Consider the following 57,671-nt stretch of genomic DNA (forward strand, 5'->3'; position numbering starts at 1 on the left):
ATCATATATTCTACATAAAAAGTGGGGGCAGGATAATTATCCTGCCCCCACTTTTTATATAAAATCACTTCTGTGGAAGTATTTCAATCCAGTAATCATCCGGGTCATTAATGAAATAAAGCCCCATGGCAGTGTTCTCAAAACATACACAATTCATTTCTTTGTGATAGGCCCTGATTGCATCGTAATCACCGGCTACACGAAAACATAGGTGACTTTCGTTTTCCCCCAGTTCGTATGGAGCAATATGATCTTTGAGCCATGTCAATTCCAATAGGAAACCTGTTTCATTATCTGTCAGGTAAACTAGTGTGAATGAACCGTCGGATGCTTCTTTCCGATGATGTTCTTTTAAGCCGAGTGCTTTCTCATAAAAAGCGATACTCCGCTCCAGATTTGTAACGTTGATATTAAAATGGTCAAATTTACTTTTTATTTCCATTGTTGCAATTTTCCTTATTTTTTCATTAAGAGTTTCACAATTTCTCCAACATAGGTACGGGGTTGTCCGGCTTGCGGAGTTGTCTGTGAAGGCATTTTCTTACATTCGATAACAGCTGAAGGAGTTGTCTGGTTCGGGGCATACAATTTCAGTGTATAGCTGTCTGCCTTTTCTATTGCCTCATAAGGTTGGTCGGGTGAAAGTGTGCAATATGCAACAGCTTTTCCTGATTGATAACCTAATGCACCACCTGCATTTGCAGTCATATTGGTCATGTTGAACTCATCTTTTCCAATACTGATTACTAATTTACCACTTCCCATTAAGGCATATACTTCGCCCGGAATTTGTTTCAAATCAATTTCTGTATAACCCGGCATATCTGTGGAAGCTTTGCCTACTGGAGTAGCAGGAGTGAGAGTCGCAGCAGGAACTGTAGTTTGAACGGGTTCGGCGGTCGTCACTTTAATATCAGTCTTTTTATCTGTGCCACCAATGATAATCGGGCCTGCGGCTGCAACGATTGATGGAGTTTGTTGCTCTTCTTCTTTCTTCTTTTTCTCTGTCTTCGGACGAGTATCAGGTGCTCCGAAAGCTACTGCTACATCCATAAACATATCATCTGCGAAGTCTACAGTTTTTCTACGCCATTTAGCCAGGCCGCGCACTAATTTGGTCTTTGCTTTATTGAGCGCATATTTATCAGTAATCCATTCTTCCGCTTTGTATTTCTCTGTTTCGCGATAAGTGAAACGGATTTTCTCAAGCTCTACTAGGCAGTTGCCGGGTTTACAGGTAACGGTAATCTGATAGTTGACCAGTGTACGGTCTAATGACAGAGCACTGGAACTGAAAACAATCCATTCTTCTCCAACACCGGCAATTGTTCCCTTTGCTTCGTCAGAGAAAACAATGCGGCTATCAATATTTTTATTTTCTTTCAGACGTTCGTCCATCCACTTTGTCATTGTGTCGTAGATTTGTGCCTGACTCATTCCGGGAATCTGGAACTCTTTGGAAAATACTACTTTACCATCTACTTCAGGAACAGCTCCTACAAGGTACCTGGTGTCATCTTTCTTCTCTTTTGCAGAATCTGCCTTCATCGCCATCGGCAATGCAAGGAACAGGGTAAGAAACAGAATCGTAAATTTATTCATAATTATCATGTGTTTATTTGGTAATCTCAAAACTTTCGCCCCGATGGGTGATGCTGATAAAACGGCATCCGGCATTTTCAGCAAAACTACGAAGCGCATTTCCCCCCTCATAATCTTCACTGAAGTGCATGGGCACAAATATAGTAGTTTTTATTTGTTCGATGAACTGTTTTGCTCCTTTCATGTAATCTTTTCCCATTCTCCGATCCACCGGGAATAGTACTAAATCGATGTTTGGTACTTTTTCTTTTAAATATTTAACTTCTGCAAGGAAATCACCATTGGCTTTTCGGATCTCTTCTTCAGTAGATTCCTCACTCCAATGCCAGTTGTTCAAGTCGCCGGCATGGAAAATACTCCAATCTTGCAGGTGAAGCAAGAACGAACTGCCGACATCCGTTGAGCCGAAAGCATCGATACGAATTGTCTCGTCTTCGTATGTTTCTCCTTTTTTAATATAGAAAGCATCTTCGGCTTTGGCACGATGGGATTTCAAGATATCTTTGGAGAAAATATATTGAATGTCGGGGCGTTGTTCTTTCCAGGTCAATATCTCACGATTAAAGTGGTCGGGATGGAAATGGGTGGCCAATACATATAGCTTACCCGGCCTTTGCAGGAGATAATCATGTACGATTCCCCGGTTATGTTCCGTTTCGGAAGAATCTTTGTAGTAATCGATGATAACGGTTACACCTTCCATTTCGATGGCGAAACCGCTGTGATAAATATAATCCAGTGTCATAAGCTGACTATTTTATAATTGCAATATTACGTATTCTAGTTGGAGTTGCCAAGAAAAATCGACGAAATCAAGGAGCAAGACGACTGATTTTCCATTCCCCGTCCGGTTGCAGGGTATATAGAAAACGGTCATGCAGACGGTTGGGGCGTCCTTGCCAGAATTCAATCCTTGTAGGGGTAACGGCATATCCGCCCCAATTATCGGGCCTCTCCACTTCTTTTCCGATCCACCGGGCTGCCTCCCTGACAAAAGACCGTATTAATTGCATTCGGCTTGTTATAGGTTGACTTTGGGGAGAAATTCGTGCACCGACCCGGCTTTTATAAGGACGTTTCCGGAAATATTCATCCGATTCTTCCGGAGGAACTTTCGTCGCTATTCCCTCTATATGTATTTGTCTTTCGAGGGCGTGCCACACAAAAGAGAGGGAGATATACGGATTTTGTGCCAATTGCCTGCCTTTACGGCTTTCATAATTGGTATAGAAGACAAATTTTCCATCATGGAGCCCTTTTAATAATACGGTACGCGTGGACGGTCTCCCTTCAGGGGATACGGTTCCTACAATGACAGCAGTTGGTTCATCCACCTCTGCGTCAATTGCTTCTTGTAGCCAACGGTTGAAAAGCGAAAGCGGGTCGCCCGGAAGTTCATTTTCCCGCAACCCGCCTTTCGTATATTCCTGTCGGATATCTGCTATGTTTAATTTCGCCATAAGATTATCTGGCAGTTTTAGTTCTTAATTTCTAATGATGGAATCACATAGGTACTTCTATTAATAGAATATGTGAATCTTTCAGTGTCTCCAGTTCGAAACTGTTGGTATCGTAAACACCCATACCGTCCCGGCGTTTCAACACTTCGCCATCTACTACAATTTCTCCTTCAATGAGGAAAATATAGACGCCTGCATGACTTTGATGCATGTGATAACCCAGTTTCTTCCCGGCTTCTACTTTACCGATTGAGAACCAGGTATCTTGCAAAAGGGAAGCAGGTGTACTGCCGTCGGGAGATACGATGACTGCCAGTTCATTCGGACGTTCCAACTCTGTGATACTGAAATCCTGATAAACGGGACGGGTGTTCCGTTCTCTTGGCATAATCCAGATTTGCAGGAATTCCACCGGTTCTACAGGGCTTGCATTCACTTCACTGTGGAAGATTCCCGTTCCGGCACTCATTGTCTGAATTTCTCCAACAGTAATGATGCGGCTGTTCTTCTTGCTGTCTCCATGTTGCAGATGTCCTTTCAGAGGGATGGAGATGATTTCCATATTCTTATGCGGGTGAGTCTGAAAACCTTCTCCGGGTGCAACTTTGTCATCATTCAATACGCGAAGGGCACCGAAGTTGATACGATTGGAGTCGAAGTATTCGTCAAAACTAAAAGTATGGTAACTATCCAACCAATCATACTGGGAATGTCCTCTTGTATCTGCTTTATGTATTACTTTTTTCATAAAATCTGTCCTTTCTCTTATTTGTTTATATGTTTTGTAAACAAAGAAAGGAGCTTAAAAGTTTTATTTCTTCACTTCATTTAGCAAAGGCTTATGATTGATAAAATCTTTTATGTTTTGAAGGGTGGTCACCGCAATATTCTCCATCGCTTCATGTGTGAAAAAAGCTTGATGAGAAGTGACTATCACATTGTTGAATGAAAGTAAGCGGGCGAGTACATCATCGTCGATGATGCGGTCGGATTGATCTTCATAAAAGTATTCGCTTTCTTCCTCATATACGTCCAGTCCTGCGGAACCTATTTTCTTGTTCTTCAACCCTTCAATCAGTGCATTGGTATGAATCAGCTGTCCACGGCCGGTATTGATAATCATAACTCCGTCTTTCATTTTGCTGATAGAGTAGTCGTTAATCAGATACTTGGTCGCTTCGGTGAGCGGGCAATGCAAAGAGATGATATCCGAATTGTGATATAGTTCGTCCAGTGAAGTATAAACTATTTGTTCTTCACGGGCGAAGTTATGGTCCGGATAGAGGTCGTAAGCCAATATGTTCATTCCAAACCCTTTTAAGATGTGAATCAGTATTTTCGCGATTTTTCCTGTACCGATGATGCCTGCTGTTTTTCCGTGCATATCGAATCCCATCAGACCGTGCAGGGAGAAATTACCATCTTTGGTACGCCAGGAAGCACGGGGAATTTTCCGGTTTAGCGATAACATAAGAGCTACGGTGTACTCTGCAACGGCATAAGGAGAGTAGGCAGGAACCCGTACTACGGTAATTCCGGCAGCGGCGGCAGCATCCAAATCTACATTATTAAATCCGGCACAGCGTAGTGCCAATAGTTTTACTCCGTTGGCTGCCATCACACGGATTACTTCTGCGTCGGCAACGTCGTTCACAAAGATGCAGGCAGCATCCACTCCTTGTGTCAGTAGTACGTTGTTCTTATTCAGATGCCCTTTGTAGTAGCGTATCTCAAACCCGAACTCTTTGTTTTTGTCATTGAAAGAGGACTCATCATAAGGCTTTGTGCCGAAAAATGCAATTGTATAGGCAATAATATTATTCTATAAATTATATAATATTAAACGTTGGAACAGGTGAATTTGTTTAATCAATCCATCATTCGAAAAACAGATTGTTTCATTAGAAACAGTTTGACTTTTCAATTAAAATGGCGGATAAATGAAAATAAGTGCACAAATATGTGCTCCCTGTGCAATATTGTTATATCTTTGCGCCGAAATAATTTTAAAAAAGATTTAGATGAGAAAAATTTCGTTGATTGGTCTTGCAATGTTGATCGTTTCAATTCCAACTTTTGCCGGAGATTATCTAACCAATACGAATCAGAATGCTGCTTTCTTACGCATGATAGCCCGCGGCGCTTCCATCGATGTTGATGGAGTTTATAGTAATCCTGCCGGACTGGCATTTCTTCCCAAAGATGGTATTCAAGTAGCACTTACTATTCAAAGTGCATATCAGACCCGTGATATTGCTGCGACAAGTCCTTTATGGACCATGGACGGACAGAATACTGTACGTAAGTATGAAGGAAAAGCTTCTGCTCCCGTTATTCCTTCTATACATGCTGTCTATAAAAAAGGCGATTGGGCGTTTTCCGGTAGCTTTGCCATTGTAGGTGGTGGCGGAAAAGCTTCATTTGACAAAGGTTTACCTATGTTTGATGCGGCTGCTATTAGTTTGGTAAATACAATCGGTCAAGGGATGCTGTCTCCTAATCAATATACTATTAATTCGGCTATGGAAGGTCGTCAGTATATTTATGGTTTTCAATTAGGAGCAAGCTATAAAATTAATGAGCACTTCGCAGTTTTTGCTGGTGCACGTATGAATTATTTTACGGGTGGCTATAAAGGTTTCCTTGATATCAATTTGAAAGAGGGTGTAGCAGAACAATTGGGTGCTGAGATTGTAAAAAAACTAATGGCCGCCGGTATGACTTTAGAGCAGGCACAACAGGCAGCATTACAAAAGTCGCAGCAGCTGAATGATGCGAAACTTAAATTAGACTGCGATCAGACAGGTTGGGGATTGACACCGATTATTGGTATTGATGCTAAGTTCGGAAAATTGAACCTGGCTGCAAAGTATGAGTTCAAAGCCAATATGAATATTGAGAATGATACACATGAAATAATTGCTCCAGCTGCTGCCGCAGATTTTATGGCACCTTATCAGAATGGTGTGAACACTCCGAGTGATCTTCCTGCTATGCTTTCTTTAGCTGCAAGTTATGAGATTTTGCCGTCATTGAGAGCCTCAGTAGAATATCACTTCTTTGATGATAAGAATGCCGGTATGGCGGATGGCAAACAGAAGACACTGAAACATGGTACACACGAGTACTTGGCCGGTGTTGAATGGGATATCAATAAACTGTTCACAGTCAGTGGAGGTTATCAGAAAACAGACTACGGATTGAGCGATGCTTTCCAATCAGATACAAGTTTCTCTTGTGATTCTTATTCTGTTGGTTTCGGAGGCCGTATTAATTTCACGCAGGCATTGAGCCTTGATGTTGCTTATTTCTGGACTACGTATAGTGATTATACTAAAGAAAATGTACGTGGATTAGGTGCATCTATTGATAAAGACGTTTATAGCCGTACCAATAAAGTATTTGGTGTGAGCGTGAACTACAAGTTCTAAATTTCTAATCCTTTATATGTATAGAAAAGCCGTTTCGGACATGATGTTGAGACGGCTTTTTTGTTTTACTGTTCTATGTTATTTTAGAAAGAATATTGTACCAGCATATTCAACCGGTTGGCGTGGCGGGTTGAAGAACTGAAATCAGTACGCCATCCTCTTAAATATTCTACGCCCACTTGCAAATTACTGCTTACATTCCAGAAAGCATTAGCCACTAAATACTGTCCTTTACGATAGGATTCCGGATTTTCACTTGGATATCCATTTTCAGAATAAAGTCTGGATAAACTATATGTACCGGATATAAAGATGCTCGGACAAAGGTTGTATTGCAGCCCTGCATACCATCCCAGCATTGGGAGAACCTGCATTTTTCCCTCATTATCAGGATCGGGAACGATATCTACGTTCAGATTACTTAAATCGTTCAGGTAAGATCCGATACCTTTTCCATAATTAAACTGTCCGAATGCCTGTAATTTCTTCGTAATATTGAAAGTTGTAGATGCTTGCAGACCGAAGCCGGTGGCGGAATAGGCTTTCTCATGAACGTTACTTGAGTAAGTCATACTACGGACAATAGCACCTAATTTAACGTGACTGCTACTATTCCAGTTATACTGTACGGAAGTGGCAAAGTCCGGCATTCGTTGGGTGTTGATAGACAAGTCATTGTTGGTTGTACCGTCTACTGAAGGCATTTCCATTGAAACACCGAATTTCCAGTTTTTCAACTTATCGCACATATAGCTCAATTGCGTAGTGCGGTAAAAGGCTGATCCGTTAGGACCTGCAAAGTCGATGGTAGGAGGCAGTGCGGAGAGATCCATGAACGAACCGTAGCTGTATCCGATCGTGAAACCGAGGAATTGCGCATAAGCATTCTGCAATTCAAAGGTTTTTCCGTCACCCCGGAAGTTTCCGGCTGTGTAGACAACGAAGTCTCCCAGATGTTTCGTACGTCCTACCAGTTTGAGGAATAGGGTAGAAGTGGTGATATCCATCTGGAATTGATTCTTGGCAAAATTGCCGCTTCCGCGTTGTGGAATCAATGCCGGATAGAAATCGACATCATTTACGATACCGTTAAAGTCATACTCTGCTGTTGCACGAACATATCCTCCGATACCCAGGGCAAATTTCCCTTTCTGGTCGGTGAGCAGGAAACGGGGAGCATTCGGGTCATGGAAACGCATCTGCGAACGGTCGTTCATGATTCGGATGATTTCATCTCCTGCTTTGTTCTTCGAAACAAACATAATAGAATTCGGTTCTTCATCTTCGATGACTACCTTCTGTTGTGCATAGGCACAGAGGGGGAAAATTCCTATCCCCAGTAGCATAGCTACCATTTTAAAGCTTGTTTTCATTATCAGTTAAGTTTTAGGTGAATGCCCAATGAACAACTAAAAAAAGAAATGGTTGAGAGGGGCAAAGGAAAAATTGCCAAACTAATCGGAAGAATTGCTATTTATAATGATTCTAAAAGAACGGATCTTTGTACCGTACTAATTAGATAAAAGAAATACGACGATGGAAAAAGTAGATTTTACCCAAGGAATATTAGCGATGGAACAGGATTTGCATCGTTTCGCATATAAATTGACAGCAGATCGTGAGTCTGCAAATGATTTGGTACAGGATTGTCTGTTGCAAGCGCTGGATAATCGTGAAAAATTCACGTATACCAAGAATCTGAAAGGATGGATGTATACGCTTATGCGTAACATTTTCGTCAATAACTACCGCCGTACAGTTCGTGAAATGAATCTGATTGATGAAAGTTATTCTATCAATCAGCAACATTTGATCGAGGATGAAGATGCCGACAGATTTGAATTTACCTATGATATGAAACAGCTGTACCGGGTGATACATTCCATACCGGAAGAAATGAAAGTTCCCTTCCAGATGTTTGTTGCCGGATTTAAGTATAGAGAAATTGCCGAAAAATTAGGATTGCCGATGGGAACGGTAAAGAGCCGTTTGTTTTTCATCCGTAAGCGGTTGAAAGAGGAATTGAAAGATTTCTCCTCCTGATGCAGATGCCTGATTGAGTGATGTGTTTTAAGGTCAAAGTGATGAGCCTTCCTGTCAGAATACGACGACTGACGGGGAGGCTTATTTTTTTCTTCAATTTTCGGGAAGGCAGATTCTGGTAAGATGAATGTGATAATTCCAGTTTTATTTTTTACCTTTGCACCCCGAAAGAATAAAAAATGTATGATGCCGTGAATAGCGGTCGTGTATTCTAGAACACCACGTAAAAAACAGGAATTATGAAAGAAAAAGTATCTGTACCCTTTATGCTGCTGGGCATTCTGTTTAATGTCTGTCTCATTGCAGCCAATCTTCTTGAAACAAAAGTAATTCAGGTAGGTAGTCTGACCGTGACAGCCGGATTATTGGTTTTTCCTATTTCTTATATTATTAATGATTGTATCGCCGAAGTTTGGGGATTCAAGAAAGCGCGGCTCATCATTTGGAGCGGTTTTGCCATGAACTTCTTCGTGGTTGCACTTGGGTTGATAGCTGTTGCCATTCCGGCTGCTCCTTTCTGGGAGGGCGAGGAACATTTCAATTTTGTGTTCGGTATGGCTCCCCGTATTGTGGCTGCCAGTCTGATGGCTTTTCTGGTAGGCTCATTTCTCAATGCGTATGTGATGAGTAAGATGAAAGTAGCCAGTCAGGGGCGTAACTTTTCGGCTCGTGCCATCTGGTCGACTGTTGTAGGTGAGACTGCCGATTCATTGATTTTCTTCCCGGTAGCTTTTGGTGGAGTTATTGCCTGGAAAGAACTGCTTATCATGATGGGGATTCAGATTGTGCTGAAATCCATGTATGAAGTTATTATCCTTCCGGTGACAATTCGTGTAGTGAAAGCCATTAAGAAGATAGACGGCAGCGATGTGTATGATACTGATATCTCCTATAATATATTGAAAGTCAAAGATATTTAAGATAGAATATGAATAGAGAAGCAGCATTGGTTGTGTTTAGTGGTGGACAGGACTCTACTACTTGTTTGTTTTGGGCAAAACGCAACTTTAAGAAAGTATATGCCTTGAGTTTTCTTTACGGTCAGAAGCATCAGAAAGAAGTGGAGCTTGCACGGGAGATAGCCCGGAAAGCAGAAGTGGAATTTGATGTGATGGATGTTTCCTTTATCGGACAGTTAGGTCATAATTCATTGACCGATACTACGATGGTGATGGATCAGGAAAAACCAGCAGATAGTGTTCCCAATACCTTTGTTCCGGGACGTAATCTGTTTTTTCTAAGTATCGCGGCAGTATATGCCCGTGAACGTGGTATTAATCATTTGGTAACGGGAGTTTCCCAAACAGATTTCAGCGGTTATCCCGATTGCCGTGATGCCTTTATCAAATCTCTTAATGTAACTCTCAATCTGGCGATGGATGAACAATTTGTGATTCATACCCCCTTGATGTGGATTGATAAGGCAGAAACATGGGCATTGGCCGACGAACTGGGGGTATTGGAACTGATTCGCACCGGGACTTTGACCTGTTATAATGGCGTTCAAGGAGATGGTTGCGGACATTGCCCGGCTTGTACATTGCGTCGGGAGGGACTGGAGAAGTATTTAAAGAGTAAGAATCAATAAAATCTCTACATAGAGATTAAAATGCATTTTTTGCTGTCATCCGTCACATTATTGTAGATAAATATTTGATTATAAGATATCTAGTTTGTGACAGCAAGTAGTGACAGCATCTAAATTTGACATTTTGCCGTCACATCTATTGTCACCGGTACGTTCTAATTAATAAATGGTAGTAGCTTCTATCCGGAATGTATTGGCTTAGATTAGTTTCAACAGCTTGAAACTGTTGTTTCATCGGTGAGAAACTAAAGTTTCAACGGTAGGAAACTAAAGTTTCTAACGCTTGAAACTATAAGTTCCATTACTTGAAACAGTTTGTTCCAAGTAATGAAACACTTTGTTTCAAGCAATGAAACACACCGTAACAAGTAAGATGAGGAGAAAGTAAGCGTAGGCTAAGAGTTGATGGTGATAGGTGATAGATGCGGTGATAGGTTATAAAATGAATCCTTCACCACTAAAACCTCGATGAATAAAGCGTTTGAGGCAGTACGGTGATAGGTGAAAGAGGAAATGCATTTTTTTGTTTAGGGTAGAGGTTGTAGTTAACGAGTGCAATGACTGAATTAAAAGACCAACTTTCCTTGTTAGGAAGAAAAACCGAGTATAAGCAAGATTATGCTCCTGAAGTACTGGAAGCCTTTGATAATAAGCATCCTGAAAATGATTACTGGGTACGTTTCAACTGCCCGGAGTTTACAAGTCTGTGTCCTATTACCGGACAGCCGGACTTTGCCGAAATACGTATCAGCTACATTCCTGATATAAAAATGGTAGAAAGTAAGAGTTTGAAACTCTATCTTTTCAGTTTCCGCAGTCATGGAGCCTTTCATGAGGATTGTGTGAATATCATAATGAAAGATCTTATCCGATTGATGAATCCCAAATACATAGAAGTAACGGGAATATTTACTCCTCGTGGTGGTATTTCCATTTATCCGTATGCCAATTATGGTCGTCCGGGAACAAAGTTCGAACAGATGGCAGAACATCGTTTGATGAATCGGGAATAATATAAATAAAAGAATTCATTAGCTAAAAAGATCGAATATGACTCATCATGTGCCTGCTGAATTGCAAAACTATGTTCGGCAAATTATTATCCCTCAATACACTAACTTTGATAAAGCGCATCAAATTGACCATGTAGAAAAGGTTATTGAGGAAAGTCTGAAATTAGCGGCTCATTATGAAGTCGATTATTCGATGGTTTATGTCATCGCTGCTTATCATGACCTGGGGTTGTATGAAGGACGTGAATTTCATCATATAACCTCTGGCAAAGTGTTGTTAGCCGACGAAACTTTGTGGCGTTGGTTTACGGATGAGCAGCTGTTGCAGATGAAAGAAGCGATAGAAGATCATCGGGCTTCCAATAAACAGGCTCCCAGAACAATCTATGGAATGATTGTTGCCGAGGCTGACCGAATTATTGATCCCGAAGTTACTTTACGTCGTACCGTACAATATGGGCTGTCTCATTATCCGGAGATGGATAAAGAAGAGCAATATGCTCGTTTTCGGAAACATCTAACTGAAAAATATGCAGAAGGAGGGTATCTGAAGTTATGGATACCCCAATCGGATAATGCCGGACGGTTGGCAGAACTTCGGAATTTGATTACTAATGAGGGGGAACTGATTAAGGTATTTGATAAGTTATATTCTGATGAATTAGGATAGACTATCCTGATAATTTTATACTTCTATAATTTACCGGATTGCAGCTACTTTATCTAAGATAAATTGCTTCATATCGTCCCATCGAATATTAGAAAACATTTTGGGCATGAGTTCGTCCTCTGCGTCTTCAAAATAGGATAGGCTCATCAGTCCACGAAAGATAGAATTCTCCGGATATTTCTCGGCGTAAAACTTCAATATGTCATCTAAAGTGTAATGCTGTAATAGGAAATACATATCTATGAAATCTTTTTTTGTTCCTCTACCTTCTATCGCGTTAATTTTCATTGCGGCAATATCTTTGGGAGAGGCTAAACGCAATCCGTCTTTTTCAATAACAGAATCTATCCATGGATATTTGTAATTAACAAAATCAACTTTGATACCATTGACAGAATAGATTTTTATGTTGGTTGTTTCTTTATAAACAGATATCGGACCAATAGAGCGTAATATATCTCTAATTGCTATACTATCCTCTTCTATATCCCCAAAGAAATCCAAATCTATCGACATACGATGTCCATATTGGAGTGCGAGGGCTGTGCCTCCAACTAATCTTGCCTTTGCTAAAAATAATTCCGGAGTTAGCTTTTTTAGCAATTCCAGAGTGTGGGGTTCGATAGTCTTGTATGATAACATCGATATTCTTCTTTTGAGGTGTTTGATATACAACAGACGTATGCTAGAGCTTTTGGGTCTAATGTACGTAATGATTTACATATTGATACAATTCTATCTAATCCGTAATAAGAACATATTAAATGCCAATCTTTTAAAGTGCCATATTCTAAAACACGTTGGATAATTTGTGCTGGGCAAGTATCCATATCTGCTTTGGATATATCTATATCCCAAAACAAATGGGGAGATAATTTTGATATATATTCTTTTTGTTCCATGAATTGCAACTATAAGATTTTCTCTTTTTTACAAAGAAACTATTTTATTTCAGATTAGCCAAACAGGCAACTCCTTTTAACATCCTATTGGGAATACTTTATTCATGATGATACGGCCCTCCATTCAATATAGTCATCGCCCGATAAATCTGCTCAACGAATATCAGCCGGATCATCTGATGAGAGAAAGTCATCTTCGACATTGAAATCTTTTCGTGTGCCGCTTGATAAACCTTTTCAGAAAAGCCATAAGGCCCTCCGATAATGAATACCAGTCGTTTGTTGACCGTGTTCATTTTTCGCTTCATATATTCGGCAAACTCCAGAGAACGCATTTCTTTTCCGTGCTCATCGAGCAATACCACCACGTCACCCGGTTGGAGAGCTTTCAGTATCAGTTCTCCTTCTTTTTCTTTCTGCACTTCCATTGAAAGACTCTTGGTGTTTTTCAGTTCGGGAATCACTTCCATATCAAAAGTGATATAGCGTTTGGTGCGCTGGATATAGTCATTGATGGCAGTTATATAGTGTTGTTCTACGGTTCGTCCTACGACGAGCAGGGTTGTTTTCATACGTTTACAATTCTGATTATTGCACAAAAATAGGCATTTTTTATGTTATTCTGCAATTAATGCTTACCTTTGCCTATCATTAGTTGAAAGTTTAAGCCTTTAAACTACAACTTAAAAGCTTGTATTTATGAAAAAACGAGTGCTCGTAGGAATGGCCACTTTGCTTCTTTCTCTCTCGTTGCTGATGGCACAAGAGATACCGGCAGGAGTGATAACGGCATTTAAAAGAGGAAGCTCGCAAGAGCTAAGTAAGTATATGGGGGACAAGGTAAATCTGGTGCTCCAAGGTCGCTCGACAAGCGTTGACAAGCAGAAAGCAACAGCTATGATGCAGGAATTCTTTACGGAGAATAAAGTCAGCGGATTTAACGTGAACCATCAGGGAAAACGGGACGAATCAAGTTTCGTTATCGGTACGTTGGCTACTACTAATGGGAACTTTCGTGTGAACTGCTTCCTGAAGAAAGTGCAGAATCAATATTTAATACATCAAATAAGAATTGACAAGATCAATGAATAAGGAAAAAGAACTGATCGACAAGTTGATCGATCTTGCTTTTGCAGAAGATATAGGTGATGGCGATCATACCACCCTTTCATGTATTCCCGCTACGGCAATGGGAAAATCAAAATTGCTTATCAAAGAAGCCGGCGTACTGGCAGGTATCGAAGTTGCCAAAGAAATTTTCAACCGCTTCGACCCCACTATGAAAGTGGAAGTGTTTATCAATGACGGAACAGAAGTGAAACCGGGTGATGTAGCAATGGTAGTGGAAGGAAAAGTGCAATCTTTACTTCAAACCGAACGCTTGATGTTGAACGTGATGCAGCGTATGAGCGGCATCGCAACCATGACCCGCAAATATGCAAAGGTATTGGAAGGTACAAATACCCGTGTGCTTGATACCCGCAAAACAACTCCCGGTATGCGTATCCTCGAAAAAATGGCAGTGAAAATCGGTGGCGGAGTAAACCATCGTATTGGTCTGTTCGACATGATTCTTCTGAAAGACAATCATGTGGACTTTGCCGGAGGTATCGACAAAGCCATCACTCGTGCCAAAGAATATTGCAAGGAAAAAGGCAAAGACCTGAAAATAGAAATAGAAGTCCGCAGCTTCGACGAACTGCAGCAAGTTCTTGATCTCGGCGGAGTAGACCGTATCATGTTTGATAACTTCACTCCCGAAATGACAAAGAAAGCAGTAGAGATGGTAGCAGGCAAATACGAAACCGAATCTTCGGGTGGTATCACCTTTGATACTCTTCGTGAGTATGCCGAATGTGGCGTAGACTTCATCTCTGTAGGAGCTTTGACTCATTCAGTGAAAGGACTGGACATGAGTTTCAAAGCATGCTGATAGTATAATAAGCGGTGAACTGTAAGCGGTGAACGATAAACAGTAAACGGTGGATATTTTGTAGCATGATTATGCGCAGCTTTGTTCATCATTTACCGTTTATCGTTCACCGTTTTTTCTTTCCCGTTTATTAATTATCTATCCTTTAACTTCTTTTAGCAATATTCCTTGCAGCATTCCTCAAACTCTCGCGTCTAATGAGCAAACGACGCAGACATACGTTCGATTTTAAAAAAAAGTAATTGACTTTGGAAAACGAGATAGAACTGATAAAGGGCTGTCGGGCAGGAAAGGATTCAGCCCGAAAGGAACTTTACACTCTCTATTCCAAGCAGATGCTGGCGGTATGTTTCCGCTATACGGGCGATATGGATGCGGCGCACGATGTACTGCATGACGGTTTCATCAAGATTTTTACCAACTTTTCGTTCCGGGGTGAGTCTTCACTTTGTACATGGATTACCCGGGTGATGGTTACTCAATCACTCGATTTCCTGCGACGGGAGAAGCGAGTCAGCCAGTTGGTAGTGCATGAAGAGCAGCTTCCCGATATACCGGATATATCGGATTCGGGAGGAGGGGCTGGAATCTCCGAAGAGCAGTTGATGGCTTTTATTGCCGAATTGCCGGATGGTTGCCGAACCGTTTTCAACCTTTATGTGTTTGAAGAGAAATCGCACAAGGAGATAGCCAAGATGCTTCATATTAAAGAGCATTCATCTACTTCGCAGCTGCACCGGGCCAAATATTTGTTAGCAAAAAGAATTAAAGAGTATAGAAATCATGAAGAAAGAAAATGATGAAATAACCGATCTGTTTCGCACGCGTCTCGCTGATGCCGGGATGAGTGTACGGGATGGCTTTTGGGAAGAGCTCTCTCAGGAAATTCCTGTGGCTTGCCAGCATCGTCGTCGGATTCTGCTCTTCCGTGTGGCGGCTGCGGCATCTGTATTGCTTGTTTTGGCAGCCTCGTCGGCTACTTTCTTGTATTTCTCTCCAAAGGAGGAAATGGAAGAAGCATTTACAAAGATAGCCGTGACGAATGGAGGACAGATGGATGGAGATGGAATACGCGTCAATCAGTTGCCGTTGCCGGTAGAACCGGTGTTGCCTAAACCGGCTCCGAAATCTTACGGTATGCTGTCGCAATATACAGAGGAAGAAGATTCTCTTTCTATCACTTTCTCCATGTCGTTTTCTTTTTCTTCCACTACTTCTACGGGAAATGGCAACCGATATGGCAATCAGGGGCATAATGGTTATTGGCAGGCAACAAACGGTAATACAGAATCATCTGTTGCTCCGGAAGAGCAGTCGAATGTCAATATGTCTCAACCCAAAGCAGTGAAAAAGCATCGTTGGGCGATGAAAGTTCAAGTGGGTACGGCACTTCCGGCAGATAACGGTACTTATAAAATGCCGGTTTCCGCAGGGGTGACGGTAGAACGTAAGTTGAACGATTTTCTCGGCATAGAAACCGGACTGCTCTATTCGAACCTCCGTTCTGCAGGGCAACACTTGCACTATCTGGGAATCCCCGTTAAAGTGAACGTGACGTTGGTAGATACGAAAAAAATCGACCTTTACGCTACTGTAGGAGGAATAGCCGATAAATGTATTGCCGGTGCACCGGACAACAGTTTTAAAGAAGAACCTATCCAGCTGGCAGTGACTGCCGGTATTGGAATCAATTATAAGATTAATGACCGACTTGCTGTTTTTGCCGAACCCGGAGTTTCGCATCATTTCAAGACAGATTCGAAATTGGCTACGGTACGAACGAAACGGCCGACTAATTTTAATTTACTTTGCGGACTTCGCATGACGTATTAATCCTTATGAAAATGAAAAAAACACTACTAATGCTGTGGATGGCTGTTTGCCTGATCGTATCCTTTACAGGATGCACCAGCGAAGAAATGGATTATAACAATCCGGATGTTGCTCTTTTTGTGAAGCAATTGAAGTCGGGTACGTACAAGATGAAGAATGAAAAAGGGGTGGTGGAGGTTCCTCATTTCACGGAAGAGGATATCCCCGAACTTTTAAAATATGCAGAAGATCTGACTATTATCCCTTCTTTTCCGTCGGTTTATAATATGAACAACGGTAAGATTCGGTTGGGTGAGTGTATGCTTTGGGTGATTGAGTCAATCCGTCAGGGCACACCTCCGTCATTAGGTTGCAAAATGGTATTGGCGAATGCTGAAAATTATGAAGCAATCTATTTCCTGACCGATGAGGAAGTACTCGATGCAGCCGCTTGTTATCGTAGTTGGTGGGAAGAACGCCAATATCCGAAAACGAGATGGACAATTGATCCGTGTTACGATGAGCCGCTTTGTGGATCGGGTTATCGTTGGTGGTAATAAAGGGGGAGGAGCCTTCGGAAAGTAAAAAATAGGAAACATTCATGTGGGAATATTTGTTTGTATCAGTAGTCTTTTGCTGCTGACAGGGGGATTATTACGCTCAAAAGATAGCCTCTTATACGTACAAATGTATATGAAGTGCTCCGAAATATAGGTAATGAAAGAGTAAAAAGAATGGATGGATTAAAACGGGTTATAACAACGATGGCACTGTGCCTGACCGCTGTATTTGCATATTCGCAAGTATGGACGGCGCAAGATTCTTTGCATTTGAAGAAATTGCTGGAGAGTGACCAGGAGTTGCATTTAAATATGGATGCTGTGAAGTCGATTGATTTCGGAAGCGCAGTGGGTACTCCCCGGATGTCGGAGGAGAAAAGCTGGATGATGCCTGACGAATCGCTTCCTGAAGCGTTGCCTAAACCGAAAGTGATGTTGACTCTGATGCCATATAAAGCGAATACCCGCTATAACTGGGATCCCATCTATCAGAAGAAGATAAAGATCGATAAAAATACCTGGCGGGGTGATCCTTTCTACGAGATACGCCATCAAAGATCTTATTCAAACTGGGCACGCAATCCGATGGCAAAGGGAATGCGTAAGTCGTTGGATGAGATACAGGCGAGTGGGGTGCGTTTCCGTCAGTTGGGTGAACGTGCTAACGGAATGATGGTGAACACGGTAGTGATGGATGCACCTATTCCCTTGTTTGGTGGGAGTGGAGTGTATATCAATGGTGGAACTATCGGCGGACTTGACCTGATGGCTGTCTTTACAAAAGATTTCTGGAATAAGACGGGACGGGATAACCGTGCCCGCACATTGGAAGTGTTGAGAACTTATGGAGATTCTACCACTGTGTTGATAAATAAACCAATTGAACAGATTGCCCGTTGAAGGCGTTATAATGATGTGTTGATGTAGCAATGCGCTAATGTGCTGACTAGAGAATGTTTGTAATTGAATAATTAGTATATTTGTGTGTTGTTATGTTGGCGCATTGTTATATAGCTCTGTCACTATTATTGGTATCTTAGTATATTAACACATAGATAAATTATTGGTTATGAATAGAATTACTTCTCTTCTGGGTATTCGGTATCCTATTATTCAAGGTGGTATGGTGTGGTGCAGCGGTTGGCGTCTTGCTTCTGCTGTGAGCAATGCCGGTGGACTGGGATTGATCGGTGCCGGTTCCATGCATCCGGACACTTTACGCGAGCATATCCGTAAATGTAATGCGGCCACGAAATTGCCTTTTGGTGTAAACATTCCTTTGATGTATCCCCAGATAGAAGAGATTATGAATATTGTGGTGGAAGAGGGAGTGAAGATTGTTTTTACCTCTGCCGGAAATCCGAAAACGTGGACTGGGTGGTTGAAAGAACGTGGAATAACGGTTGTTCATGTTGTTTCTTCTTCCCGTTTTGCTGTAAAATGTGAGGAGGCTGGAGTAGATGCGGTAGTGGCAGAAGGGTTTGAAGCCGGAGGGCATAATGGACGCGAAGAAACAACGACTTTCTGTTTGATTCCGGCTGTACGTGAGGCTACAACATTACCTTTGATAGCTGCAGGAGGTGTCGGCACAGGGGAAGGAGTATTGGCTGCTATGGTGTTGGGAGCCGAAGGGGTGCAGATAGGAACCCGTTTTGCTCTTACTGAAGAGAGTTCAGCGAGTCCGGTATTTAAAGATTATTGCTTGAGTCTCGGTGAAGGGGATACTAAGTTGTTGTTGAAAAAGCTGGCTCCGACACGTTTGGTAAAGAATGCTTTCCGCGAAGCGGTGGAGAAGGCTGAAGATAGTGGTGCTAGTGCAGAAGATTTGAGAACTTTATTAGGACGGGGGCGTGCTAAAAAAGGAATCTTCGAAGGTGATCTGGAAGAAGGGGAATTGGAGATCGGACAAGTTTCGGCAATCATATCCCGTCGGCAGTCTGTGGCAGAAGTAATGGACGAATTGGTAGCGGCTTATCAACGGGCAGCAAAGAAAGATTATTTATTTTAAAGATATAGCTCACCACAGAGTAATACAAAGTCTTGCAGAATTTTTTTAAAAGATCATCAATCGAAGGCGTAAGACATTGAGATGGCCTTATTTTGAAAAAGAAAAAACTCTGTAAGACTTTGTGTTACTGTATGGTGAAAATGCATAGTTACAGGCTGATAGGATCGTACTTTAAACCAAATACGTCGGCTACGGCCTTATAAACGATTTTTCCTTCTACGATATTTAATCCGAGTGCTAATGCTGGATTCTCTTTGCAGGCTTTTTTCCATCCCTTATTTGCTAAAGCGATCACATAGGGGAGGGTAGCATTGGTCAGTGCAAGGGTGGAAGTGTAAGGTACAGCTCCCGGAATATTAGCTACTGCATAATGCACGATTCCATCTACAATATAGGTCGGTGCACTGTGAGTGGTCGGGTGAGAGGTCTCGAAACATCCTCCCTGATCGATTGCTACATCTACTAATACTGTGCCGGGCTGCATTATTGAAAGCATTTCTTTGGTAATCAAATGTGGTGCTTTATCACCGGGAATCAGTACAGAGCCGATAACTAAATCAACATCCGGCAATTCTTTTCTGATTCTTAGTTCGGATGCGTACAATGTCTTTACATTCTTCGGCAGTGTCTCGCTCAAATAGCGCAGACGTGCCAGATTTATATCTGTAATAGTGGCATCTGCCCCCATTCCAGCAGCCATTTGTGCAGCATTGCTACCTACAACTCCACCTCCTAAAATTAATACTTTAGCTGGTTTAACACCTGGTACACCTCCCAAAAGGATACCTTTTCCGCTTTGCGGTTTTTCCAGAAAACGGGCGCCTTCCTGAATAGACATACGTCCGGCAACTTCGCTCATCGGAATTAATAAAGGTAATGTGTGGTCTGCTTCTTCTACAGTTTCGTAAGCCAGGCATATTGATTTGTTGGAGAGCATGGCAAGGGTTAACTCCCTGTCGGAAGCAAAATGGAAATAAGTGAATAGTAACTGTCCTTTTCTTATTAAGTTATATTCAGTGATTATCGGCTCTTTCACCTTTACGATCATCTCGGCAGTGGCGTAAATATCTTCTATTGTTGGCAGGATATGTGCACCGACAGCTTGATATGCTTCATCCGGAAAACCGCTATTTATTCCCGCTGTATGTTGGATAAATACCCGATGCCCTTGTTTTACCACTTCGGCCACTCCCGAAGGTGTCATGCCTACACGGTTCTCATTGTTTTTGATTTCCTTTGGTACTCCGATAATCATAATGTTGCGTATTAAAGATTTAACATGTTCGAAAGTACGAAAAATCCCCTTACGTTGTTGTTCGTAAGGGGATGTTTTAGAACAGAATGTCTTCGCGTGTTGAGATGAATAAATGCGTAGAGTGGTTGTTTTATAGACATTCACTGCCCTGCTTGTTGATTTTCATGCTTTTTCCATAGAGACCCACTCGAGCTATGTTGTTATAAAAGGGTTCTGCAATATCGTACTTAAAAGGAAGTACTTCTTGGTTGTCTTTGTTTATATACCCCCACTTGGACGACTGACTTTCAATACAAACAGCAGCCAATCCTTCAGAAAAAGAGCATCCGTTATCATATTCCAGCGGAATGACAACTTCTCCTTTCTTATTAATGAATCCTACTTTGTTGTGTAGTGAGACGAGGGCTAATCCTTCCGCGAATTGCTCCATTTGACTGTAAGTCGGTGGAAGAATGTAGTTTCCTTGTCTGTCAATCAGTCCCCATAATCCATCGTGACATACTCGTGCACATTCTTGCTCAAACGAGTGAGCGGCTGCGTATTTAAACGGAATCCGTATTTGTCCGGTATGGTCGATGAATCCGTATTGAGAATTGAGTACTACCATCCCTAATCCTTCTTTAAACGAGAAAGCCCGTTCATACATTAGAGGAATGACAACGTCATACTCTTTATTAATGTATCCCCATTGGATTTTTCCTTTAACCGGTGCCAATCCTTCAGAGAAACGGCCAATGGCCGAGAAGCGCTTTTTCTTATTAGCTACCCCATAAGCTAAAAAAGAAGCGAAGAACTTTGTAATAGTGCTGCTCATTTTCTTTATTGTTTGTGTGGTAAGCGTCCGGATACCATATATATACAAGAGAAGCGTGGACGTCGTTAGTTCATTCTATTCAAGGCTCTGGTAAGCCCAACAGTGAATGAACAACAGAGTCCACGCCCTTGCATATAACAAAGACGTGAACGCTTAGTTGCCATTACCCCACTGTTGATGAATTTACCAGATTCTGAATAGGGATAATATTCTAAACGCTTCTACGTTATTTTCCGTAATAAGTGCGGACAAAGATACGGATTTTCTGTTAATCGGCAATGTTTTTGGGGGATAAAGATTTAGCGATGAGTAATATAGTGTGGCGTAAAGTTAAGAGATAGAGTATATAGAATTGAAAAACGAAGCTATCTCAGAATGTAAGATAACTTCGTTTTAGGATAGGACACCGTATTTTGAAGTGGTGTATTAATTCATTAGATCAGGATTGGCTGCGATAGCACTTTGAGGGATGCGCAGTGTATATCGTTCGTCATCTTGTGACAATATCAATGTTTGTCCATCTATTATTTTTCTTTGTTCGGGGCGAGTGGTGCGGCGTAGGTCGAACCAACGATGTCCTTCGAAAGCTAATTCACGCGCCCGTTCGTTTAATATTTCGGTAATAAGTTCTGCCTGATTCATTGCATTTACTTCGTTTTTTTTCTGCGTATATCCTGCAGAGGTATACCTCTTTTCCATTAGTTTTAGCAGATAGTCACGAGCTTCTGGAAGTTGGTCTAGTTGAGCAAGAGCTTCAGCAGCATTTAGATAGAGTTCAGCAGTACGGAAAGTACATTTATATTGTGAAGTCTCATAGGTTTTAATAATTTTGTAGTTGCCATCATTTTTCTCATCTGCATCACCAAAATATCTTTCAGTACGAAGATCTCCTTCTTTGAACATTTTAACGAATGTTGGGGTGGCAAGTGAAGCATTAATTCCGTTACGGCTATATACATTCTCATAAGCTGTGATAGACTCTACAGAAGTATATGTGTTAGGCATCTGAAAGTCGGTGCTGTTGTTATTATTGTAGTCCTCCAATGTGCTTTTCTGTTCTAGTACACGTTCTGCTGCATTATAGGCCGCTTGCCATTCACCTTTATAAAGTCGTACACGTGATTCAAATGCATCTACAGCAAGTTTGCTGAAGCGATAGTTATAACCGGTTTCCCATTCTTTATGGTTGATGAGTTGCCGGGCATTTTCAATATCGGAAAGAATAGATGCATAGATTTCTTCTACTGTATTACGTGTCGGCATCTCTTCCAAATCCAGTGATAATTTTAATGGAATGGCTTTGCTAGTTGGCGCTCCTTCTTTTGTATATGGTTGTCCATAGAGGTTGACTAGCAGAAAGTGCATATACCCTCTCATAAAATATGCTTCTCCCACTAACTGATTAATTTCTGCTTCACTCCCTTCTGTTATCTCATTTTTCTTGTTGATGATAGCATTGGCATAATAAATATTTTGGTAGTAATAGCTCCAGCCAAACTCTGTTCCGGATGGATTACTTGTAACCCATCTTTCAATGTCTTTGAAGTTATTTTGATCAAATTCGTCTTTGCTGACAGAAATATCCTCCGTACGCATGTCACACATGCCTCTATCTGTCAGATCTACCCCATAAGCTGTAGTTATAAGTGCTCTATATTCTTCCAAAGTATTAGGAATAACTTTTCCTACAGGCTGAATGTCCAGAAAGCTATCACATGATGTCAAGGAAAGAACCAAGCATCCGCTGATTATGAAAATTGTATATAGTTTTTTTATCTTATCCATATATCTTTAATTTTAAAAGTTAAGGCTTAGGTTGAATGTCATTGATTTGGCTACAGGAGTGGAATAACGGTTGAACATTGATTCCGGATCCATGTAATTTTTATAACTGGAACCAAAGACAAACAAGTTACGCCCTTCTAGGGCAACGGTTGCTCCATTTATATTTATTTTATGTAGCCATTCCTGTGGTAGCGTATAAGCCAGTCTTATATTTTGTAGGCGTACATAACTAAGGCGCTTTACCCATATATCAAGATTTCTGTAGACTTCTTTGACGTTATCAAACAAATAGTTGTCTGCCGGATAATTGTTACGGTTAAGAAGAGCTGGTAATTTTCCAGTTGGGTTTTCCGGTGTCCAGCGGTCCAAGATATCGCGATTTACATTATGTCCTGGGTCGAAGCTGGTTATATCATATGATGGACTTGTACGGACATGGGCTCCCAAATTGTAAGCAAAATTAAAACTTAGTTCCCAATTACGGTAATTAAATGTATTGATTAAACCACCAGTATAAGGAGCGTCAGTAGTACCTGCATATTCATATAAATTACGTCGGAACTCTGCATCTTCATTGTAAGAGTAATATCCAATACCCCATTCATCTTTCATGTCAAACAATGTTTCTACATCAACGGCTTCATTACTTCCTTTCGGGTAGATGAGTATACGTCCGGTTTCTGGATCGACTTCGCTTTTGATTGCAAAGATAGCACCGACAGGAGAACCTTCGAGTCCAGGAGTAAGACTATTGGAAGCTGTCAGGTCTTTTAATACTTTGTTATAATTATAGGCAAAGTTGAATGTTGTATACCAAGAAAAATTACGGGTAGTTATATTACGTGTTTGCAGATTGATTTCTACGCCTTTATTTTCCATACTTGCCCAGTTGATGGTCATACTTTCGAAGCCGTTTTCTAGAGGTAGGTTTTTAATACCAATAAGATCTGTTCCTTTGCGGTAATAGTAGTCCACACTCATGTTTATTGCTGATTTTAGTATAGAAAAATCGACACCAATGTTGTATGAAGCAGTTTTTTCCCAACGCAGTTTGTCATTAGGAGCTCCCGATATGCTGATACTTGTTTCCTCATTGTTAAGTATAGTCTCGTTTTTATAATCACCAATAAGGTAAGGAGAGGTGTTTTTGTCTATATTTCCTTGTAATCCATAAGATAGTCGTAATGCTAAATTATCCATCCAATTTTTCGTTGTTCTTAAAAATGGTTCGTCTGATATACGCCAGAGACCGCTAACTGAATAAATTGGTAGGTAACGATATTTCTTATCTACACCAAAAAGGTCGGAACCATCCATGCGAACACTTGCTCCTAATGTGTAACGTCTCATTAATGTATAAGAACCGTTGGCATAAAATGAGGCAAAAGCATTTTCTGTGTAACTTTTTGTATGTAATGGATAATTTTTGGCGTCATCTTTGTCTCTAAAGATAATTGGCTTTGTTGTGAGAGTCTTAGGATCATATCCATAGGCATTGGTGGCTATTGCATCATACCAATTCTTTCGAATCTCGGAACCTGCCATGATTTGAACCTCATGGATATCTTTGAAAGATTGATTCCATTCTCCTTGTACTTTCCATGTGATTTGCGATGTCGTGGCGTTATTGACTTTGTGCATACCTCCTTCGGGAATAAAATATTTTGTACCATTGTCATATTTACTATTCTCTCGCATGTTGCGCATTGTAAATGTATTGCCTCCGATATATTGTTCTTGGTTAGCTTGTTCCCATTGTAAGCCGACTTGTGATGTAAGTTTCCAATGGTCATTGAAACGCAAGTCTGCATTAAACATTGCATTGACTGCACTTGTTACTGTTTCCTTATTTGTGTTGGCTCGTTCCTCAAAAATATTAAAGCCCTGATTGGGGTTTGGTTCATCATCTGTATTAATATTATAGTCATATATATAGTTACCTGCTGCATCGTAACTTTCTTGATATGGGTTGGCTGTACGTGCATAATAAATAGGGTTTGAATAACCATGCGAATCTGTTACAAAGTTTGTGTTTTTTCGTCTGTTGGCAAAAAGAGAGAAACCAATTTTTAACAGACGATTCATTTGATATGAAGTTTTGCTGGTCAGGTTAAAACGACTCATACTTACTCCTGGTACGTTACCATCTTCTTTAGAATAGCCGAGCGAGTTGTAGTAAGTAACTTTTTCACTTCCTCCCGAGATACTGAAATTATATTCTTGAGTAAAAGCATCTCTAAACAAAATATCATTCCAGTCTGTGTTGATGTTTTTTAATTGATTGATAGCATTTTGTGCTTCAATGGGAAGTCCATTCCAGCCTTGTTGTTGATATACTTTAAATAAGTCATATTGTTTTAAGACAGATGCTACACCTCCTTTACGATAGTAAGCTGGAAGATTATTAATAACATCATTGGGCTCTTTCATCAATTCTAATTCTAAATTAATTTTTTCTTCAGAATTTAAAAGGTTTAATTTCGAAGTATCTAAATTAGGAGTGTAAGTTAACCTAGTGTTGAAATTAATGATAGGCTTTCCTGTTCTGCCTTTTTTTGTTGTCACGATAATTACTCCGTTTGCTGCACGTGCACCATATATGGCAGTAGCGGCAGCGTCTTTCAGAATAGTGATACTCTCAATATCATTCGGACTTATTCCAGCAATGGATGATTGTTTCATATCAACAATGTTATTAGCTTCGTCTCCAAGGTCTGGAATATCTGTCCCCTCCAAAGGTATCCCATCCAATACCCACAACGGGTCTTGTGTTCCATTCAGTGAAGCAGTACCACGAATACGAATACGTGCTGGAGCTCCCGGTGCACCGGAAGTTGTCGTTACAGCCACACCGGCGATTTGTCCCGCTAATGCCTGGTCGATACTTTTTGCTGCGCCTACCATTCCATCTGTAACATCTACTTTGGCAATGGCAGCAGTCAGTTTACGACGTTCCAGTTCTTGATAACCGGTTACTACGACGTCTCCCAATGTGTGTGCAGAAGCTTGAAGTACAATACGATAAGTATCTTTTCCTGCTTGCAAAACGATGTCTTGTTCTTCAAAACCTATATAACTACAATGTAACCTAGTCACCTTTTCCGGAATGGAAATGGAGAATTTACCATCCATATCAGTGATAGTACCTAGAGAAGTCTGTGATGCTCCGGCCTTTTTTAAGTCATCTGCGTTAACATATACGGAAGCGCCGATCAGAGGTTCATTATCTTCACCGGATATAACGACTCCGGTGATTGTACGATTAGCAGCGCTGGCAAAGGCCAGCGCATTTGCAAAGAGGCATATAAGAATGCACAAGTATTTTTTTCTCATTAATGTAGATAGTTAAAGTAATAAGTGGTTTTATTTGATTCCTAAAGCAGTATTAATACGCAGAATCATGTCCTCATAATGATAGCGTGCAGCAGTATCGGAAGTTCCGAGACGGTTCTGCAACAACTTCTTGATACGTAGTAATTCACCGCGTTTCACAGAGATAGCATCTGAAATACGGTTGAGCTGGCTGCCATAGAAATTGAGCACACGTGGAGCACCCATCCGGTCTTCCTGGCGAAGTGCACGTTGTTCGGCAGCGTAACAGCTACAGAAAGGAGTAGCGTGGTCAAGCAAGAAATGCTCGTTGGCGATCTTCTTGTTGATTTTAACAGCTTCCGGTTCTGCAGCGGCTGTAAGTAATGCATCAAGGAAGTTTTTCTGCAAAGAACGTTCCATAACATTAGGGATACCACCGCGTTCGGTAACACCGAAAATGTTCTTATGAAGTCCGTCCATAAGCTCCACTACTGTAAAGGCCTTCTTTCCGTTGACAGATTCATTCTCTATCATACGCATCAAACGAGTATTGCCAAGTAAATCCCAAAGGATATAGGCTTGGGCGTTCTTTAAGATTTGTGTAGGAGCATTCTCCTGTTTTCCGATGGGAGTATTGCGAAGTAGATAAGTATATTGCCCCACTTCCGTGTCAAACAGCCATTTAGGGTATGTCAAAACTTCATCCATCAGAAATTTCAGTGAAGCTTGTTGTTTCTCTTTCTCTACGAATGTGTAAGTTTTAACGCCGTCTCCTACAATTGTATTTTCAATGTAGATGCCACCAATATTGGCAAGGACATGATATAAATAGTTGTTCCATTGGTTGATTACGGCGTAGTAGAGGCGAGATGCTTCTTCATAAGTTTGTCCCTTCTCACCGGTAGTAGTCCATTGAAGAATTTGTGGAACGATACGTTTCAGATTCTCAATACCAAGTAAAGAAGAGCGAACCGGATCATCACCTAAATCTTCGTTCTGTGCACGTGGATCTACCGCATCGCGGACGTCCTGTGCCTCACTATATTTATAAAGCCGATCAGTATGTTTACTCAAGAAATCGAATAAAATATCCTTTTCTTCTTCCGGAGTACTCTTTCCGTACCAACGATATCCATATTCGATAGCAAACATATCGTATGGACCGATATGCGGAGAAAGAACTTTCACGCCATCTCCAGGCTGTGCGATATAATTGAATCGTGCATAATCCATGATGGATGAAGCAGTAGAATTCATTCTGGAAGTGAATGCTTCGGAACGTAATGAATCTGTCGGGAAAGCCCATGAACCCATCATATTGTGGCGGAGTCCTAAAGAGTGTCCTACCTCATGGCAGGCTACAAATCGAATGGCATCTCCCATCAAAGCATCAGGCAATTGCACATTACGTGCTTCCGGGCACACTGTCCCGGTCTGAACGGTAATCCATTCACGTACCATAGAAAGCACATTGTGCCACCACATAATATCAGCTTCCAGAATTTCTCCGGAACGAGGATCTAACAGAGAAGGTCCCATTGCATTTTTCTTTTCTGAAGCTGCATAAGTCAGTACGGAGTAGTTGACATCGTCCATATCTACATGCATACTGTCCGTGATTTCCTTGGCGATAATCGCATTCTTGAAACCAGCCTTTTCAAAAGCAATCTGCCAGTCCTCAATACCTTTCTTAATGTACGTACGCCATTGGTAAGGCGTTGAATTATCAATGTAGAATACGATTGGTTTGGCAGGTTCTACCATCTGACCTTTTAGATAAGCCTCCCGATCTTCCGGTTTGGGTTCCATACGCCAGCGAGTGATATACTGTGTTTTATCCGTACGTTGTTGCGCATCACTGAAACTTAATAACGGATTAGTGAAATAACCGACTTTCTGATTGTCGAATCGCCCCATCATCGGCTTTTCGGGTAACAAGAGAATAGAAGAGCTAACTTCCACCGTCACATAAACTGTGGTGGTTCCTTCTGTAACTCTGGTGGTCAACTCGGAAGTTGCCACGACGTTGTTTGAAAAGGATTTGATGGATAAAATACGTGATAAGTTCTTGATAGCCGAAGTACCCAGATTGATATTAGTAAATACATTATTAATACTGGTTTCAGTACCGTCATAAATATCATTCACCTTGATTACTAATGCAGTAGAATCTGCATTGATCGCTTCGATTTTAAATGCGGCAATCAACGGAGAGATAAAATTATCCTTTACCGAACGGAAGATAGCATCCGTTTGGGGGGCCAGAGGTAATGGGCGTTGTTGTCGTAGCATTAGTTTGCCCGTAGCTTTATCCCATTCCATGCAAACCATCTGATTCTCGTAGTTTACTCCACGGTTTACACCTGCATCATTAAGTTCGGCAGGAACTCGTTGCAGTTTGTTGACAACTAATAAATCACGTCCCAAAAGTGAGGTAGGAATTTCAAAATAATAGTCATTCTTCTTTTGGTGTACAGCAAACATTCCTTTCGTAGTTTTACTGTCTTCCACTAATTTTTCGTAGTCGCTTTTACTCTTCTCTTCTTTCTCTTCTGGTTTTTTCTTTTTCTTTTTAAACCAACTCAGATTTTCTGTAGCGGGGGTAGTTGCAAATGCCGAGAGCGCTTCTCCACTCAGCAATATACATGCAATGACCGCTGCCATTACTTTTACATACATTCTCATTGAGTTCTTTACTTTTAATTATAATTAAAAAACGGCTACAAAAGTACTAATATTAATAACATAATGACTACTGATTTGCAATGAATATAACATTAAAAAGAAATATTAACTAGAATCTAAGGCCATCATTCCTCCCAGATATTTCATAGTTTAGTGGGAATAGTGTACATTTGCGGGAGTAAAAAAGTGAATGGAATGATGAGACGATATATCGCTGCTTTGATGCTGGCTTGCTGCATTGGAGGATATGGACAAGAGAAAAAGCAAGCAACCTTTGTGCCTCCTTTTGACTTTCCTCTTACATTGAGTGGAAACTTTGGTGAAATCCGATCCAATCACTTTCATGGCGGGCTGGATTTTAAAACAGGCGGAGTGATCGGTAAACCCGTTCGTGCTCTCGCTGATGGTTATATTTCACGTATTCGCGTCACGAATGGTTCGGGATATGTACTTGATGTCTGCTACCATAATGGCTATTCAACTATCAACCGCCATTTGAGTGGTTTTGTTTCTCCCATTGCCGAAAGGGTGGAGAAACTTCAATATGAAGAAGAGAATTGGGAAGTGGAGATTGTTCCCGAACCGGGAGAATATCCGGTAAAGGGAGGTCAGCAGATTGCATGGAGCGGAAACACCGGATATTCGTTCGGTCCGCATCTTCATCTGGATGTGTTTGAAACGGAATCGGGAGATTATATTGACCCTATGCCTTTCTTTCAATCGAAAATAAAAGATACGCGTGCTCCGAAAGCGGATGGTATCCTATTTTTTCCACAACTGGGTAAAGGAGTAGTGGATGGAAAGCAAGAGAATAAAACCATCTTTCCCAATAGTGAGCGTCCGGTGGAAGCATGGGGAGTGATAGGTGTGGGGATCAAAGCATACGATTACATGGATGGAGTGAATAACCATTATGGAGTTTATTCGGTTGTGCTTACGGTAGATGGCAATGAAATATTTCGTAGCACCGTAGATCGCTTCTCGCAGGAAGAGAACCGGATGATTAATTCCTGGACTTATGGGCAATATATGAAATCATTCATTGATCCGGGCAACACTTTGCGTCTGCTAAAAGCATCGAATGATAACCGTGGCTTGGTGACGATTGATGAGGAACGGGACTATCAGTTCTTATATACATTAAAAGATGCTTTTGGAAACACTTCCAAATATAGTTTCACCGTACGGGGTCGGAAACAGCCGATTGAACCGTTGAATCATCGGGAGAAATATTATTTCACCTGGAATAAGACTAATTATTTGCAAGAACCGGGATTGAGCCTGGTTATTCCGAAAGGAATGTTGTATGACGATGTCCCCCTCAATTATCAGATGAAGGCGGATAGTGGTGCCGTTGCTTTTACTTATCAACTGAATGATAAGACGGTTCCATTGCATGCAGCTTGTGAACTTCGTATCGGGTTGCGTAGAAAGCCGGTTGCCGATACGACCAAATATTATGTAGCCCGTATCACTCCGAAGGGAGGAAAGTACAGCGTAGGCGGAAAGTATGAAGATGGATACATGAAAGCCGCTATCAGGGAGCTGGGAACTTATACTGTTGCCATCGACACCATTCCGCCGGAGATTATTCCTGTTAATAAGAACCAGTGGGGAAGAAACGGAAAGATTGTCTATCGGTTGAAAGATCAGGGGGCGGGAATTGCTTCCTATCGTGGAACGATTGATGGTAAGTATGCACTTTTCGGACGCCCCAATATTGTGAAATCGTACTGGGAATGCGTACTTGATCCGAAACACGTGAAGAAGGGCGGAAAGCATACTGTCGAGTTCACAGTGACCGATGGTTGTGGGAATGAAACGATAGCTCGTGAAAGCTTTGTTTGGTAAATTACTAAAAGTGAATCATATATTTATGAAAAGAAGAATTATTCTTTGTGCTGCCATATTTATGGCAGCTGTGGCGAACACTTTCGCTTGCACTAACCTGATTGTCGGAAAGAATGCGTCTGCCGATGGCTCGACGATCGTTTCCTATTCTGCTGACTCGTATGGCCTGTTCGGAGAACTCTATCATTATCCGGCTGCTACCTACCCGAAGGGAACGATGTTGAAAGTGTATGAATGGGATACCGGCAAGTATCTGGGAGAAATAGAGCAGGCACGTCAGACTTACAATGTAGTCGGTAATATGAATGAATATCAGGTTACGATTGGTGAGACGACTTTCGGCGGACGTCCGGAACTGGCGGATTCCACAGGGATTATTGATTACGGAAGTCTGATTTATATTGGTTTGCAACGTTCGCGCACTGCCCGTGAAGCAATTAAAATCATGACCGATTTAGTGCAGCAATACGGTTATTATAGCGAAGGAGAGTCCTTTACTATTGCCGATCCGAACGAAATATGGATCATGGAAATGATTGGTAAAGGTCCCGGAATTCGTGGAGCTGTTTGGGTAGCTGTACGTGTACCCGATGATTGTATCTCGGCTCATGCTAATCAGTCACGTATCCACCAGTTTGATATGAATGACAAGGAGAACTGTATGTACTCTCCGGATGTCGTTTCTTTCGCTCGTGAGAAGGGATATTTTAATGGAGTAAATAAAGATTTTAGCTTTTCGTTAGCTTATGCGCCTCTTGATTTTGGTGCCCGTCGTTTCTGTGAGGCACGTGTGTGGAGCTATTTTAATAAGTTCACAGATAATGGAAAAGAGTATCTTCCTTATATTGAGGGAAAGACTGATACTCCAATGCCTCTTTTCGTGAAACCGAAACATAAACTGTCTGTACAGGATGTAAAAGATATGATGCGCGACCACTATGAAGGTACGCCTCTTGATATTTCCAATGATTTTGGAGCAGGTCCTTATAAGACACCTTATCGCCTTTCTCCTTTGAACTTTAAAGTAGACGATAAGGAATATTTCAACGAACGTCCCATTTCCACTCAACAAAGCGGATTTGTATTTGTTGCACAAATGCGTGCTCATAAGCCGGACCCGATAGGTGGTGTACTTTGGTTTGGTGTGGATGATGCCAACATGACGGTATTTACTCCGGTCTATTGCTGCGCAACGAAAGTTCCGGTATGCTATACCCGTGTAGATGGAGCCGATTATATAACATTCTCTTGGAATTCAGCTTTCTGGATTTTCAACTGGGTATCTAATATGGTCTATCCGCGTTATGATTTGATGATCGGTGATGTACGGGAAGCGCAGAAAGAAATGGAAACGACTTTCAACAATGCACAGGAAGGCATTGAAGAGATGGCTGCCAAACTGTTGGCTAAAGATAAGAACGCAGCAGTTGATTTTCTGACAAATTATACAAATATGACTGCACAGAGCACTTTCGATACTTGGAAACAATTAGGTACATTCTTGATTGTGAAGTATAATGATGGAGTAGTGAAGCGTGTTAAAGATGGTAAGTTTGAACGTAATTCTATCGGACAACCTGCCGGTGTGATCCGTCCCGGATATCCGAAAGAATTCTTGCAGGAATATGTCAAACAGACTGGCGACAGATATTTGGTAAAATAAGAATTGAAAATGAAAGATTAAAAATGAAAGATTAAAATGGGCTGACAAGTTGTTGCTGTGGGATGGCTATTTGCTTTTAATCTCCGGTTTTTAATTTTTAATTTCTAATTTTTAATTGAATACCTAGGATTTATAAACTTATTATTTTACATTTGTGTGCTCGAGAAATTGATAATAAATAATTCATTAACCAATAAATAATAATCGAAATGGAAAATCAGGAACTTATTAAACAGGTCACTGAAAAAGCCGAAAAATGGCTAACCCCGGCTTATGATGCTGAAACCCAGGCTGAAGTGAAACGAATGTTGGAAAACGATGATAAAACCGAACTTATTGAAGCTTTCTACAAAGACCTTGAATTTGGTACTGGTGGTTTGCGTGGTATCATGGGAGTAGGTAGCAATCGTATGAATATCTATACGGTAGGTGCTGCCACTCAAGGACTTTCCAATTATCTGAAGAAGAACTTCAAAGATCTGCCGCAGATTTCTGTAGTAGTAGGTCACGACTGCCGTAACAACAGCCGTTTGTTTGCAGAGACTTCTGCTAATATTTTCTCTGCCAATGGCATTAAAGTGTATCTGTTTGACGATATGCGTCCGACTCCGGAAATGTCTTTTGCTATCCGTCACCTCGGTTGTCAGAGCGGTATCATTCTGACTGCTTCTCACAATCCGAAAGAATACAACGGTTACAAGGCATATTGGGATGATGGTGCACAAGTGTTGGCTCCGCATGATAAGGGTATCATTGATGAAGTGAATGCCATTGCTTCTGCTGCTGACATTAAATTCCAGGGAAATCCTGATTTGATTCAGATTATCGGTGAAGACATTGATAAGATTTATCTGGACATGGTGAAAACCGTTTCTATTGATCCGGCAGCTATCGCCCGTCACAAAGATATGAAGATTGTCTATACTCCGATTCACGGTACAGGTATGATGTTGATTCCGCGTGCATTGAAGATGTGGGGATTCGAAAACGTATTCACTGTTCCCGAACAAATGGTTAAGGACGGTAACTTCCCGACTGTCGTATCTCCGAATCCTGAAAATGCGGAAGCTCTTTCTATGGCTGTAAACCTTGCTAAAGAAATTGATGCTGAACTCGTAATGGCTTCCGATCCGGATGCTGACCGTGTGGGTATCGCTTGTAAGGATGACAAGGGTGAATGGGTACTGATTAACGGTAACCAGACCTGTATGATGTACCTTTATTATATTCTGACTCAATACAAACAACTGGGTAAGATTAAAGGTAATGAGTTCTGTGTGAAGACAATCGTTACTACCGAACTTATCAAGAAAATCGCTGATAAGAATAACATCGAAATGCTTGACTGCTATACCGGATTTAAGTGGATTGCCCGTGAAATCCGTCTGCGTGAAGGTAAAAAGAAATATATCGGTGGTGGTGAAGAAAGCTACGGATTCCTTGCTGAAGATTTTGTTCGCGATAAAGATGCTGTATCTGCTTGCTGTCTGATTGCTGAAGTTGCTGCATGGGCAAAAGATAATGGCAAATCTTTGTATCAGTTGTTGCTTGATATCTACGTAGAATATGGATTCTCTAAAGAGTTTACTGTAAACGTAGTGAAACCGGGTAAGAGCGGTGCTGAAGAAATCAAAGCGATGATGGAAAACTTCCGCGCTAATCCTCCGAAAGAATTGGGTGGTTCTAAAGTGATCTTGAGCAAAGATTATAAGACTCTGAAACAGACAGACGATAAAGGTAACGTAACTGTAATTGATATGCCGGAACCATCTAACGTTCTTCAATATTTCACAGAAGACGGTAGTAAAGTTTCTGTTCGTCCTTCAGGTACAGAACCGAAGATTAAGTTCTATATGGAAGTTCAGGGTGAAATGGGATGCCGCAACTGTTATGCTTCTGCCGAGTCTGCCGCTATGGAAAAGATTGAAGCAGTGAAGAAATCATTGGGTATCTGATTTTGTCTCTTCTGAAATTTCAGATATAGATCATAAAAAGATAAATAATAAAATAGCGCCTCCATCATCTTTTGAAGATTGTGGAGGCGCTTCTTTTTCTCTGTACATACCCCTGATTCTGCCTATTTTCGGGTATTTTCCCTCACTTGGTACAGTTCTTTCATTTCCTTTGCATTCTTTAAGTCCACTTGCAAATCCTTCTTGCGAGAATCTTGTTGTATTGGCATCATCTCAATTTCAACAGGCAGGCTGCGGATATACACATGTGTTGTTGATGCTTTAGAGTGATACGTTCAGTTTCATATTCGTAAGTTGTTCGTTTGTAGTTGTGCATATTTCGTAGCCTGCTTTTTTTCTGTCATTTCTTGGTTCCTATCCAAGTCCATTTATGCCATATTGTTTCCAATGGTCCTTGTTTATGTTTAGATAGCCACCATTTGCAGAACTTAACCTGTAACAGGAAAAGAACGATACCTATAATTAAGCTAAGAGTATATCCACAGTAAGGAGCAAGATAAAGCCCGAATGGGAAATAGATAATAGCTCCTAAAATAGATTGGGAAATATAGTTGGTCAAACTCATTTTTCCGTAGAATCGTAGGTTGGATACGGCTTTCTTGAATTTATCCTTCTGATAAAGCAACATGAAAGAAGAAACAAGTACAATCGTGAATGCAAACTTCTGCCACATATCAAAAGCAGTACCTACTGTTTGTTGAATCAGGCTGCTGTCACTTTGCATGATCTGTTCTTTTAAAGAATATAGTGGCGCGAAGCTGATAGCTGTGATAATGAGCGCTTTCGTCCAAAATCTCAGATGAGATTCGGTGGCTACAAACAATTCTTTGCGTCCGATATACAAGCCAAACAGGAATAGTCCGGCAGTTTGCAAAAAGCGTCCTGCACCGATAGCCCAGAACAGACTTGCTTTCTGTCCCAGAGTGATATTGCCTATCAGAAAATCCCAGAAGTTTCCGGCTTTAGTGTAATCTGCTACTTCAGTATACATGGCTCCAACATTCAAATCGGGCAGGGTATAGGCAGGATTGCAAAGACTCATTATGTAATGGAACCATTCAATCGGTTGCAGTGAAAATAAGATGGCGGTGATTAGAATAGCTTTGTCACTCCACTTACGTACGATAAACAGTACGAGACTGACTACAACGAACAACAACAGGACATCTCCTGCCGGAAAGAAAGCGGCATTAAGAGTGGCAAATCCTGCAAGTAATACCATTCTCCATAAAAAACGGTAACCGAAGTCTTTTCCTTTTAATTGCTGGTTGTGCGACTGGATAAAGAAAGTGAATCCAAAAAGCAGAGCGAATATGGCATAAGATTTTCCGGCAAGCAGCGAGAAGGTTGCATTCAATACTCCCGCATCCAAAATGGTGAGCCATTCGGGAGAGCTTTCCGGATAAACAGGGAAAATGAAATGTTCCAAGTTATGTACTAAGAGGATCGCCATTACAGCAAATCCTCTAAGAGCATCTACTACTTCAATTCGGGGTGTTTTTGTTGATAATTCCATGGGACTGATTTATGATTGTTTTTAGTAAGTATTCATTTTATCCACCTGTTAGCGGGTTTCGAGAATATACTGCCGGATGTCTTTGATAATATTTTCCATGTCCGATTATTTGTTAGGATGCTCTATCCACCAATCAATCATTTTTCGGGCAAGACTAAGTTTTCTGGGTAGTTCGGGTAAATTATCTCTTGTATAAAAGTCTCCCGAACTCAACTCCTCATCTTGGAGCTTGATTTCCCCTCCGGCATAATCAGCAATGAAGCCGACCATTAGTCCGCTAGGATAAGGCCAGGGCTGGTTACCGAAATAAGTGATATTCTTTACGTCCAGTCCGGTTTCTTCTTTCACTTCACGTGCTACACATTCTTCTAATGTTTCTCCGGTTTCCAGAAACCCGGCAACGAGACTGTTGAATGTTCCTTTAAAATTGCGGGCATGCACTAAGAGCAGTGAATCTTTCTTTCTCACTAATACAAGAATCGCTGTGGATATGGAAGGATATACCTCCCGACCGCATTTCGGACAACGTTTCATGATAGACTCTTTCTGTTCCATCGGCGTGCCACAGGCAGAACAGAAACGGCTGTTTCTATCCCAATGCAGAATCTCATGTGCTTTTCCTGCAGTCTGGTAATGAGATAAAGGAAGATAATCATAAGAGGCACGAAGTCCTATCATTGCCCATTGCTCCGATTCTTCAATGGGAGAGGAGAGGGAGAAAGCTTTGCAGTTTCTCCCTTCCAGTGTTGTGATATTGTGTACTGTTGTTTTTTCTTTAATAATGATAGGAGAACTTTCTCCACATGGGACGGCATACTTACCATCCCCTTTTTTCTCAAGAAGCAGTTGATCTTTATAAAAGATAAACCACCATGATTGTACTGTCTGCTCCATTTTATTCCAATTCTTTTCTTCGCGCTGCGAAGTTATAAAAAAACTAGGTTGATATTTAGACTTACCGGATAAAATATCAATAGGCTAGCTTAATAAAATACGTTGCTCGATACCGATTTCCTGAATAAAATAATCGTCGTGTGAGATTGCAATTACAGTACCGGTATAGTTCTTGATGGTAGCAGTGATGATTTCAATGCTCTGTATATCCAGATTGTTGGTCGGTTCATCCAGAATAAACATATCGGGAGTATTATTGCTAATCATCAGGCAGCAGAAAGCAAGGCGCATTTTCTCACCACCGCTAAGTTTCCGACAGGATTTATCCCATTCGGAAGCGGGGAATAAATAACGGTTTAGAATAATCTTTATTTCATGCTCCGGCAGGTTCCGGTTATTGAAAGCGTAAGCCTGTTCCAGGATACTGTTCCGGTCGTCGATGATAGAATATTCCTGATTCAGATAGACATAGGTGAATTCCATTCGTGTCAGGTTTCCTTCTTGTGGCTGAAGCTGTCCGGTGATTAGCTTCAAAAGAGTTGTTTTCCCACTGCCGTTGGCCCCTTCTATACGGAGGCGGTCCCCACTCTTTAGTTGGAAGCTGATGGGTGTTTGCCAAAGTTGCTGTTTGAAGTCGCTATTATCCTGGATATCATTACTGTCTGGACTGGCATGATTACCGGTATCAGCAAGATTTGTTTCATTATTCATCTGAATATGACTGTTGATTGAGTTGGGATGATAACCGAAGTTAATCTCTTTTGCTGTCACCAATATCTTTCCGGTGTGGAGCGAGGAACTATTAAAATCGGTTTTTAGTGTAGCGGTCGGGGAGAGTGAACTTCGAAGTTGGTTACGTTCGCTTGTTAACTTCTCGGCTTTCTCCTGATGGGTGCTGTTAAGTTTACTGGTACTCTTTTCCGATTTTCCTTGAAGCGCGTTGAGCACAATGCGTGGAACTCCCTTTTTAATATTATTCTTTTCTCCGCGCACATTTTGTTTGTCCCTGCGTTCGACTGTTTCGCGTGCCACTTTGCGGGCAATGCGCAGTGCTTTCTCTTTTTCTTCGATACGTTGCTGCAATGCTTCCTGCATCAGCGTTTTTTGTTCTTTGTAGAATTCATAGTTTCCACCATAATAATTGATTTGATGCTTTTCCAGTTCGCATATTTCAGGGAGAAGATTAAGCAGAGTGCGGTCATGACTCACCACTAACAGCGTGGAGTGACATTTCTCTACCCAGTCGTATAAACGTTGCCTGCCGGAAGAATCAAGATGATTGGTCGGTTCATCCATAAGTACGACAGATGGGTGATGAATGTCCATCCCTGCCAGAAATACACGGGTCTTTTCACCGCCGCTAAGCAAATTCATCGGGTAGGATAGAGTAAACTGTCCTAGCCCCCATAAATCGAGAGCGGCAATGGAACGTTCTTCAATATTCCAGTCATCATCCAGGATGACGAAATTTTCGTTTGAGGCATCTCCTGACAGGATAGCATGTAAGGCTTGTTGCTTACGTTCTACCCGGAGTGCTTGAGCGATAGTCAATGAATCATATTGCCCGAAATGTTGCGGGATATAATATAGGTCGTCCGGGCGGACAATGACACCGGAAGAGGGTGAAAGTTGTCCGGCAATAATTTGCAGCAAAGTAGATTTACCGCACCCATTGTTACCGACTAATCCCAGTTTCTGCCCCTTACTGATGGCGAAATTGAGATCACTGAATAATACTTCTTTATCCGGATGGATATAGCTGATTTGTTGAATACTTATAGACATAATGATCTATTGGGTTTGAGGTTGAAAATAGAGTGAGGGAAAATCACAGGATAGGGGGGGACGACAAACACAATACTGGCTAAACAACACGGATTTCGTGATGCTTAACGAAATAGAAAAAGCATATAAGAAAAGTGATGTTTACTTAGAAGTGTTGTCTTACTTACTAATTCTCATTGCGGTAGGTATATAGTTTAACTTGGTTGCAAAGATAACACTTTCTGTTAGATTTCACTCTATGAAGGTTGAAAAAGGATAAGATTCATTTATTTAGAGGTTCTGTTTGCCTCATCCAGAGCCTCTGATTACTCCAAATACAGCCTCTGTTTATCCTATTTAGAAGCTGTGTTTTTTATGATAGTTTATAACTACGGAATGAGCAACAACTCATAATCCACTACTCCCAGCCAGCGATTAAATTTCCGCCCAACTTGCTCATATCCGGCTACTTGCTTAAAACCCAGTTTCGCATGTAAAGCGTAACTGGTTTCATTCCCTTCCGTTATGCAAGCAATCAGCGCATGATAACCACTCTCTCGACACTCCTCTATGAGTCTTTGCATGAGTAGTCGCCCGATACCTTTTCCAATATGTTTGGCAGATAAGTAGACCGTTGTTTCTAATGTATATCGATATGCGGCTCTTTCTTTCCACAGATGCGCATAACAGTAACCTGCCACTTCATTATCTATCTCATAAACAAAATAAGGGAAGTTAGCAGAAATCTGTGTTATGCGCTCACGCATATCTTCAACAGCAACAGGTTCGGTTTCGAATGTGGCCGTACTATTTATAACGTACTCGTTATAGATTGCTGTAATTGCTTTTGCATCTTCTAAATCTACTTTCCTTATCATAATTTCGTATAGCTAGCGGAATCCTCCTTTTTATTAGGGAGTTTTCCTGTATTCAATCAATTATGAAACGAAGTACGTTATTTTTTCTGTTTTTTGCAAGCAAACAGCCTATTTATCTTATACGTCAAACAATTGGTTTAATCCCTCACTCATGCTGGGATGTGTGAAGATAAAATCGCGTAAGAATGTAGACGTTTGCCCCGTTTTCATAGCCATAGCTACGATATTGATGATTTCTGAAGCATCAGCACAAAATAATGTACAGCCCATAATCTTCCCGTTATGATTATTGATGATGGCTTTTAGCATACCATCTGTCTGTCGCAATGTACGGGCACGGACAACGGAAGATGCCGGCAACCGGGAAACCTTAAATGAATATCCCCTTTTCAGAGCTTCTTCTTCACTGATTCCGATATGTGCCAATGGCGGATCAATAAACACTGCATATTGAACAGGATCACGGTCTCCGATATCACGCTTCTTGTCACCGAAGAGCTGATCGCGGATAATCCGGAAATCATCCAGAGAGAGATAGGTGAATTGTGCTCCGCCTTTTACATCTCCCATTGCCCATACATGGGGAACAGTGGTACGTAACTGATCGTTTACTATGATAGCTCCGTGCGCATCGACTCCTACGCCTGCTGCTGACAGGTTTAATCCCTCAATCATCGGTTTACGTCCCGTTGCGATGAGAATGGCATCTCCATCCACATAATAAGGAGTGCCGTCGGATACGTCCGAGTAAGTCAGTGTTACTCCATCATTGGTGTCATGGATAGACTGTGCACGCGCGTTCAAATGGATTTCAATACCTTTCTTATCCATTACTTCCTTGACGCTGTTTGCAATATCCCGATCTTCACGAGGCATAAATTTATTTCCTCCTTCGAGTATCGTCACTTTACTGCCAAATCCGGCATACATAGAAGCAAATTCCAGTCCTATATATCCTCCGCCTACAATAATCAAGTGATGGGGAAGGACGTTTAAATCCAGAAGCGTACTACTGGTATATACATGCTGGCTTTGCTGAATGCCGTCTATTGCCGGAATGATAGGAGTAGAGCCTGTATTGATAAATATCTCTTTACCTTGCAGCTCGATGTCCCCTTCCGGAAGCGCAACTTTTATCGTATTGGAAGATACAAAAGACCCCGTCCCGGTGTAAATAGTCACATTAGGACGTTTGTTTAGTCTTTCGTAATTATCATTTCTAAGAAAAGAGGTGAGACGGTTCTTTCGACTGATGGCTTGTTTGTACATATTCGCCTGTTTGGGAAAATCGTCATGGTAAAGCAAGGCGGAAACCTCTGCCTCATGCACCAGCGTTTTGGTTGGAATACAGGCTACGTTAGGGCAGGTTCCTCCATACATCATGTTGGAACGTTCTACGATGGCAACTTGCCATCCGCGGTTGGAAAGTTCGGCAGCCAGGGTCTTTCCTGCCTTGCCGAATCCTATTATTATTGCATCATATTGTTTCATAACTTCTTTTTATTAACGATTCGTATGAGACTATATAACAGTCTGAAAATACGATTTGTTCCGCAATCTCAAGAAGTCAGGACTTTCTGCAAGGGGGGTATTAGTCTTTTTTAAGTGTTTTGAGTACTCGTTGTGACGAGTCGGATAGTAACACTACGGCACTAGCTAAGATCACAATATCTTTAATCACCAATCGTCCTGCGCCGGATAGTAACGGGAAGCCGAACTCTCCGCTTCCCAGGTCGGGAACCCAGACTTCCGGGGTAGTGACGAGAAAAGAAAGTGTTCCGAGCGTCATGATAATGGCAAGGGCATCACCTGTCAATCCTACTTTCGGGAAAAAGATGCCTAGAAATACCAGTATGCCGATGCTCATAATAAGAGCTCCCAGTCCGTAGGAGAAAGTATAAGTACGGTTTGCTTCGTGCCATGCTCGATTTTCCGGGACGAAAGCACCCTCCGCATTTTTGTGTTCTTTGTATTCGGGCGCATCTTTAGCGTAGAAGAAGCTCATGAAAGGACTGTTGGCTACAAACGGAACAATCCCGTCGGCTTCATAATGGAAATACTTCAATCCGCCTATCCATACAAATACTACCAGAATGGCTACACGGATAAATTGAATACCGAAACTTTTCAGACTTGAAGTGAAGGTCAGTAAAGCGATAAATTTCTCTTTCATTTTGTTGGGGTTTTAATGGGTTTATCTAACGTTGCAAAGGTCGTTCATTCCCCATACTCCCCAAATAGCAATACTTCCGTATGCCTTATCAATTTTTCCCTTCCTGTGTATTTCTGAATTGTACGGCGCTCTGTCCGGTCATATTTTTGAAGAAACGGCTGAAAGAGGCCTGGTCTTCAAATCCAAGAATATCGGCAATTTCTTTAGCACTTTTGTTGCTGTAAAGCAAAAGGCGTTTGGCTTCCGCTTCCACCCGTTCGTGGATTACCCGGAGTGGCGAGGGCAGTTTGCAGGTTGAAAAGATGTTCGATAGTGTCTTGGGAGATTTGTGCAGCATGTCGGCATAGTCCTGTACCTGCTTTTTCGTCCGATAATGCTCGTCAACCAAGTTATAGTATTGGCGGACAATCTCGAAACCGGATTCTTTTTCACGGGTGATATTCATGCGATGACGTGCAATACGAGTACATTGAATGATGAAGCGTTTCAGCAGGATGCGTAGCATCTCCTCCTGCAGGCTGTCGGAAACGGTAAACTCGTTTTCCAGTGCTTCGGTAATGGTGTCGAGCTCTTTACGTTCTTTTTCATTCAGGGTAAAACGGATCAGGTGAGAAGAACCGTTGAACAGGAAACCGCTACACGACACTTCATGGTCATTCCCATAAATGCAATAGAAGTTACTGTTGAATAGCAAAGTCAGGTATTCGCCGTCAATCGATTTAAATTCGAGGTGTTGCAGATGGGTGAGTGAAATCACTTCATCCTTGGTAAGCATCATTTCCTGATGGTCGATTTCTACTGTGATACTTCCGCTACGTACCCATATAAATTTATAAAGCCCCTTTTCTTTTTGCAGTGCTTTTTCTGTCAGATAAGAGTCTGTAAGTGCGAGTGTTCCTTTTAGTTTCGTGTGATATTGTTGTAACATAGTTAGTCCTCCATTGCTGATGCGTCAAATGATAGCGGCAGTAGGTCGCCTATACTTTTTACTTCGTAGATACATTCTTTGCCATATAATAGGATACGGATGGGTTGTTTGTAACGCTTTTCCGTTTCCAGAATCACTTGCCGGCAAGCGCCGCAGGGAGGAATCGGTTGGTCGATGAAATCTTTTTCCGTTCGTGCCGCAATGGCAAGAGTGACAACCGGCTGGTCGGGATATTGGGAATTGGCATAGAATAAGGTAGTGCGTTCCGCACAAAGTCCCGACGGGTAGGCGGCATTCTCCTGATTGGTTCCTGTCACAACAGTTCCGTTGTCCAATAGTGCAGCGGCACCTACAGAGAAATGGGAATACGGAGAATAACTACGAGCTGTTGCCTCCATGGCAGTCTGCATAAGCGCCCGATCGGCCTCATTCAACTCATCATATTGATATACTTTAATAATAGCGGTAATTGTGAGGTCTCTCATATACGTTAGGGTATTGGTTTCTACAATTAATGTTACAAAGTTAGGAAAGAGATTGATAATCCCAATTATTTTTCGGATTTTTGTGCCATCTAATCCACATCTGAACTAAAATGGAGAATAAACTGTATAGACTTATCTTTTTAACCGTTGTTTTCTTCTTTGCCGTAGGAGTGCAGGCACAGAAACGGAATGCCCGTTACATCGAATATATAAATAAGTATAGTGATTTGGCTGTTGAACAGATGAAACTTCATAAAATTCCGGCCAGTATCACACTGGCGCAAGGATTGTTGGAAAGTGGTGCCGGATATAGCCAGTTGGCACGAAAGAGTAATAATCACTTTGGTATTAAGTGTGGTGGCAGTTGGCGGGGGCGTAGTGTTCGCCACGACGACGATGCGCATAATGAATGTTTCCGTGCCTATAAACATCCTCGTGATTCTTACGAAGACCATTCCGACTTCCTTAGAAGAGGGGCCCGTTACGCTTTTCTTTTCAAACTGGATATCACCGACTATAAAGGGTGGGCCCGTGGACTGAAAAAGGCGGGATACGCTACTGATCCTTCTTATGCTAATCGCCTGATTACGATTATCGAAGATTATGATTTGTATAAATACGATCGTAAGGGTGTATATTCAGAACGGAAACTGAAAAAGAATCCTTGGTTGATGAACCCGCATCAGGTGTATATTGCGAATGATATAGCCTATGTTGTAGCCCGCAACGGTGATACTTTTAAAGACTTGGGTGACGAATTTGACATTAGTTGGAAGAAACTTGTGAAGTATAATGATTTGCAGCGTGATTATACGTTAGTGGAGGGAGATATTATCTACCTGAAGAGCAAGAAGAAAAAGGCTTCCAAACCTTATACCGTATATATTGTAAAAGATGGAGATTCCATGCATGGTATCTCTCAAAAATATGGTATCCGCCTCAAAAATCTGTATAAGATGAATCGTAAAGATGGCGAATATGTCCCTGAAATCGGAGATAGATTGCGCCTGCGGTAGAGGCTCGTAGAACGTTCTTTTGTTTGGCACCGATGAACAGCCTCTCCGGCACTGGGGAGGACATGCTTCGCCACCGGGGAATGGGTGTCTCGCCACCGATGAACAGATCCGGCTTCTTTCTTCATAAAAGTTTCGAATTTCGAAAACTTAATGACTCATTTATGTGTTATTATCTTGATAAAACATGATTATAATATGAGTCTTAACATTGCAAAAAGTAATAAGAAACGTGTCGTTATAGTAGGCGGTGGTTTCGGTGGCTTAAAATTGGCTAACAAGCTGAAAAAGTCAGGCTTTCAAGTTGTATTGATAGATAAAAACAACTATCATCAGTTTCCCCCTTTGATTTATCAGGTGGCTTCGGCCGGTATGGAGCCGACTTCCATCTCTTTCCCTTTTCGTAAAATATTCCAGCGTCGGAAAGATTTCTATTTCCGTATGGCGGAAGTACGTGCCATTTTCCCGGAAAAGAATATGATACAGACTTCCATCGGAAAAGCAGAATATGACTATCTGGTGTTGGCCGCAGGAACTACAACCAACTTTTTCGGTAATAAACATATTGAAGAAGAAGCCATGCCGATGAAAAATGTTTCGGAAGCAATGGGATTGAGAAATGCTCTTCTTGCCAATCTGGAACGTGCCTTAACTTGCTCAACCAAACAGGAACAACAAGAGTTGATGAATATCGTCATTGTAGGAGGTGGAGCAACCGGAATAGAGGTAGCCGGAATACTTTCCGAAATGAAGAAATTTGTCCTGCCCAAAGATTATCCTGATATGCCGAGTAGCTTGATGCATATATATCTGATTGAGGCCGGCCCGCGACTGCTTGCTGGAATGTCGGAAGATTCTTCCGCTCATGCCGAACAGTTTCTCCGTGAAATGGGGGTAAATATCCTGTTGAACAAACGCGTTGTAGATTATCGTGACCATAAAGTGGTACTTGAAGATGGCACCGAGATTGCTACGCGTACTTTTATTTGGGTGAGCGGTGTTACCGGAGTGACTATCGGCAACATGGATCCTTCGTTGATAGGACGTGGTGGACGTATTAAGGTCGATTCATTTAACCGTGTAGAGGGGATGAATAATGTGTTTGCTATTGGCGACCAATGTATTCAGTTAGCTGATGAAAATTACCCGAACGGGCATCCTCAACTGGCACAAGTGGCGATCCAGCAAGGAGAACTATTGGCAAAGAATCTGATTCGTATGGAGAAAGGACAGGAAATGAAACCTTTCCATTACCGTAATTTGGGTTCGATGGCGACTGTAGGACGTAATCGTGCCGTGGCAGAGTTTAGTAAAGTAAAAATGCAGGGATGGTTTGCCTGGGTGATGTGGCTGGTTGTTCATCTGCGCTCTATTCTTGGGGTACGCAATAAGGTTATTGTACTCTTGAATTGGGTATGGAATTATTTCACTTACGATCAGTCTATGCGTATGATTGTCTATGCCCGTAAAGCAAAAGAGATTCGTGATCGTGAAAAGGTGGAGGAGACTACCCATTGGGGGAAAGAACTGATACAAGAGGAAAAGACCCCCTCTACTACGTCATCATCCAAATAGACAGGCTTCCTGCTGGCAGGATGATAGATGCTATTCTGAACGGTAAATTCGTACAGGGTGTCCGATATCGGACACCCTGTGTTTTTTGTTATCTTCTATTTATCAATCATTTACGATTTTGGCACAGATTTGGTATATAAAGTACTGAATTGATACATCATAAAATAGTAAATGATCGGATATGGACAGAGAAATTCCTAAAGAGGTACGTCAAAAAGAACGTAATAAGAAGATTATTCGTTATTCATCCATTGGAGTGGCAAGTATTATTGCCATCAGTGTACTTATATCTGTATTAAGGGCAGGAGTGGAGGCAAAGGATCTTGTCTTTTCCACAGTCGATAAAGGGGTGATTGAGGTAAGTGTCAGTGCTTCCGGTAAGGTTGTCCCTGCTTTTGAAGAAATTATCAATTCTCCGATCAACAGTCGTATTATTGAAGTCTATAAAAAAGGGGGAGATAGCGTAGACGTAGGTACTCCGATTCTGAAACTGGACCTTCAGAGTACGGAAATTGAATATAAAAAGTTGCTGGACGAGGAACAGATGCGTCAGTATAAACTCGATCAGCTTCGTGTCAATAATCAGACGAAACTTTCCGATATGGCAATGCAGATTAAAGTGTCGGCAATGAAATTGAGTCGGATGAAAGTGGAGTTGAGAAATGAACACTATCTGGACAGCCTCGGTGCAGGAACAACGGATAAAGTACGCCAGGCTGAATTGAGCTATAATGTGGCTCAATTAGAGTACGAGCAACTTCAGCAACAATATAAAAATGAGAAGGAAGTAGCTGCTGCCGAACTGAAAGTTCAGGAGCTTGATTTTAATATCTTCCGCAAGAGCCTTTCCGAAAAGAAACGTACGTTGGATGATGCACAAATCCGTTCCCCGCGTAAAGCTATTCTTACCTATATTAATAACCAAATTGGTGCACAGATTTCCGAAGGCGGACAGGTAGCTATCATTTCTGATTTGAGCCATTTTAAAGTGGAAGGCGAGATTGCGGATACGTACGGTGACCGTGTAGCAGCCGGAGGAAAAGCAATTGTTAAGATAGGGAGCGACAAACTGGAAGGGACAGTTAGCAGTGTTACGCCACTATCCAAGAATGGTGTGATATCATTTACCGTTCAGTTGAAAGAAGATAATCACCGCCGCTTACGTTCCGGACTAAAGACAGATGTTTATGTGATGAATGCTGTGAAGGAAGATGTAATGCGCATAGCCAATGGCTCTTTCTATGTGGGACGCGGTGAATATGAACTTTTTGTCTGCAACTCTGATAATGAACTGGTAAAACGTAAAATACAGTTAGGTGATTCTAATTTTGAATATGTAGAAGTGTTGAGCGGATTGCAGCCGGGTGATAAAGTAGTAGTAAGCGATATGAGTGCTTATAAGAACAAGAATAAGTTGAAAATTAAATAAACTAAATACTAGAAGTTATGATAACATTGAACTCTCTTTCTAAGATTTATCGTACGGACGAGATTGAGACGGTAGCATTGGAGAATGTGAATCTGACGGTAGAACGTGGAGAATTTCTAAGTATAATGGGACCTTCCGGATGCGGAAAATCCACCCTGCTGAACATAATGGGATTGCTTGATGCACCTACAATGGGAATGGTGGAAATCAACGGAATACGTACCGAAGGAATGAAAGACAAGGAACTGGCGGTTTTTCGTAATAAAACGCTCGGTTTTGTATTTCAGTCTTTTCATTTGATTAATTCGTTGAATGTGATGGATAATGTAGAACTCCCCTTGCTTTATCGACGTATGGCTGGCAGTGAACGAAGACGGTTGGCACAAGAAGTATTGGAGAAAGTAGGGTTAAGCCATCGCATGAATCATTTTCCTACACAACTTTCCGGTGGTCAGTGCCAGCGTGTAGCTATCGCCCGTGCTATTATCGGTAATCCCGAAATAATTCTTGCTGATGAGCCGACCGGTAACCTGGATTCAAAGATGGGAGCTGAAGTAATGGAACTGCTTCATCGGTTGAATAAGGAAGACGGACGCACTATCGTGATGGTTACCCATAATGAAGAACAGGCGAAGCAGACTTCGCGCACTATTCGTTTCTTCGATGGACGCCAGGTACAATAGAAGCGGCCTCTTACGATTAGAACTAAATGGAAAAATTGATTAATGTATCTCTAAATTAAAAATCACCATGACAAAGAATATTTTCATCGTTGCGATAGCTGTCCTGTTAAGTGTTGCTTTCTGTTCGCTATCGGCACAAAATGTGAGTAAAGATTATAATGTGGACGGGTTTTCTGCCATAAACCTGCAATCTGTCGGGAATATTATTTTTACTCAATCGGCAGGATGTTCCTGCCGTCTGGAAGGTCCTTCTGAATTTGTAGAAAAAACAAGGGTGACAGTGAAAAATGGAACTCTGGTTATCTCTTATAAAGATAAAAATGCCAAGAATGTCAAGAATCTGACTTTCTATATCACTGCTCCTGATTTGAGTAAAGTGAAAATAGACGGAGTAGGAAACTTCGATGCAAAAGAAGAACTAAAACTTAAAAATATAGCTTTCGAACTTGATGGAGTAGGCAACTGTAACGTGAAAAGTTTATATTGTGATGAGTTGAAACTAGATGTTGACGGAGTAGGCAATATGAAGTTGAATGTTGATTGCAGCACTATCAAAGCTAAAGTGGATGGAGTAGGAAATATCACTGTATCCGGTAAAGCGGATGCAGCTTTCTTTAAGCGGGATGGCGTTGGTAAAATCAACTCCAAAAACCTGAAGTGTAAAGACGTAACAAAGAAAGGTTGGAATTTCTAATGTAGAATATTCTTCTGTGAACTCCTATAGAATCAAATCAAAAAAAGAATAAGAAGATGTGGAAGCAATACATAAAGCAAGCTCTTTACCAGTTGAAGGAGAACCGGCTTATTAGTATTGTCTGTATGGTAGGTACAGCTTTGGCTATTCTGGGAGAATCTGATATTGACACTGTTTGCGGGAGTACTGGGACTGATATTGAGCTATTCAGTTACTTTCCTGTTAAGCTCATTCCTTTTTGGTAACAGTGAGAATGCAGGTCTTGCCGGGGAAACCTTTTGATGGCGATAATGATTATTCTCGGAGTATTGTATCCAGCTCTGCAGGCTATAAAAGTACAACCGGCCGAAGCATTAAGAGATGAGTAAGAAATATATAGAACTTTATACTGAAACCAATCATGATAAAACTCTACTTTAAACAAGCATTCCATCTGTTGGGAGAAAATAAACTGCTTTCTTCTATTTCCATTATAGGTACAGCTTTGGCTATTGCTATGATAATGGTGATTGTGATTACTTTACGTGCGACCATTGCCCCTTTTGCGCCGGAAACTCATCGTGACCGGATGCTCATTTTCCGGTTTGCCGGACTCCAAAGTAAGTCCAATGTGAATTGGCAAAGCAACGGCCCTATCGGATATAATACGGCAAAGGCTTGTTTCAAAGGAATGACAATTCCCGAAATAGTTTCTATAACCAATATTTCACAGGAAACAATGCTGGCTGCTAAACCGGCAGGTGAAATGGAGAGTTGTAGTGTATTGCAAACAGATGATGCCTTCTGGAAAATATTTGAATTTGAGTTTGTATCCGGTAAACCATATGATAATGCCGATTTCGATGCCGGAGCAGCAAAAGCTGTGATTTCCGAAGATATGGCTCGCCATTTGTTCGGAACATCAGAAGTAGTTGGAAAAACATTCCTTCTGAACCATTCTGCCTATATTGTTTGCGGAGTGGTGCGTCCGGTCTCTAAACTGGCGAAGTACGCCTATGCGCAAGCCTGGATTCCTTTGAGTTCAACAAATGCTTTCACAGACACTTGGGGCGACGATAATATCATGGGTATGACTGCCGTCTATATTTTAGCTAAATCGAAAGACGATTTTCCGTCTATTCGTCAGGAAGCAGACCGCTTGCGGGCTATCTTTATGGCAGGACATCCCAATTTTGATTTACTCTATCGCGGGCAGCCTGATACTTATTTCGTAGCCGCGCAACGCTATTCCGCCAACAATCCTCCGGCTGTGAAAGAAGCAGTACGGCAATACATACTGACATTGCTTGTCTTGTTGATTGTCCCTGCCGTCAACTTGTCCGGACTCACTTTGTCACGTATGCGTAAGCGTATCTCCGAAATAGGAGTGCGAAAAGCCTTTGGTGCACCCAGACGGGAACTCATGATGCAGGTATTATCCGAAAATATGCTTTATTCCCTGTTCGGAGGAATTCTCGGACTGGTATTAAGTTATGTCGCCGCCTTCCTTTTGGGAGGAATGCTTTTCTCCATAGACTTTGTATCCAATGGGGTGGAAGATTTGCGGACCATGTGTGTCGACTTGCTGTTCGACCCTGCCGTGTTCCTATTGGCATTCCTGGCTTGCTTCTTGCTCAATTTATTAAGTGCCGCCATTCCGGCATGGAAGGTAACTCGCACCAATATTGTGGATGCCATCAACGAAAGATAATTCTTCAACTCATTAATTCTAAAGAAAATGCAACTATTAAAACAAATATGGAATGAACGCCGGTCAAACGGATGGTTATGGTCGGAACTATTAATTGTTTTTGTTGTCCTGTGGTATGTGGTCGACTGGACGTATGTGACAGCGCGCACTTATTACGAGCCGGTAGGATTTGATATAACCGATATGTATTATTTAGAGCTAAGTCTGAAAAACGACAAGAGTGATTCCTATCTTTCGAAAGAGAAAAAGAGTACAACTTTAGGACAAGATATTATTGAGTTGACCAATCGTCTCCGTAGATTGCCGGAAGTGGAAGCTGTTTCTGTATCCAGTAATTCGCGTCCCTATATTGGAAGTAATTCCGGCATAATGCTGCGTCTTGATACGTTGGTTAGTAACCCGTTGCAGCGGGTGATGACTCCCGATTTTTTTCAGGTATTCCGTTATCAGAGTACCGATGGACGCGGCTATCAGCCATTGGTGCAGGCTTTAAAAAATGGTAATGTGGTAGTCGGTGAAAATTTCTGGCCCAAAAAATATAAAGGAGACCGTGTACTGTTGGGTAAGGAAGTGGTTAATGTAGATGATTCTACGGAGGTATATAAAATAGGCGGTTTATCAACGAAGGTACGTTATAATGACTTCTGGCCTAATTATAGTGATCGATATGTGGCTATTGCTTTTACGGAAAAGGAAATGGCGAAACTGGAAGGAGAATTTTATCCTTCAAATATAGAAGTTTGTCTACGCGTGAAACCTGGGACTTCCAAAGATTTTGCGGAACATTTGATGAAATTGTCCGCCAACCAGTTGAGTGTCGGCAACTTATTCATCCTGAAAGTGCATGATTATGAAGATATACGGAATGACTTCCAGCAAGGAAGTTATAATCAGGTACAGGTACGCTTCTGGATGATGGGCTTCTTATTGCTTAATATCCTGCTGGGTATTGTCGGCACATTCTGGTTCCGTACGCAGCACCGTCGTGCCGAGTCTGCGCTTCGTATAGCGGTTGGGTCCAGCCGGATGCAGCTTTGGCAGCGTTTGAATAAAGAAGGATTGCTATTATTGACTCTGGCCGCTTTGCCTGCCGTCGCCATATGTTATAATATCGGCTATCTGGAATTGACTGAAGGGGCTATAGAGTGGGGAGTAGTGCGTTTTCTTATCACATTTGCCATTACCTATTTCTTGATGACTTTAATGATTCTCATAGGCATTTGGTTCCCTGCTCGTCAGGCAATTCGCATACACCCTGCCGAGGCGTTGCGCGAAGAATAAAAAACTTGGGCTATCTGTTTGTTTTCAATAGATTTAACGTATCTTTGTCGGCATAATATTGAAAACACCGCAGGCTTTAATTATATGAATCGACGCTACTATTGTTTGCTTATCGTTCTGTTTTTTGCTGTTCTTATTCAGGCGGCAGCAGCGGAACGTACATACAATATCCTGTTTATACAGTCATACACCTCACAAACTCCTTGGCATAGCGATCTTAATCAGGGCTTGGCTAAAGGGTTTAAAGAGAGCGGACTGAAGGTAAACATAACAACGGAATATCTTGATGCGGATTTTTGGGCATTCAATTCCGAGAAGGTAATCATGCGTCGTTTTTGTCAGCGTGCCCGCGACAGGCAGACAGATTTGATTGTAACTGCGAGTGATGAAGCTTTTTATACCCTTTTTGCATGTGGGGATTCATTGCCTTTACAGATTCCGGTAGTGTTTTTCGGTATTAAGTATCCCGATACGAAGTTGATTAACGCTCATTCCAATGTTTGCGGATTCACTACCAATCCGGATTTCGATGTTATATTACGTCAGGCGCAAAAGATATTTCCCCGGCGGAAAGAAGTGGTATGTGTGATAGATAACAGCTTTTTGAGTAACAAAGGCCTTGAAGATTTTGAAGAAGAGTGGAAAATCTTTCAAAAAGATAATCCGGATTATAGAATGAAAGTCTATAATACCCAAAATCATACAACGAGTCACATCATTGCTGCTATTTGTTACCCTCGTAACAGCTACGAACGTCTGGTGGTTGCTCCTAAATGGTCACCTTTCCTTTCATTCGTTGGCAAAAACTCAAAAGCTCCCGTATTTTCGAGTCAGAATGTGGGGTTAACTAATGGCGTATTCTGTGCATACGATTCCGATAGTTATGCTTCAGCATTATCGGCAGCTCAAAGGGCTGCTTTAGTCTTAAAAGGTACATCTCCCCAAGAAATAGGAGTGACAGAAATCACGCAGGGATTCATCTATGACTATAAACAGTTGGATTATTTTCATATTGACCCTGATAAAGTATCCTCTAGCGGAATCATCGTCAACGAACCGTATTGGGAAAAATATAAATACTTTTTTATACTGCTCTATCCGTCTATCCTGGCGTTGCTGATAGCTTCTATCGTGTGGTTGATGCGTGCCAACCGGCGTGAGTCCAAACGACGGATTCAGGCACAGACCCGTCTGCTCGTGCAGAATAAACTTGTGGAACAGCGTAATGAGTTTGATAATGTATTTCATTCCATCCGTGATGGTGTGATAACGTATGATACCGATTTGCACATTCATTTCACAAACCGCTCCTTATTGCAAATGCTGCATTTGCCGTATGAGTCAGGAGGCCGTTTTTATGAAGGAATGATGGCAGGCAGTATATTCAAGATATATTATAACGGTCAGGATATTCTTCATTCTATGCTGAAGCAGGTAGCTGCTAAAGGAGAAAGTGTGAAGATACCTCTGGGAGCTTTCATGAAAGAAGTGCATAGTGATAAATACTTCCCGGTGTCGGGGGAAATAGTCCCGATCCGTTCAAAGGATACGATTACCGGTATGGCACTTTCCGCACGAAATATTTCGAATGAAGAAATGCAGAAGCGTTTCTTTGATATGGCAGTAGACGAAAGCTCCATCTATCCGTGGCAGTTTGATATGGAAACTAACTGTTTCATTTTCCCGCAAGGTTTCCTGAAACGTCTTGGATATGATGAAACGGTTACTACGATTTCCCGTGATGAAATGGATCGTACCATCCATCCTGAAGATTTGAAAGAAATAAGACCATTGTTTGACAGGGCATTGACAGGAGAAGATTCTAATACCCGCCTGAACTTCCGTCAGCGAAATGTCAACGGAGAATATGAATGGTGGGAATACCGTTCTTCTGTAATCACAGGATTGACACAAGACTCATTGTACAATATACTAGGCGTTTGTCAGAGTATCCAACGATATAAGACTGCCGAGCAAGAGATGAGAGAGGCCCGTGATAAAGCTCTCCAAGCCGATAAACTGAAATCGGCCTTCCTTGCAAACATGAGTCATGAGATTCGGACTCCGTTGAATGCAATCGTAGGTTTCTCCGATTTGTTAAGCGATACGAGCGGCTTTACGGGAGAAGAAATCGCCCAGTTTATTGGAACGATCAATAAGAATTGCGGCCTGTTGCTGGCTTTAATTAATGATATTCTTGACTTGTCACGTATCGAATCGGGAACCATGGAATTTATGTTTGCAGAACATAACCTGTCTTTGTTGTTAAAGACCGTCCACGATTCTCAACGACTGAATATGCCTCCGGGAGTAGAACTGATGTTACGTATGCCCGAAAGCGATAAGAAATACCTGACAACGGACAACGTTCGTTTGCAGCAAGTGGTGAATAATCTGATTAATAATGCTGCCAAATTTACGAGTAGCGGTTTCATCACTTTCGGCTATGAAGACGATGAAGATCCCGGATACACCCGTATCTTTGTAGAGGATACCGGAGTCGGTATTTCGGAAGAAGGTATCCGTCATATATTCGAACGGTTCTATAAAGTCGATAACTTCACACAAGGAGCAGGTTTGGGATTAAGTATTTGCCAAACCATTATCGAACGGTTGAATGGCGTTATTTCCGTCACTTCCGAAGTAGGTAAAGGTACCCGGTTCACTGTGCGCCTTCCTAACTACTGCGAATGATCGAACGTTCATTTCTGGGCATAGTGTCCGAAAATGGACACTTTTCTTATTCTGTAATCTGTTGAAAATAAAAATATTACTTTTTTGGCACATCGTTTGATCCTTTGTCGGAGGAAAATACTGTGCATAATGAAAAAGAAAAGTCTATTGTTTGCTCTTGCTGCCGTTTGTCTGCCATTGGCATTGTCGGCACAGAAAGAAAGGGAGATAACCTTGAATGAAGCCATTGCGATGGCACGTGCTCAATCTGTGGATGCTGCCGTTGCTTTAAACGAGTTGAAAACGGCCTATTGGGAATATCGCACTTTTCGTGCCGACCTGCTGCCGGAAGTCAACCTGACCGGAACTCTGCCCAATTATAATAAATCATATAGTTCTTATCAAAATTCGGACGGCTCTTACGGCTTTGTCCGTAACAACACCTTAGGATTGACAGGCGATCTTTCCATCGATCAGAATATCTGGCTCACCGGTGGTAAACTTTCGTTGACCTCTTCACTCGACTATATCAAACAATTGGGAGCCGGAGGTGACCGTCACTTTATGTCCGTCCCTGTCACCTTGCAACTCACGCAACCCATCTTTGGAGTGAATAATATAAAATGGAACAGGCGCATCGAACCGGTGCGTTATGCCGAAGCAAAAGCAGCTTTTATCACCGCTACCGAAGAAGTGACAATGCGTGCCATCACTTACTACTTCAATCTCTTGCTGGCAAGAGAAAATCTCGGCACAGCGAAGCAGAACCTGACAAATGCCGATCACCTTTATGAAGTGGCTCTTGCCAAACGTAAAATGGGACAGATTTCCGAGAATGAACTCTTACAGCTCAAACTTTCCGCCTTGAATGCGAAAGCTGCGTTGACGGAGGCGGAGAGTGATCTCAATGCCAAGATGTTCCAGCTCCGTGCTTTTCTAGGAGTGGGAGAGGATGAAATACTAAGTCCTGTTCTTCCCGAAGCGGTGGATCGTCCGAAGATGGAGTACAATCAGGTTTTAAATAAAGCATTGGAACGTAACTCGTTTGCACAGAATATCCGTCGTCGTCAGTTGGAAGCCGATTATGAAGTAGCCACCGCACGCGGAAACCTGCGTAGCGTTGATTTGTTTGCAAGCGTCGGATATACTGGCGAGAACCGGAACTTCCCTGCCGTTTACCGTAACTTGCAGGATAATCAGATTGTTCAGGTAGGTGTTAAGATTCCGATTCTCGATTGGGGAAAACGTCGTGGAAAAGTCCGGGTAGCCAAGAGCAACCGGGATGTGGTGCTTTCAAAGATCCGCCAGGAACAGATCAACTTCAACCAGGATATCTTTTTGTTGGTGGAGCATTTCAATAATCAGGCGCAGCAGTTGGACATAGCGAAGGAAGCCGATGCAATTGCACAGCAGCGTTATAAAACCAGTATTGAAACTTTCCTGATAGGCAAAATTAATACCTTAGATCTGAATGATGCGCAGAACTCTAAAGATGAGGCAAGACAGAAACATATTTCCGAACTCTATTATTATTGGTATTACTATTATCAGATTCGCAGTCTGACGCTATGGGATTTTCGTTCGAACTCCGAACTTGAAGCTGATTTTGATGAAATTATCCGGCAATAAAAAGGGTCGGAAAAAGCTTTTGAATCCTATGGAGGAACTTGCCGGAGATTATGGGAAAAGTTTTTCAAGTCTGCAAACAGACTATTGCGTATTTATGCCTGATTCATTTGGTATTACGAACTATTTATAGTACCTTTGAAACTCGATTTTAACACTCGGGAAATGAAAAATACGTAAATAATACAGAAAAATTCATTCCCCATTATAAATAAAGAAAGAAATAAAAAAAGAAATTCTTCTTCTTGGAAGATTGAAAAAACAGAAGAAGAAGTTTTCTTGGTAGAGGAATCTTGCAATTTTAACTATGATTCTGATAATTGACGACGACAGCGCAGTGCGTTCTTCGCTTAGCTTCATGTTGAAGCGGGCAGGATATGAAGCACAGACCGTTCCCGGTCCACGGGAAGCTATGGAAGTAGTACGTTCCGTAGCTCCGGATTTGATCCTGATGGATATGAACTTCACTCTTTCTACAACGGGCGAGGAGGGGGTAACCCTTCTCAAACAAGTAAAAATATTCCGTCCCGACACACCAGTGATATTGATGACCGCTTGGGGAAGTATCCAACTTGCCGTGCAAGGAATGCAGGCAGGAGCTTTTGATTTCATTACGAAGCCCTGGAATAATGCCACCTTGTTGCAACGCATTGAAACGGCACTCCAACTTTCGGGCACTCCACAGGAACCAACGCAGGAGCAGAGCGATTCTTTCGACCGCAGCCACATCATCGGGCGTAGCCAGGGATTGATGGATGTGTTGAACACGATTGCCCGCATAGCAAAGACCAATGCCTCTGTTCTCATTACAGGGGAAAGTGGAACAGGTAAGGAATTGATAGCCGAGGCCATTCATATCAACAGTCAGCGAGCCAAACATCCTTTTGTGAAAGTGAATCTTGGAGGTATTTCTCAAAGCCTGTTCGAAAGTGAAATGTTCGGGCACAAAAAAGGAGCCTTTACCGATGCTTCCGCAGACCGTATCGGACGTTTCGAAATGGCAAACAAAGGGACGATTTTCCTGGATGAAATAGGTGATCTCGACCCTTCGTGCCAGGTGAAGTTACTGCGTGTATTGCAGGATCAGACATTTGAAGTGCTCGGCGACAGCCGTCCGCGCAAGACGGATATCCGGGTGGTATCAGCTACCAATGCCGATTTGCGCAAAATGGTGGGCGAACGTACTTTCCGTGAAGACCTCTTCTATCGTATCAATCTGATAACGGTGAAACTGCCGGCCCTGCGCGAACGTCGCGAAGATATTCCCTTGCTGGCACGTCATTTTGCCGATCGTCAGGCAGTAACCAACGGATTGCCCCGTACGGAATTCTCTGCCGATGCCCTGCAATTTTTGAGCCGTTTGCCTTATCCGGGGAATATCCGTGAATTGAAAAACTTGGTGGAACGCACCATTCTGGTAAGTGGCAAACCCCTTCTTGATGCTTCCGACTTTGATGCGCAGTATATTCGCCACGATGACGCAAGAGTGACCGAAGGCGCAGCTCTGGCCGGTATGACTTTGGATGAAATAGAACGCCAGACCATTCTCCAGGCGTTGGACCGTTACAAAGGAAATTTGAGTCAGGTAGCTACGGCATTGGGTATCAGCCGTGCAGCACTCTATCGTCGTCTCGAAAAATATAATATAACAATGTGATAAATTTAGGCACGTGCCTAATAATATTAAGATTAACCGTTAACCACAGATAACGTGCGTATAAAAGGATTCTTTTACATACTAGTCTTTCTGCTGCTGGCATTAGGTAGTGTATTGCTGTTCCTTTCCAGTCAACTGAATACAATCTTTTTCTACATAGGGGAGGGGCTGATACTTTTCATCCTCATTTATCTGACCTTTTTCTATCGTAAGATTGTGAAGCCGTTGAATACAATCGGAAGCGGTATGGAATTGTTGCGTGAGCAGGATTTCAGTAGCCGCCTTAGTCCTGTAGGCCAATATGAGGCCGATCGTGTGGTGAATATCTTCAACCGCATGATGGAGCAGCTCA

Annotated in this window: 51 protein-coding genes (1 of these 51 running past the window's edge); 28 read left to right on the forward strand and 23 right to left on the reverse strand. The window is 41.8% G+C overall.

The features are described 5' to 3' along the window. Nucleotides 1-64: 64 nt before the first annotated feature. The 6 genes from ACT8YW_RS02855 to ACT8YW_RS02880 all read right to left on the reverse strand — a co-directional run bounded on the left by ACT8YW_RS02855 (nt 65) and on the right by ACT8YW_RS02880 (nt 4,875). Nucleotides 65-442, reverse strand: coding sequence for a VOC family protein (locus tag ACT8YW_RS02855; RefSeq protein ID WP_022200194.1), 378 nt, complete (start codon nt 440-442; stop codon nt 65-67). Between the two features lie 14 nt (nt 443-456). Then, nucleotides 457-1,602: a DUF4468 domain-containing protein gene (locus tag ACT8YW_RS02860; protein ID WP_052588002.1), complete on the reverse strand. Its 1,146-nt coding sequence runs from the start codon at nt 1,600-1,602 to the stop codon at nt 457-459. A gap of 13 nt (nt 1,603-1,615) precedes the next feature. After that, complete coding sequence (locus ACT8YW_RS02865) at nt 1,616-2,347, reverse strand: MBL fold metallo-hydrolase (RefSeq protein ID WP_074559103.1); 732 nt, start codon at nt 2,345-2,347, stop codon at nt 1,616-1,618. 67 nt (nt 2,348-2,414) lie between these two features. Continuing rightward, on the reverse strand, nt 2,415-3,062 hold the full coding sequence (gene pdxH, locus ACT8YW_RS02870; protein WP_004300774.1) for a pyridoxamine 5'-phosphate oxidase: 648 nt from the start codon (nt 3,060-3,062) through the stop codon (nt 2,415-2,417). A 43-nt stretch (nt 3,063-3,105) separates the two neighbouring features. Beyond that, nucleotides 3,106-3,810, reverse strand: a complete 705-nt coding sequence (locus tag ACT8YW_RS02875) for a pirin family protein (RefSeq protein ID WP_004300773.1) — start codon at nt 3,808-3,810, stop codon at nt 3,106-3,108. A gap of 63 nt (nt 3,811-3,873) precedes the next feature. After that, nucleotides 3,874-4,875, reverse strand: a complete 1,002-nt coding sequence (locus tag ACT8YW_RS02880; protein ID WP_444103989.1) for a 2-hydroxyacid dehydrogenase — start codon at nt 4,873-4,875, stop codon at nt 3,874-3,876. A 208-nt stretch (nt 4,876-5,083) separates the two neighbouring features. Here ACT8YW_RS02880 and ACT8YW_RS02885 point away from each other — a divergent pair, with 208 nt between their 5' ends. Beyond that, nucleotides 5,084-6,493 carry an OmpP1/FadL family transporter gene (locus ACT8YW_RS02885; protein ID WP_444103932.1) on the forward strand — a complete coding sequence of 470 codons (1,410 nt, stop codon included), beginning with the start codon at nt 5,084-5,086 and terminating at the stop codon, nt 6,491-6,493. An 83-nt stretch (nt 6,494-6,576) separates the two neighbouring features. On the opposite strand, the gene ACT8YW_RS02890 is transcribed toward ACT8YW_RS02885, so the two are convergent. Further along, nucleotides 6,577-7,866 (reverse strand): DcaP family trimeric outer membrane transporter, encoded by a 1,290-nt coding sequence (locus ACT8YW_RS02890; protein ID WP_115484013.1) that lies wholly within the window; start codon nt 7,864-7,866, stop codon nt 6,577-6,579. 163 nt (nt 7,867-8,029) lie between these two features. Between ACT8YW_RS02890 and ACT8YW_RS02895 the strand changes: the two genes are divergently transcribed. The 5 genes from ACT8YW_RS02895 to ACT8YW_RS02915 all read left to right on the forward strand — a co-directional run bounded on the left by ACT8YW_RS02895 (nt 8,030) and on the right by ACT8YW_RS02915 (nt 11,807). Further along, entirely contained in the window at nt 8,030-8,536 is a 507-nt protein-coding gene (locus ACT8YW_RS02895) for an RNA polymerase sigma factor (protein WP_444103934.1), read from the forward strand. A 239-nt stretch (nt 8,537-8,775) separates the two neighbouring features. Then, nucleotides 8,776-9,456: a queuosine precursor transporter gene (locus tag ACT8YW_RS02900; protein WP_444103935.1), complete on the forward strand. Its 681-nt coding sequence runs from the start codon at nt 8,776-8,778 to the stop codon at nt 9,454-9,456. Nucleotides 9,457-9,464: 8 nt separating this feature from the next. After that, nucleotides 9,465-10,124, forward strand: a complete 660-nt coding sequence (gene queC, locus ACT8YW_RS02905) for a 7-cyano-7-deazaguanine synthase QueC (RefSeq protein ID WP_444103936.1) — start codon at nt 9,465-9,467, stop codon at nt 10,122-10,124. Nucleotides 10,125-10,681: 557 nt separating this feature from the next. Then, nucleotides 10,682-11,137 carry a preQ(1) synthase gene (gene queF / locus ACT8YW_RS02910; protein ID WP_004304260.1) on the forward strand — a complete coding sequence of 152 codons (456 nt, stop codon included), beginning with the start codon at nt 10,682-10,684 and terminating at the stop codon, nt 11,135-11,137. A 37-nt stretch (nt 11,138-11,174) separates the two neighbouring features. Further along, nucleotides 11,175-11,807, forward strand: a complete 633-nt coding sequence (locus ACT8YW_RS02915) for an HD domain-containing protein (RefSeq protein WP_444103938.1) — start codon at nt 11,175-11,177, stop codon at nt 11,805-11,807. A gap of 30 nt (nt 11,808-11,837) precedes the next feature. On the opposite strand, the gene ACT8YW_RS02920 is transcribed toward ACT8YW_RS02915, so the two are convergent. The 3 genes from ACT8YW_RS02920 to rlmH form a co-directional block, all read right to left on the reverse strand. After that, nucleotides 11,838-12,449 (reverse strand): nucleotidyl transferase AbiEii/AbiGii toxin family protein, encoded by a 612-nt coding sequence (locus tag ACT8YW_RS02920; RefSeq protein ID WP_444103939.1) that lies wholly within the window; start codon nt 12,447-12,449, stop codon nt 11,838-11,840. Continuing rightward, nucleotides 12,404-12,709, reverse strand: a complete 306-nt coding sequence (locus ACT8YW_RS02925) for a DUF6922 domain-containing protein (RefSeq protein ID WP_080598068.1) — start codon at nt 12,707-12,709, stop codon at nt 12,404-12,406. The genes ACT8YW_RS02920 and ACT8YW_RS02925 overlap by 46 nt, the downstream gene beginning before the upstream one ends. 98 nt (nt 12,710-12,807) lie before the next feature. Beyond that, nucleotides 12,808-13,281, reverse strand: a complete 474-nt coding sequence (gene rlmH, locus ACT8YW_RS02930) for a 23S rRNA (pseudouridine(1915)-N(3))-methyltransferase RlmH (RefSeq protein ID WP_004314516.1) — start codon at nt 13,279-13,281, stop codon at nt 12,808-12,810. 127 nt (nt 13,282-13,408) lie between these two features. On the opposite strand from rlmH, the gene ACT8YW_RS02935 reads away from it, so the two are divergent. The 7 genes from ACT8YW_RS02935 (at nt 13,409) to ACT8YW_RS02965 (ending at nt 19,022) form a co-directional block, all read left to right on the forward strand. Beyond that, nucleotides 13,409-13,801, forward strand: coding sequence for a DUF4783 domain-containing protein (locus ACT8YW_RS02935; RefSeq protein WP_004304257.1), 393 nt, complete (start codon nt 13,409-13,411; stop codon nt 13,799-13,801). Then, nucleotides 13,794-14,642: a carboxylating nicotinate-nucleotide diphosphorylase gene (nadC, locus tag ACT8YW_RS02940; protein WP_004300759.1), complete on the forward strand. Its 849-nt coding sequence runs from the start codon at nt 13,794-13,796 to the stop codon at nt 14,640-14,642. The genes ACT8YW_RS02935 and nadC overlap by 8 nt, the downstream gene beginning before the upstream one ends. A 248-nt stretch (nt 14,643-14,890) precedes the next feature. Continuing rightward, the gene (locus ACT8YW_RS02945) at nt 14,891-15,442 is read left to right on the forward strand and encodes an RNA polymerase sigma factor (RefSeq protein WP_004300758.1); all 552 of its coding nucleotides are present in this window, start codon (nt 14,891-14,893) and stop codon (nt 15,440-15,442) included. Beyond that, nucleotides 15,426-16,475: a porin family protein gene (locus tag ACT8YW_RS02950; RefSeq protein WP_444103941.1), complete on the forward strand. Its 1,050-nt coding sequence runs from the start codon at nt 15,426-15,428 to the stop codon at nt 16,473-16,475. Before ACT8YW_RS02945 ends, ACT8YW_RS02950 begins: the two co-directional genes overlap by 17 nt. A gap of 11 nt (nt 16,476-16,486) precedes the next feature. After that, on the forward strand, nt 16,487-17,011 hold the full coding sequence (locus tag ACT8YW_RS02955; protein ID WP_004304253.1) for a DUF4943 family protein: 525 nt from the start codon (nt 16,487-16,489) through the stop codon (nt 17,009-17,011). 177 nt (nt 17,012-17,188) lie between these two features. Continuing rightward, nucleotides 17,189-17,914 carry a DUF4858 domain-containing protein gene (locus ACT8YW_RS02960; protein ID WP_008648769.1) on the forward strand — a complete coding sequence of 242 codons (726 nt, stop codon included), beginning with the start codon at nt 17,189-17,191 and terminating at the stop codon, nt 17,912-17,914. A 169-nt stretch (nt 17,915-18,083) separates the two neighbouring features. Further along, on the forward strand, nt 18,084-19,022 hold the full coding sequence (locus ACT8YW_RS02965) for an NAD(P)H-dependent flavin oxidoreductase (RefSeq protein WP_444103942.1): 939 nt from the start codon (nt 18,084-18,086) through the stop codon (nt 19,020-19,022). Between the two features lie 148 nt (nt 19,023-19,170). On the opposite strand, the gene ald is transcribed toward ACT8YW_RS02965, so the two are convergent. The 5 genes from ald to ACT8YW_RS02990 all read right to left on the reverse strand — a co-directional run bounded on the left by ald (nt 19,171) and on the right by ACT8YW_RS02990 (nt 28,873). Beyond that, entirely contained in the window at nt 19,171-20,277 is a 1,107-nt protein-coding gene (gene ald, locus ACT8YW_RS02970; RefSeq protein WP_444103944.1) for an alanine dehydrogenase, read from the reverse strand. Between the two features lie 130 nt (nt 20,278-20,407). Continuing rightward, on the reverse strand, nt 20,408-21,091 hold the full coding sequence (locus ACT8YW_RS02975) for a WG repeat-containing protein (protein ID WP_444103946.1): 684 nt from the start codon (nt 21,089-21,091) through the stop codon (nt 20,408-20,410). 426 nt (nt 21,092-21,517) lie between these two features. Continuing rightward, complete coding sequence (locus ACT8YW_RS02980) at nt 21,518-22,876, reverse strand: RagB/SusD family nutrient uptake outer membrane protein (RefSeq protein WP_444103947.1); 1,359 nt, start codon at nt 22,874-22,876, stop codon at nt 21,518-21,520. Between the two features lie 12 nt (nt 22,877-22,888). Further along, complete coding sequence (locus ACT8YW_RS02985; RefSeq protein ID WP_008644625.1) at nt 22,889-26,209, reverse strand: SusC/RagA family TonB-linked outer membrane protein; 3,321 nt, start codon at nt 26,207-26,209, stop codon at nt 22,889-22,891. A gap of 30 nt (nt 26,210-26,239) precedes the next feature. Then, nucleotides 26,240-28,873, reverse strand: coding sequence for a zinc-dependent metalloprotease (locus ACT8YW_RS02990; RefSeq protein ID WP_444103949.1), 2,634 nt, complete (start codon nt 28,871-28,873; stop codon nt 26,240-26,242). A 198-nt stretch (nt 28,874-29,071) separates the two neighbouring features. On the opposite strand from ACT8YW_RS02990, the gene ACT8YW_RS02995 reads away from it, so the two are divergent. The 3 genes from ACT8YW_RS02995 (at nt 29,072) to ACT8YW_RS03005 (ending at nt 34,342) form a co-directional block, all read left to right on the forward strand. Then, complete coding sequence (locus ACT8YW_RS02995; protein ID WP_444103991.1) at nt 29,072-30,724, forward strand: M23 family metallopeptidase; 1,653 nt, start codon at nt 29,072-29,074, stop codon at nt 30,722-30,724. 25 nt (nt 30,725-30,749) lie between these two features. Beyond that, on the forward strand, nt 30,750-32,387 hold the full coding sequence (locus ACT8YW_RS03000) for a C69 family dipeptidase (RefSeq protein WP_149943871.1): 1,638 nt from the start codon (nt 30,750-30,752) through the stop codon (nt 32,385-32,387). 209 nt (nt 32,388-32,596) lie between these two features. Continuing rightward, nucleotides 32,597-34,342, forward strand: coding sequence for a phospho-sugar mutase (locus ACT8YW_RS03005; RefSeq protein ID WP_444103951.1), 1,746 nt, complete (start codon nt 32,597-32,599; stop codon nt 34,340-34,342). Between the two features lie 358 nt (nt 34,343-34,700). On the opposite strand, the gene ACT8YW_RS03010 is transcribed toward ACT8YW_RS03005, so the two are convergent. The 8 genes from ACT8YW_RS03010 to cdd form a co-directional block, all read right to left on the reverse strand. Continuing rightward, nucleotides 34,701-35,876 carry a DUF418 domain-containing protein gene (locus ACT8YW_RS03010; protein ID WP_444103953.1) on the reverse strand — a complete coding sequence of 392 codons (1,176 nt, stop codon included), beginning with the start codon at nt 35,874-35,876 and terminating at the stop codon, nt 34,701-34,703. A gap of 105 nt (nt 35,877-35,981) precedes the next feature. Further along, nucleotides 35,982-36,806 carry an NAD(+) diphosphatase gene (nudC, locus tag ACT8YW_RS03015; protein ID WP_444103992.1) on the reverse strand — a complete coding sequence of 275 codons (825 nt, stop codon included), beginning with the start codon at nt 36,804-36,806 and terminating at the stop codon, nt 35,982-35,984. Nucleotides 36,807-36,854: 48 nt separating this feature from the next. Continuing rightward, nucleotides 36,855-38,555, reverse strand: coding sequence for an ABC-F family ATP-binding cassette domain-containing protein (locus ACT8YW_RS03020; protein WP_444103955.1), 1,701 nt, complete (start codon nt 38,553-38,555; stop codon nt 36,855-36,857). Between the two features lie 368 nt (nt 38,556-38,923). Beyond that, the gene (locus ACT8YW_RS03025; protein ID WP_444103956.1) at nt 38,924-39,412 is read right to left on the reverse strand and encodes a GNAT family N-acetyltransferase; all 489 of its coding nucleotides are present in this window, start codon (nt 39,410-39,412) and stop codon (nt 38,924-38,926) included. Between the two features lie 117 nt (nt 39,413-39,529). Continuing rightward, entirely contained in the window at nt 39,530-40,903 is a 1,374-nt protein-coding gene (locus ACT8YW_RS03030; RefSeq protein ID WP_444103958.1) for an FAD-dependent oxidoreductase, read from the reverse strand. Between the two features lie 100 nt (nt 40,904-41,003). Continuing rightward, a complete protein-coding gene (locus ACT8YW_RS03035) occupies nt 41,004-41,585 on the reverse strand; it encodes a DUF417 family protein (RefSeq protein ID WP_444103960.1) in 582 nt (193 codons plus the stop codon). Between the two features lie 88 nt (nt 41,586-41,673). Next, entirely contained in the window at nt 41,674-42,513 is an 840-nt protein-coding gene (locus ACT8YW_RS03040; RefSeq protein WP_004300715.1) for an AraC family transcriptional regulator, read from the reverse strand. Between the two features lie 2 nt (nt 42,514-42,515). Then, nucleotides 42,516-42,998, reverse strand: a complete 483-nt coding sequence (gene cdd, locus ACT8YW_RS03045) for a cytidine deaminase (RefSeq protein ID WP_149941859.1) — start codon at nt 42,996-42,998, stop codon at nt 42,516-42,518. Nucleotides 42,999-43,108: 110 nt separating this feature from the next. On the opposite strand from cdd, the gene ACT8YW_RS03050 reads away from it, so the two are divergent. The 12 genes from ACT8YW_RS03050 to ACT8YW_RS03105 all read left to right on the forward strand — a co-directional run. Beyond that, complete coding sequence (locus ACT8YW_RS03050; protein ID WP_444103961.1) at nt 43,109-44,014, forward strand: glucosaminidase domain-containing protein; 906 nt, start codon at nt 43,109-43,111, stop codon at nt 44,012-44,014. A 195-nt stretch (nt 44,015-44,209) separates the two neighbouring features. Then, nucleotides 44,210-45,586: an NAD(P)/FAD-dependent oxidoreductase gene (locus tag ACT8YW_RS03055; protein ID WP_444103962.1), complete on the forward strand. Its 1,377-nt coding sequence runs from the start codon at nt 44,210-44,212 to the stop codon at nt 45,584-45,586. Nucleotides 45,587-45,767: 181 nt separating this feature from the next. Further along, nucleotides 45,768-47,015 (forward strand): efflux RND transporter periplasmic adaptor subunit, encoded by a 1,248-nt coding sequence (locus ACT8YW_RS03060; protein WP_117513421.1) that lies wholly within the window; start codon nt 45,768-45,770, stop codon nt 47,013-47,015. A 17-nt stretch (nt 47,016-47,032) separates the two neighbouring features. Continuing rightward, nucleotides 47,033-47,698 (forward strand): ABC transporter ATP-binding protein, encoded by a 666-nt coding sequence (locus ACT8YW_RS03065; RefSeq protein WP_444103963.1) that lies wholly within the window; start codon nt 47,033-47,035, stop codon nt 47,696-47,698. A gap of 67 nt (nt 47,699-47,765) precedes the next feature. Beyond that, on the forward strand, nt 47,766-48,392 hold the full coding sequence (locus ACT8YW_RS03070; RefSeq protein ID WP_444103964.1) for a GIN domain-containing protein: 627 nt from the start codon (nt 47,766-47,768) through the stop codon (nt 48,390-48,392). Nucleotides 48,393-48,448: 56 nt separating this feature from the next. Beyond that, on the forward strand, nt 48,449-48,637 hold the full coding sequence (locus ACT8YW_RS03075) for a hypothetical protein (protein WP_444103965.1): 189 nt from the start codon (nt 48,449-48,451) through the stop codon (nt 48,635-48,637). Nucleotides 48,638-48,792: 155 nt separating this feature from the next. Continuing rightward, nucleotides 48,793-50,082, forward strand: a complete 1,290-nt coding sequence (locus ACT8YW_RS03080) for an ABC transporter permease (RefSeq protein WP_444103966.1) — start codon at nt 48,793-48,795, stop codon at nt 50,080-50,082. Between the two features lie 27 nt (nt 50,083-50,109). Next, on the forward strand, nt 50,110-51,363 hold the full coding sequence (locus tag ACT8YW_RS03085; RefSeq protein WP_444103968.1) for an ABC transporter permease: 1,254 nt from the start codon (nt 50,110-50,112) through the stop codon (nt 51,361-51,363). Nucleotides 51,364-51,447: 84 nt separating this feature from the next. After that, on the forward strand, nt 51,448-54,057 hold the full coding sequence (locus ACT8YW_RS03090; protein WP_444103970.1) for an ABC transporter substrate binding protein: 2,610 nt from the start codon (nt 51,448-51,450) through the stop codon (nt 54,055-54,057). A gap of 129 nt (nt 54,058-54,186) precedes the next feature. Continuing rightward, entirely contained in the window at nt 54,187-55,665 is a 1,479-nt protein-coding gene (locus ACT8YW_RS03095; protein WP_444103971.1) for a TolC family protein, read from the forward strand. Nucleotides 55,666-55,969: 304 nt separating this feature from the next. After that, the gene (locus ACT8YW_RS03100; protein WP_444103972.1) at nt 55,970-57,319 is read left to right on the forward strand and encodes a sigma-54-dependent transcriptional regulator; all 1,350 of its coding nucleotides are present in this window, start codon (nt 55,970-55,972) and stop codon (nt 57,317-57,319) included. A 54-nt stretch (nt 57,320-57,373) separates the two neighbouring features. Further along, nucleotides 57,374-57,671, forward strand: the beginning of a protein-coding gene (locus tag ACT8YW_RS03105) for a sensor histidine kinase (protein ID WP_444103973.1). 995 nt of this gene lie beyond the right edge of the window; 298 of the gene's 1,293 nt are visible here — the first part of the coding sequence; it begins with the start codon at nt 57,374-57,376; the stop codon falls past the right edge of the window.

The sequence above is a fragment of the Bacteroides sp. genome, assembly GCF_052357945.1.
In the GTDB taxonomy this organism is placed as follows: Bacteria; Bacteroidota; Bacteroidia; order Bacteroidales; family Bacteroidaceae; genus Bacteroides.

Coding starts and splice junctions, on each gene's coding strand:
- ACT8YW_RS02935 (WP_004304257.1), top strand. CDS start 13,409: ATGAAAAAACGAGTGCTCGTAGGAATGGCCACTTTGCTTCTTTCTCTC.
- ACT8YW_RS03085 (WP_444103968.1), top strand. CDS start 50,110: ATGCAACTATTAAAACAAATATGGAATGAACGCCGGTCAAACGGATGG.
- ACT8YW_RS02885 (WP_444103932.1), top strand. CDS start 5,084: ATGAGAAAAATTTCGTTGATTGGTCTTGCAATGTTGATCGTTTCAATT.
- ACT8YW_RS02955 (WP_004304253.1), top strand. CDS start 16,487: ATGAAAAAAACACTACTAATGCTGTGGATGGCTGTTTGCCTGATCGTA.
- ACT8YW_RS02990 (WP_444103949.1), bottom strand. CDS start 28,873: ATGAGAATGTATGTAAAAGTAATGGCAGCGGTCATTGCATGTATATTG.
- ACT8YW_RS03095 (WP_444103971.1), top strand. CDS start 54,187: ATGAAAAAGAAAAGTCTATTGTTTGCTCTTGCTGCCGTTTGTCTGCCA.
- ACT8YW_RS02925 (WP_080598068.1), bottom strand. CDS start 12,709: ATGGAACAAAAAGAATATATATCAAAATTATCTCCCCATTTGTTTTGG.
- pdxH (WP_004300774.1), bottom strand. CDS start 3,062: ATGGCGAAATTAAACATAGCAGATATCCGACAGGAATATACGAAAGGC.
- ACT8YW_RS02960 (WP_008648769.1), top strand. CDS start 17,189: ATGGATGGATTAAAACGGGTTATAACAACGATGGCACTGTGCCTGACC.
- ACT8YW_RS03055 (WP_444103962.1), top strand. CDS start 44,210: ATGAGTCTTAACATTGCAAAAAGTAATAAGAAACGTGTCGTTATAGTA.
- ACT8YW_RS03000 (WP_149943871.1), top strand. CDS start 30,750: ATGAAAAGAAGAATTATTCTTTGTGCTGCCATATTTATGGCAGCTGTG.
- ACT8YW_RS02920 (WP_444103939.1), bottom strand. CDS start 12,449: ATGTTATCATACAAGACTATCGAACCCCACACTCTGGAATTGCTAAAA.
- cdd (WP_149941859.1), bottom strand. CDS start 42,998: ATGAGAGACCTCACAATTACCGCTATTATTAAAGTATATCAATATGAT.
- ACT8YW_RS02980 (WP_444103947.1), bottom strand. CDS start 22,876: ATGGATAAGATAAAAAAACTATATACAATTTTCATAATCAGCGGATGC.
- ald (WP_444103944.1), bottom strand. CDS start 20,277: ATGATTATCGGAGTACCAAAGGAAATCAAAAACAATGAGAACCGTGTA.
- ACT8YW_RS02915 (WP_444103938.1), top strand. CDS start 11,175: ATGACTCATCATGTGCCTGCTGAATTGCAAAACTATGTTCGGCAAATT.
- ACT8YW_RS03080 (WP_444103966.1), top strand. CDS start 48,793: ATGATAAAACTCTACTTTAAACAAGCATTCCATCTGTTGGGAGAAAAT.
- ACT8YW_RS02890 (WP_115484013.1), bottom strand. CDS start 7,866: ATGAAAACAAGCTTTAAAATGGTAGCTATGCTACTGGGGATAGGAATT.
- ACT8YW_RS02985 (WP_008644625.1), bottom strand. CDS start 26,209: ATGAGAAAAAAATACTTGTGCATTCTTATATGCCTCTTTGCAAATGCG.
- ACT8YW_RS03020 (WP_444103955.1), bottom strand. CDS start 38,555: ATGTCTATAAGTATTCAACAAATCAGCTATATCCATCCGGATAAAGAA.
- ACT8YW_RS03050 (WP_444103961.1), top strand. CDS start 43,109: ATGGAGAATAAACTGTATAGACTTATCTTTTTAACCGTTGTTTTCTTC.
- rlmH (WP_004314516.1), bottom strand. CDS start 13,281: ATGAAAACAACCCTGCTCGTCGTAGGACGAACCGTAGAACAACACTAT.
- ACT8YW_RS02950 (WP_444103941.1), top strand. CDS start 15,426: ATGAAGAAAGAAAATGATGAAATAACCGATCTGTTTCGCACGCGTCTC.
- ACT8YW_RS02975 (WP_444103946.1), bottom strand. CDS start 21,091: ATGAGCAGCACTATTACAAAGTTCTTCGCTTCTTTTTTAGCTTATGGG.
- queC (WP_444103936.1), top strand. CDS start 9,465: ATGAATAGAGAAGCAGCATTGGTTGTGTTTAGTGGTGGACAGGACTCT.
- ACT8YW_RS03075 (WP_444103965.1), top strand. CDS start 48,449: ATGTGGAAGCAATACATAAAGCAAGCTCTTTACCAGTTGAAGGAGAAC.
- nadC (WP_004300759.1), top strand. CDS start 13,794: ATGAATAAGGAAAAAGAACTGATCGACAAGTTGATCGATCTTGCTTTT.
- ACT8YW_RS02895 (WP_444103934.1), top strand. CDS start 8,030: ATGGAAAAAGTAGATTTTACCCAAGGAATATTAGCGATGGAACAGGAT.
- queF (WP_004304260.1), top strand. CDS start 10,682: ATGACTGAATTAAAAGACCAACTTTCCTTGTTAGGAAGAAAAACCGAG.
- ACT8YW_RS03060 (WP_117513421.1), top strand. CDS start 45,768: ATGGACAGAGAAATTCCTAAAGAGGTACGTCAAAAAGAACGTAATAAG.
- ACT8YW_RS03030 (WP_444103958.1), bottom strand. CDS start 40,903: ATGAAACAATATGATGCAATAATAATAGGATTCGGCAAGGCAGGAAAG.
- ACT8YW_RS03065 (WP_444103963.1), top strand. CDS start 47,033: ATGATAACATTGAACTCTCTTTCTAAGATTTATCGTACGGACGAGATT.
- ACT8YW_RS02865 (WP_074559103.1), bottom strand. CDS start 2,347: ATGACACTGGATTATATTTATCACAGCGGTTTCGCCATCGAAATGGAA.
- ACT8YW_RS03090 (WP_444103970.1), top strand. CDS start 51,448: ATGAATCGACGCTACTATTGTTTGCTTATCGTTCTGTTTTTTGCTGTT.
- ACT8YW_RS02860 (WP_052588002.1), bottom strand. CDS start 1,602: ATGAATAAATTTACGATTCTGTTTCTTACCCTGTTCCTTGCATTGCCG.
- ACT8YW_RS03070 (WP_444103964.1), top strand. CDS start 47,766: ATGACAAAGAATATTTTCATCGTTGCGATAGCTGTCCTGTTAAGTGTT.
- ACT8YW_RS03005 (WP_444103951.1), top strand. CDS start 32,597: ATGGAAAATCAGGAACTTATTAAACAGGTCACTGAAAAAGCCGAAAAA.
- ACT8YW_RS02875 (WP_004300773.1), bottom strand. CDS start 3,810: ATGAAAAAAGTAATACATAAAGCAGATACAAGAGGACATTCCCAGTAT.
- ACT8YW_RS03040 (WP_004300715.1), bottom strand. CDS start 42,513: ATGTTACAACAATATCACACGAAACTAAAAGGAACACTCGCACTTACA.
- ACT8YW_RS02965 (WP_444103942.1), top strand. CDS start 18,084: ATGAATAGAATTACTTCTCTTCTGGGTATTCGGTATCCTATTATTCAA.
- ACT8YW_RS03100 (WP_444103972.1), top strand. CDS start 55,970: ATGATTCTGATAATTGACGACGACAGCGCAGTGCGTTCTTCGCTTAGC.
- ACT8YW_RS02995 (WP_444103991.1), top strand. CDS start 29,072: ATGAGACGATATATCGCTGCTTTGATGCTGGCTTGCTGCATTGGAGGA.
- ACT8YW_RS02900 (WP_444103935.1), top strand. CDS start 8,776: ATGAAAGAAAAAGTATCTGTACCCTTTATGCTGCTGGGCATTCTGTTT.
- ACT8YW_RS03010 (WP_444103953.1), bottom strand. CDS start 35,876: ATGGAATTATCAACAAAAACACCCCGAATTGAAGTAGTAGATGCTCTT.
- ACT8YW_RS03025 (WP_444103956.1), bottom strand. CDS start 39,412: ATGATAAGGAAAGTAGATTTAGAAGATGCAAAAGCAATTACAGCAATC.
- ACT8YW_RS03035 (WP_444103960.1), bottom strand. CDS start 41,585: ATGAAAGAGAAATTTATCGCTTTACTGACCTTCACTTCAAGTCTGAAA.
- ACT8YW_RS02855 (WP_022200194.1), bottom strand. CDS start 442: ATGGAAATAAAAAGTAAATTTGACCATTTTAATATCAACGTTACAAAT.